The sequence below is a fragment of the Paracoccus ravus genome, assembly GCF_004522175.1.
In the GTDB taxonomy this organism is placed as follows: Bacteria; Pseudomonadota; Alphaproteobacteria; order Rhodobacterales; family Rhodobacteraceae; genus Paracoccus; species Paracoccus ravus.
Genome location: NZ_SDEB01000024.1, coordinates 1 through 57671, shown reverse-complemented (window position 1 = coordinate 57671; position 57671 = coordinate 1). Strand labels below are relative to the sequence as shown.

At 62.8% G+C, this 57671-nt stretch carries 51 protein-coding genes, 4 pseudogenes and 1 riboswitch; of the genes and pseudogenes, 20 read left to right on the top strand and 35 right to left on the bottom strand.

All coding sequences use genetic code 11. The annotated features are described in order from the left end of the window. Positions 1-100: 100 nt before the first annotated feature. From ESZ60_RS16475 to ESZ60_RS16450, 6 genes are all read right to left on the bottom strand, one after another. A complete protein-coding gene (locus tag ESZ60_RS16475; RefSeq protein WP_167620195.1) occupies positions 101-628 on the bottom strand; it encodes a ProQ/FINO family protein in 528 nt (175 codons plus the stop codon). A gap of 485 nt (positions 629-1113) precedes the next feature. After that, positions 1114-1428 (bottom strand): hypothetical protein, encoded by a 315-nt coding sequence (locus ESZ60_RS16470; RefSeq protein ID WP_209021328.1) that lies wholly within the window; start codon positions 1426-1428, stop codon positions 1114-1116. Positions 1429-1920: 492 nt separating this feature from the next. Then, entirely contained in the window at positions 1921-3306 is a 1386-nt protein-coding gene (locus ESZ60_RS16465; protein WP_134681812.1) for an efflux transporter outer membrane subunit, read from the bottom strand. 68 nt (positions 3307-3374) lie between these two features. Beyond that, complete coding sequence (locus ESZ60_RS16460; protein WP_134681811.1) at positions 3375-6491, bottom strand: efflux RND transporter permease subunit; 3117 nt, start codon at positions 6489-6491, stop codon at positions 3375-3377. A gap of 6 nt (positions 6492-6497) precedes the next feature. Continuing rightward, positions 6498-7649, bottom strand: a complete 1152-nt coding sequence (locus ESZ60_RS16455; RefSeq protein WP_245155739.1) for an efflux RND transporter periplasmic adaptor subunit — start codon at positions 7647-7649, stop codon at positions 6498-6500. Between the two features lie 87 nt (positions 7650-7736). Then, positions 7737-8312, bottom strand: coding sequence for a TetR/AcrR family transcriptional regulator (locus ESZ60_RS16450; RefSeq protein WP_245155738.1), 576 nt, complete (start codon positions 8310-8312; stop codon positions 7737-7739). Between the two features lie 305 nt (positions 8313-8617). Here ESZ60_RS16450 and ESZ60_RS16445 point away from each other — a divergent pair, with 305 nt between their 5' ends. Both ESZ60_RS16445 and ESZ60_RS16440 read left to right on the top strand, forming a co-directional pair. Next, the gene (locus ESZ60_RS16445) at positions 8618-8926 is read left to right on the top strand and encodes a TonB-dependent receptor plug domain-containing protein (RefSeq protein ID WP_134681809.1); all 309 of its coding nucleotides are present in this window, start codon (positions 8618-8620) and stop codon (positions 8924-8926) included. 205 nt (positions 8927-9131) lie between these two features. Further along, entirely contained in the window at positions 9132-10028 is an 897-nt protein-coding gene (locus tag ESZ60_RS16440) for an alpha/beta hydrolase-fold protein (RefSeq protein WP_167620194.1), read from the top strand. Between the two features lie 54 nt (positions 10029-10082). Here ESZ60_RS16440 and ESZ60_RS16435 read toward each other — a convergent pair whose 3' ends face one another. Next, entirely contained in the window at positions 10083-10565 is a 483-nt protein-coding gene (locus ESZ60_RS16435; RefSeq protein ID WP_167620193.1) for a CYTH domain-containing protein, read from the bottom strand. 211 nt (positions 10566-10776) lie between these two features. On the opposite strand from ESZ60_RS16435, the gene ESZ60_RS16430 reads away from it, so the two are divergent. From ESZ60_RS16430 to ESZ60_RS16410, 5 genes are read left to right on the top strand one after another with little or no spacing between them, the layout of a single operon-like run. Beyond that, a complete protein-coding gene (locus tag ESZ60_RS16430) occupies positions 10777-10965 on the top strand; it encodes a ribbon-helix-helix protein, CopG family (RefSeq protein WP_134681806.1) in 189 nt (62 codons plus the stop codon). Beyond that, complete coding sequence (locus ESZ60_RS16425) at positions 10962-12479, top strand: CHAD domain-containing protein (protein ID WP_134681805.1); 1518 nt, start codon at positions 10962-10964, stop codon at positions 12477-12479. The genes ESZ60_RS16430 and ESZ60_RS16425 overlap by 4 nt, the downstream gene beginning before the upstream one ends. Position 12480: 1 nt before the next feature. Then, positions 12481-13236: a ParA family protein gene (locus ESZ60_RS16420; protein WP_134681804.1), complete on the top strand. Its 756-nt coding sequence runs from the start codon at positions 12481-12483 to the stop codon at positions 13234-13236. Beyond that, a complete protein-coding gene (locus tag ESZ60_RS16415; protein ID WP_134681803.1) occupies positions 13233-13730 on the top strand; it encodes a CYTH domain-containing protein in 498 nt (165 codons plus the stop codon). The genes ESZ60_RS16420 and ESZ60_RS16415 overlap by 4 nt, the downstream gene beginning before the upstream one ends. Then, positions 13727-14125, top strand: a complete 399-nt coding sequence (locus ESZ60_RS16410; protein WP_134681802.1) for an NUDIX hydrolase — start codon at positions 13727-13729, stop codon at positions 14123-14125. Before ESZ60_RS16415 ends, ESZ60_RS16410 begins: the two co-directional genes overlap by 4 nt. Before the next feature lie 118 nt (positions 14126-14243). Here the strand turns inward: ESZ60_RS16410 and ESZ60_RS20855 are convergent, their stop codons facing one another. The 6 genes and pseudogenes from ESZ60_RS20855 to ESZ60_RS16385 all read right to left on the bottom strand — a co-directional run bounded on the left by ESZ60_RS20855 (position 14244) and on the right by ESZ60_RS16385 (position 20257). Continuing rightward, positions 14244-14492: a hypothetical protein gene (locus ESZ60_RS20855; protein WP_167620192.1), complete on the bottom strand. Its 249-nt coding sequence runs from the start codon at positions 14490-14492 to the stop codon at positions 14244-14246. A 67-nt stretch (positions 14493-14559) separates the two neighbouring features. Further along, positions 14560-15361, bottom strand: a pseudogene (locus tag ESZ60_RS16405) (IS5 family transposase). A 567-nt stretch (positions 15362-15928) separates the two neighbouring features. Then, on the bottom strand, positions 15929-16882 hold the full coding sequence (locus ESZ60_RS16400) for an ABC transporter permease (protein WP_134681801.1): 954 nt from the start codon (positions 16880-16882) through the stop codon (positions 15929-15931). After that, complete coding sequence (locus tag ESZ60_RS16395; protein WP_245155737.1) at positions 16879-17799, bottom strand: ABC transporter permease; 921 nt, start codon at positions 17797-17799, stop codon at positions 16879-16881. Before ESZ60_RS16395 ends, ESZ60_RS16400 begins: the two co-directional genes overlap by 4 nt. Next, on the bottom strand, positions 17796-19247 hold the full coding sequence (locus ESZ60_RS16390; RefSeq protein ID WP_134681800.1) for a sugar ABC transporter ATP-binding protein: 1452 nt from the start codon (positions 19245-19247) through the stop codon (positions 17796-17798). Before ESZ60_RS16390 ends, ESZ60_RS16395 begins: the two co-directional genes overlap by 4 nt. Then, positions 19247-20257 (bottom strand): ABC transporter substrate-binding protein, encoded by a 1011-nt coding sequence (locus tag ESZ60_RS16385; protein ID WP_134681799.1) that lies wholly within the window; start codon positions 20255-20257, stop codon positions 19247-19249. The genes ESZ60_RS16390 and ESZ60_RS16385 overlap by 1 nt, the downstream gene beginning before the upstream one ends. Before the next feature lie 893 nt (positions 20258-21150). Here ESZ60_RS16385 and ESZ60_RS16380 point away from each other — a divergent pair. Continuing rightward, positions 21151-21351, top strand: coding sequence for a hypothetical protein (locus tag ESZ60_RS16380; protein WP_134681798.1), 201 nt, complete (start codon positions 21151-21153; stop codon positions 21349-21351). 251 nt (positions 21352-21602) lie between these two features. Continuing rightward, positions 21603-24596, top strand: coding sequence for an autotransporter domain-containing protein (locus ESZ60_RS16375; protein WP_134681797.1), 2994 nt, complete (start codon positions 21603-21605; stop codon positions 24594-24596). 66 nt (positions 24597-24662) lie between these two features. Here the strand turns inward: ESZ60_RS16375 and ESZ60_RS16370 are convergent, their stop codons facing one another. From ESZ60_RS16370 to ESZ60_RS16345, 6 genes are all read right to left on the bottom strand, one after another. Further along, the gene (locus ESZ60_RS16370; RefSeq protein ID WP_134681796.1) at positions 24663-25127 is read right to left on the bottom strand and encodes an MAPEG family protein; all 465 of its coding nucleotides are present in this window, start codon (positions 25125-25127) and stop codon (positions 24663-24665) included. A 201-nt stretch (positions 25128-25328) separates the two neighbouring features. Next, complete coding sequence (locus ESZ60_RS21095; RefSeq protein ID WP_280634008.1) at positions 25329-25592, bottom strand: cupin domain-containing protein; 264 nt, start codon at positions 25590-25592, stop codon at positions 25329-25331. Positions 25593-26412: 820 nt separating this feature from the next. Next, positions 26413-26733, bottom strand: a complete 321-nt coding sequence (locus ESZ60_RS16360; protein ID WP_134681795.1) for a hypothetical protein — start codon at positions 26731-26733, stop codon at positions 26413-26415. An 81-nt stretch (positions 26734-26814) separates the two neighbouring features. Next, on the bottom strand, positions 26815-27672 hold the full coding sequence (locus tag ESZ60_RS16355) for a DUF2189 domain-containing protein (RefSeq protein WP_134681794.1): 858 nt from the start codon (positions 27670-27672) through the stop codon (positions 26815-26817). A gap of 781 nt (positions 27673-28453) precedes the next feature. Continuing rightward, on the bottom strand, positions 28454-29887 hold the full coding sequence (locus ESZ60_RS16350; protein ID WP_134681793.1) for an MFS transporter: 1434 nt from the start codon (positions 29885-29887) through the stop codon (positions 28454-28456). 54 nt (positions 29888-29941) lie between these two features. Next, entirely contained in the window at positions 29942-31054 is a 1113-nt protein-coding gene (locus tag ESZ60_RS16345) for a DmpA family aminopeptidase (RefSeq protein WP_134681792.1), read from the bottom strand. 267 nt (positions 31055-31321) lie between these two features. Here ESZ60_RS16345 and ESZ60_RS16340 point away from each other — a divergent pair, with 267 nt between their 5' ends. Next, a complete protein-coding gene (locus ESZ60_RS16340; RefSeq protein WP_134681791.1) occupies positions 31322-32188 on the top strand; it encodes a MurR/RpiR family transcriptional regulator in 867 nt (288 codons plus the stop codon). Positions 32189-32335: 147 nt separating this feature from the next. Here the strand turns inward: ESZ60_RS16340 and ESZ60_RS16335 are convergent. The 5 genes and pseudogenes from ESZ60_RS16335 to ESZ60_RS16315 form a co-directional block, all read right to left on the bottom strand. Beyond that, positions 32336-32979: pseudogene (locus ESZ60_RS16335) on the bottom strand (pyridoxal-phosphate dependent enzyme); the annotation flags it as partial. Between the two features lie 112 nt (positions 32980-33091). Next, positions 33092-34348, bottom strand: coding sequence for a D-amino acid dehydrogenase (locus tag ESZ60_RS16330; RefSeq protein ID WP_134681790.1), 1257 nt, complete (start codon positions 34346-34348; stop codon positions 33092-33094). Positions 34349-34476: 128 nt separating this feature from the next. Further along, positions 34477-34563: riboswitch (glycine riboswitch) on the bottom strand. 37 nt (positions 34564-34600) lie between these two features. Continuing rightward, a complete protein-coding gene (locus ESZ60_RS16325; RefSeq protein ID WP_134681789.1) occupies positions 34601-35299 on the bottom strand; it encodes a hypothetical protein in 699 nt (232 codons plus the stop codon). Between the two features lie 17 nt (positions 35300-35316). Further along, a complete protein-coding gene (locus ESZ60_RS16320) occupies positions 35317-36054 on the bottom strand; it encodes a DUF5058 family protein (RefSeq protein ID WP_134681788.1) in 738 nt (245 codons plus the stop codon). 23 nt (positions 36055-36077) lie between these two features. Then, on the bottom strand, positions 36078-37247 hold the full coding sequence (locus ESZ60_RS16315; RefSeq protein ID WP_134681787.1) for an amidohydrolase: 1170 nt from the start codon (positions 37245-37247) through the stop codon (positions 36078-36080). A 140-nt stretch (positions 37248-37387) separates the two neighbouring features. On the opposite strand from ESZ60_RS16315, the gene ESZ60_RS16310 reads away from it, so the two are divergent. Next, positions 37388-37909, top strand: a complete 522-nt coding sequence (locus ESZ60_RS16310) for a MarR family winged helix-turn-helix transcriptional regulator (protein ID WP_134681786.1) — start codon at positions 37388-37390, stop codon at positions 37907-37909. Here ESZ60_RS16310 and ESZ60_RS16305 read toward each other — a convergent pair. Further along, positions 37906-38214, bottom strand: coding sequence for an FCD domain-containing protein (locus tag ESZ60_RS16305; RefSeq protein ID WP_134681785.1), 309 nt, complete (start codon positions 38212-38214; stop codon positions 37906-37908). The genes ESZ60_RS16310 and ESZ60_RS16305 overlap by 4 nt on opposite strands. A gap of 74 nt (positions 38215-38288) precedes the next feature. Between ESZ60_RS16305 and ESZ60_RS21805 the strand changes: the two genes are divergently transcribed. Together ESZ60_RS21805 and ESZ60_RS16300 are read left to right on the top strand one after the other, a co-directional pair. Then, a complete protein-coding gene (locus tag ESZ60_RS21805; RefSeq protein WP_342365245.1) occupies positions 38289-38543 on the top strand; it encodes a hypothetical protein in 255 nt (84 codons plus the stop codon). Positions 38544-38662: 119 nt separating this feature from the next. Further along, the gene (locus ESZ60_RS16300) at positions 38663-39352 is read left to right on the top strand and encodes an amidase family protein (RefSeq protein ID WP_342365246.1); all 690 of its coding nucleotides are present in this window, start codon (positions 38663-38665) and stop codon (positions 39350-39352) included. A 728-nt stretch (positions 39353-40080) separates the two neighbouring features. Here the strand turns inward: ESZ60_RS16300 and ESZ60_RS16295 are convergent. Next, positions 40081-40734 (bottom strand): outer membrane protein, encoded by a 654-nt coding sequence (locus ESZ60_RS16295; RefSeq protein WP_167620191.1) that lies wholly within the window; start codon positions 40732-40734, stop codon positions 40081-40083. A 728-nt stretch (positions 40735-41462) separates the two neighbouring features. Between ESZ60_RS16295 and kdpA the strand changes: the two genes are divergently transcribed. The 7 genes and pseudogenes from kdpA (at position 41463) to ESZ60_RS16260 (ending at position 47182) form a co-directional block, all read left to right on the top strand. Then, positions 41463-42809, top strand: a complete 1347-nt coding sequence (gene kdpA, locus ESZ60_RS16285) for a potassium-transporting ATPase subunit KdpA (protein ID WP_280634007.1) — start codon at positions 41463-41465, stop codon at positions 42807-42809. Further along, positions 42782-43135: a potassium-transporting ATPase subunit KdpA gene (locus ESZ60_RS21695; RefSeq protein ID WP_280634006.1), complete on the top strand. Its 354-nt coding sequence runs from the start codon at positions 42782-42784 to the stop codon at positions 43133-43135. Before kdpA ends, ESZ60_RS21695 begins: the two co-directional genes overlap by 28 nt. A 90-nt stretch (positions 43136-43225) precedes the next feature. Next, positions 43226-43441 (top strand): annotated as a pseudogene (locus ESZ60_RS16280) (potassium-transporting ATPase subunit B); the annotation flags it as partial. Positions 43442-43453: 12 nt separating this feature from the next. Beyond that, positions 43454-44128, top strand: a complete 675-nt coding sequence (locus ESZ60_RS16275) for a DUF4118 domain-containing protein (RefSeq protein WP_134681783.1) — start codon at positions 43454-43456, stop codon at positions 44126-44128. Positions 44129-44140: 12 nt separating this feature from the next. Beyond that, a complete protein-coding gene (locus ESZ60_RS16270; protein WP_134681782.1) occupies positions 44141-45085 on the top strand; it encodes a sensor histidine kinase in 945 nt (314 codons plus the stop codon). Next, a pseudogene (locus tag ESZ60_RS16265) lies at positions 45082-45727 on the top strand (winged helix-turn-helix domain-containing protein). The gene ESZ60_RS16270 and the pseudogene ESZ60_RS16265 overlap by 4 nt, the downstream one beginning before the upstream one ends. 351 nt (positions 45728-46078) lie before the next feature. Then, positions 46079-47182 carry a zinc-binding dehydrogenase gene (locus tag ESZ60_RS16260; protein ID WP_245155736.1) on the top strand — a complete coding sequence of 368 codons (1104 nt, stop codon included), beginning with the start codon at positions 46079-46081 and terminating at the stop codon, positions 47180-47182. Between the two features lie 414 nt (positions 47183-47596). Here ESZ60_RS16260 and ESZ60_RS16255 read toward each other — a convergent pair whose 3' ends face one another. From ESZ60_RS16255 to ESZ60_RS16220, 9 genes are all read right to left on the bottom strand, one after another. After that, a complete protein-coding gene (locus ESZ60_RS16255; RefSeq protein WP_134681780.1) occupies positions 47597-48694 on the bottom strand; it encodes a tRNA-dihydrouridine synthase in 1098 nt (365 codons plus the stop codon). Between the two features lie 442 nt (positions 48695-49136). Further along, positions 49137-49955 carry a photosystem reaction center protein H gene (locus ESZ60_RS16250; RefSeq protein WP_134681779.1) on the bottom strand — a complete coding sequence of 273 codons (819 nt, stop codon included), beginning with the start codon at positions 49953-49955 and terminating at the stop codon, positions 49137-49139. Between the two features lie 89 nt (positions 49956-50044). Beyond that, the gene (locus ESZ60_RS16245) at positions 50045-50518 is read right to left on the bottom strand and encodes a sigma-70 family RNA polymerase sigma factor (protein ID WP_134681778.1); all 474 of its coding nucleotides are present in this window, start codon (positions 50516-50518) and stop codon (positions 50045-50047) included. An 88-nt stretch (positions 50519-50606) separates the two neighbouring features. Next, entirely contained in the window at positions 50607-50759 is a 153-nt protein-coding gene (locus ESZ60_RS20850) for a hypothetical protein (RefSeq protein ID WP_167620190.1), read from the bottom strand. A gap of 187 nt (positions 50760-50946) precedes the next feature. Next, positions 50947-51876 (bottom strand): NAD(P)/FAD-dependent oxidoreductase, encoded by a 930-nt coding sequence (locus ESZ60_RS16240; RefSeq protein ID WP_134681777.1) that lies wholly within the window; start codon positions 51874-51876, stop codon positions 50947-50949. Positions 51877-51879: 3 nt separating this feature from the next. Further along, complete coding sequence (locus tag ESZ60_RS16235; RefSeq protein ID WP_134681776.1) at positions 51880-52455, bottom strand: response regulator receiver protein; 576 nt, start codon at positions 52453-52455, stop codon at positions 51880-51882. A gap of 158 nt (positions 52456-52613) precedes the next feature. Further along, positions 52614-52985, bottom strand: a complete 372-nt coding sequence (locus tag ESZ60_RS16230; protein ID WP_134681775.1) for a response regulator — start codon at positions 52983-52985, stop codon at positions 52614-52616. Continuing rightward, positions 52978-56550: a PAS domain-containing protein gene (locus ESZ60_RS16225; protein ID WP_167620189.1), complete on the bottom strand. Its 3573-nt coding sequence runs from the start codon at positions 56548-56550 to the stop codon at positions 52978-52980. The genes ESZ60_RS16230 and ESZ60_RS16225 overlap by 8 nt, the downstream gene beginning before the upstream one ends. Positions 56551-56729: 179 nt before the next feature. Then, a complete protein-coding gene (locus ESZ60_RS16220) occupies positions 56730-57380 on the bottom strand; it encodes a YciE/YciF ferroxidase family protein (protein ID WP_134681773.1) in 651 nt (216 codons plus the stop codon). Positions 57381-57671: the final 291 nt, after the last annotated feature.

The following is a 57671-nucleotide window of genomic DNA, read 5'->3' as shown; positions in this document are numbered from 1 at the left end:
TGCCGCATTAGTCCTGCGGCAGGCTTTTCTAATTGCGAAGGTGGGGCATCTTTCATCCATCGCATATTCCGAATAGTTGCGTGGGGCGCGTCTAACTAGCTTATGCCCCATCGCTGTGATCACAAAGCGCAGATTTAGTATCAGCCAGATGCTTCTTCTTTATGGCGACCTGAATATCATTCACCTGTTTCTGCACCGACCAGAGTTTCTCGCGGACTGCGCCCTCGGGGCTCATTTGGCGTCCGAGTGTTTTGAGTTGTGCCGTGAGAAGCGCCACCTGGGCGGCCAATTGATGCTCCGGTTTCACCAATTCCACCTGCTTGCCCTCGAAATTGACGCGATAGGCGCCTTCCGCAGCGAGCGTCTTTTGATAAGCCCTTGACTGGATGAGCATTTGGACCACGGGCAGAAGCGCCTGCATCTCAGCCGGTGACAGAATTTGGCGGCATTCCTGCTTGAATCCGATAGCCAGCGGTTTGGCCCATTCAGCGCCTTCCAGCCACGGTTCCAATGCTCCGGGGAAATTGAATCCGAGCAGCTTCTGCAATTGACGCAATTCCGCCTTTACATCCGGCTTTTTGAATACCGGTTTATTTTCGGGCCGTTTACGGACAATCCGTTTTTCCATCTGCGCACCTTCCCTGTTTCTGCCACGCATATTCATGGGCAAGAAGTGCTTGCCCAGCTACATGACCGCGTTATAATGATGACGTGTTTAACAGTCATGTTGGCACCTCAGGATACGTTTAATAGGGCCGGGATTTGCGCATAGGCGTCCCGGCTCTTTAGTTTAGACCCATCCCACATGACCACAAAACATTTTGTTTTGCTGATACGCAGACAGGTGTTATTGTAGCTGCGTAACTTAACCTCCACGATCCAACCAGAAGTTTCATTACCATTCGCTACGCAATCGCGCAGCGGCGTTGGTAGGTGGGAGTTAGTTTCGATAGGAATTTCATATAGGCCGCCACGCAAAGGGCGGCCTATATTATTCTGTGTTTGCACGATGTCAAAAAGCAGCTATGCTAATTGCACGGTCAACCAGTCCGTTTAGTTGCAAAAGCGAGAATATGGCGGGGCTTGAGCATTCGTTCGCCCCGCCATTTTCGTTTAAGCGGCGTCGTCTTCCAAATAGCCACCATTCGCGACGATGATGGGTTCCATCCCCGTGGCGATAGCCATCAGAATGTAGCGGTCCTCCATCTTGAGGATCTCCCCTGCGATGTATTCGCGTATGGCACATGAGAGACCGGTCAAGAAGATGTCGCGGTCCTTGACGCCTTTAGCATCGCGCTGCTTTTCGCGGCACTTGTGGCAGCGGCCGCAGTCGCAGTCGCAGTCGCCCTCGTCGATCACGTCATCGTCCAAGTCGTCGTCCAAGTCGTCGTCCTCGACGGGTTCGGGTGGTCCTACATCCTTTGCCATAGTCGGCCTCCGTTGCTGTTAGACATGCGCAGGCAGACTTCGGCTTATCGCACAGGACAGCTCACCTCGGCTGCATGGGTGCAGCAGGGGGTGAGCACGCCCAGAGCGCGCCAAGATAGCCAGCGATGTCCTTGTTTGTGCCGTCCTGCTAAGTGAATCGCAGCAGGGACGGCTTATGAGTGACGTTACGAAATCTGGATTCGGTCTGTCCAGAGCGCCACCCCCTGTAAAAACAGGGTTTTGGTGAACTAAATCATAAGCATCGGATGTTCCTCGAAACATTTTTCCGCCCTGTGGATAAGTCGAGGTCCGAAAGATGCGCTAGGTGCGCGTTGACGCACCTAGTCAGCAAGTAGGCCACAGCCAACACCTTGTTTTTGCGAGGTAATATGCTGATATTGCAGATGTAATTTCATCTGAGCAACGCACTTACCATTAAGAAAGGGTAAATCCGGCATGGTGCCACGGGGGAACCATGCCGGCAGGCCGACGTCAGGGCTGGGCCAGCCCAACGCCTCCGGCAGAGGCCGCGCTGAGTGCGACGAAATTCAGCGCCCTTTGCCGCACAGCATTGGCCAGGTCCTGCCGCGCGGACAAAAGCGTGCGCTCGGCGTCCAAAACGGGAAAGAAGCCCGCCTCGCCCAGTTCGTAAGAGGTCCGCGCAAGGCTGACGGATTCATCTGCATTCGAGACCAGCCGGCTTTGCGCCCCGACCGCGCGGCCGTCCCGATTATAGGCCGCCAGCGCGTTCTCGACCTCTTCGACCGCCTTCAGGACCGCGCCCTGCCAGGCCAGGCGCGCCTGTTCCGCCCGAGCCTCGGCGGCGGATAGCCGGGCGCGGTTGGCTCCGCCGGTAAAAAGCGGGACCGAGATCTGCGGCCCGAATCCCCAGGTCTTGAGACTGCCGCCGCCCGCCAGATCGATTGGGGTGACCGAGCCGGACAGGGTGAGCTTGGGATAGAAGGCGGCTTCTGCCTCGCCCACGGCAGCCACTGCCGTTGCCAGATTGCGCTCGGCGACGCCGATATCGGGGCGGACGCGGATCACATCGGCCGGGATGCCGACGCTGGCGCTGTAGCTCGCACGCGGTTGACTGCCGCCCTTGCGCAGCCGCGCGGCCAGATCGGCGCTGCGCCCTGCCGTCAGCGTCGCGAGCCGGTTCACCGATTGGTCGAAACCCAGTTCCAGCGCAGGCAAAGCGGCCTCGGCCTGGGTCACGAGTTGCTCGGCCTGCAGCACTTCGACACGGCTCACGCTGCCCAGGAAATCCTGTTCGCGGGTCAAGGCCAACGTGCGCTTGCGGCTGTCGAGACTCTGGCGCGTCAGCGACACGGCCTGCTGGTAATAACGCAGGTCGATATAGGCCGAAGCGATGGCGCTGGCGACGGTCAAACGTGCGACCTCGGCCGACAGATAGGCCGCATCGACCTGCGCCGAGGCCCCGCGCCGCGCCGCGCGGTTCGCACCGAAAATGTCGATGAGCCACGAAACGCCCAGCGTCGCGGAACTGCTTTCGGCAATCGAGACATCGCCGGAATTCAGCCCGCGGCTCGCCGCGCCTTCAAGGCTTGCCTGCGGCAAGTCATTCGCGCCGACCAGCCGTGCATTGGCCTCGGCCTCGCGGATGACGGCGATGGCGGTCTGGACGTCGAGGTTTCGGGCCAGACCCGCGGCGATCAGCGCATCCATGTTCTTATCGCGGAAAGCCGCCCACCAAGCATTCGAGCCCGCCCGACGCGCCGGGGAATCCGAGGCAAAACGTTGGGACGTTTCGGCGATCGGCGCGGTATAGGCGCCGGGGGAACAGGCCGAAAGCGCGAAAGCCGAGGCCAGGCCGCCCAAGAGAAGGCGACGCGAAACAGACGGAAATTCGGTCATTATATTTCTCGGAATCTATGGAAAGGGCGCGGGCAGCAGGAGCAAGCCGCCCGCGCGTCGGCTGGACCTTAGCCCGCCGTTGTCTGGGTTTTCGCCCCGCGTCGCGTCAGGCGGCTGAACAGGTCCAGCACAAAGACGAAGAACACCGGAACGAAGAACACCGCGAGCACCGTCGCCGCGATCATGCCGCCGATGACGCCGGTGCCGATGGCGTTCTGGCTGGCCGCCGAGGGTCCGGTGGCGATCGCCAGCGGCACCACGCCCAGGGTGAAGGCCATCGAGGTCATCAGGATCGGGCGGAAGCGAAGGCGCGCGGCCTCCACCGCGGCCTCGATCAGGGTTTTTCCCTCATCGCGGAGTTCCTTGGCGAATTCGACGATCAGGATGGCGTTCTTGGCTGATAGCCCGATGATCGCGATGAGGCCCACCTTGAAGTAGATGTCATTGGGCATGTCGCGCAGGATCACCGCCACAACGCAACCCAAGACCCCCAGCGGCACCACCAGCATCACGGAAAGCGGGATCGACCAGCTTTCGTAAAGCCCCGAAAGCAGCAGGAAGACAAACAGGATGCTCATCGCAAACAGCATCGTCGATTGCGAGCCGGACTGGATTTCCTCAAGCGATTGGCCGGTCCATTCATAGCCGAAACCCTGCGGCAGGGCGTCGGCCAGACGCTGCATTTCGTCCATCGCCGCACCCGAGCTGTGACCCGGCGCAGCCGAGCCTGCGATGCGGATCGAGGGGTAGCCGTTATAGCCCACCACCTGCGATGCACCCTGTTCCCAACTGACGCTGGCGAAGCTCGAGAAGGGTACCATCCCGCCTTGGGCATTCCTCACGGTCAGTTTCAGGATGTCCTCGGCCTGCATCCGCGAGCCTTCCTCGGCCTGCAGCATGACGCGCTGCATCTTGCCCGAATTCGGGAAGTCGTTGACATAGGCCGAGCCCAGATATTGCGAGACGGTGGCCGAGATATCGGAGAAACTCACGCCAAAGGCATTTGCCTTTTCGCGGTCGATGGTGACGAAGACCTGCGCCGCATCGGGCAGACCCTCGATGCGCAGACCGGTGACGATGTCGCCCTTCTGCGCCTCGGCCATGATTTGCTGGGCTGCGGCTTTCAGCGCGGCCTGACCCTGACCACTGCGGTCCTGAAGGCGGAAGCTGAAGCCGCCCGATGTGCCGAAACCCGGAATGGGCGGCGGCGACAGCGCGAAGGCCTGCGCGTCCTTGTAGGTGAACATCTCCATGTTCGCGGCCCCGGCAATGTCTTGCGCCGACTGCGCGCGCTCGGCCCAGTCCTTGAAGGTGATGAAGATCAGGCCCGCATTCGGCCCCTGACCCGAGAAGCTGAAGCCCCGGATCGAGACGACGTTCTCGACCGCGTCATTGCGGTGATACATGGTCGTGGCCGTGGCCAGCACCTCGTCGGTGCGGTTGGAACTGGCCGTCGGCGGGGTCTGGATATCGGTGATGATGAAGCCCTGATCCTCGTTCGGCAGGAAGCTCGTCGGCAGGCGCACGAAGCCCAGACCGGTCAGCGCGACCAGAACCAGATAGAAAGCCATCATCACCAGACGCCGCCGCGTGACCAAGGTGACGCTGGCCGCGTAGCGGTTGGTCATGCGGTCAAAGCCACGGTTGAACCAGCCGAAGAAGCCCGTTTTCTCGTGATGGCCGCTGATCGGCTTCAGGAAGGTCGCGCAAAGCGCGGGCGTCAGCGTCAGCGCAAGGAAGGCCGAGAACAGGATCGCCACCACCATCGTCAGCGCGAACTGGCGGTAGATGATGCCCGAGGAACCGGGGAAGAAGGCCATCGGAATGAACACCGCCGCCAGCACCAGCGTGATGCCGATGATCGCGCCCGAGATCTGGCCCATTGCCTTCTGCGTGGCCTCCCGCGGGGGCAGCCCCTCGGTCGCCATGATGCGTTCGACGTTTTCGATGACCACGATGGCGTCATCGACCAAGATGCCAATGGCCAGCACCATCGCGAACATGGTCAGCACGTTGATCGAGAAGCCCGCGACCAGCATGACCGCGATCGTCCCCATCAACGCGATCGGCACGACGATGGTCGGGATGATCGTGTAGCGGAAGTTCTGCAGGAACAGGAACATCACGATAAAGACCAGCACCATAGCCTCGACCAGCGTGTGCAGCACCTTTTCGATCGAGGCTTCCACAAAGGGCGTGGTGTCATAGGGGATCGAATGGGTAATGCCCTGCGGGAAAAAGCGTGACAGCTCCTCCATTTTGGCATGGACCGCCTCGGAGGTGTTCAGCGCGTTGCCGGTGGTCGAAAGCTGGATGCCGATGGCAGCGGCCGGCTTTCCGTTGATACGCGAGGAGAAGCTGTAGCTTTCCGAGCCGACCTCGACCCGCGCCACGTCGCGCAGCAGAACCGCAGAGCCGTCGGCATTGGCGCGCAGCACGATCTTGCCGAATTCCTCGGGGCTGTCGAGCTGGCCCTTCATCAGCACGGTCGCGGTCAATTGCTGGGCGATAGGGTTCGGGTCTGCGCCGACCTTGCCCGCCGCGACCTGCGCGTTCTGGGCGCGGATGGCGGCGACGACCTCGGCCGTGGACAGGTTCAGACCTGTCATCTTGTCCGGGTCGATCCAGATCCTGAGTGCGCGTTCCGGGGCAAAGACCTGCGCCCGGCCCACGCCCTCGATCCGGCGGATTTCGCCGGCGACGTTGCGGTTGATGTAATCGCCAAGCGCGATGTCGTCGAATGTGCCGTCTTCCGAGGTCAGCGCGACCATCATCAAGAAGCCCGAGCCGGCTTCTTCGACCAGCACGCCCTGATCGACCACGCTTTGGGGCAACAGGGGTTCAACGCGGGCGACGGCGTTTTGCACATCGACCTGCGCGCGGGCGATGTCGGTCCCCGGCTCAAAGGTCGCTGTGATCGACATGGCCCCGGAACTGTCCGAGACGGATTCGAAATAGGCGAGGCCCTCGACGCCGTTCAGCTCATCTTCAATGGGCTGGGCGACGGATTGGTTGATCTCGCCGGGGGATGCCCCGGTATAGGAGGTCCCGATGGTGATCTGGGGCCAGGCGACCTGCGGATATTGCGCCACCGGAATCGAGGGCAGAGAGATCAGCCCCGCGATCACGATGAAAATCGAGATCACCCAGGCCAGCACCGGCCTGGTGATGAAGAACTGTGCCATGATGGATTATCCCTGCTGTCCGGCCCCTTTGGGGGTCTCGGCCGGAATTTCGGCGGCGGCGGCCTCGGCTTTGGGCTCGACGGGCTCGGCCACGACCTTGGCATCGGGGTAAAGTTTCTGCGCGCCCGCGACGACGACCTTGTCGCCGGTCTTGAGACCATCCTCGACCAGCCAGCGGCTCTCGGTGGTTTGGCCCAGACGGACATTGCGGCGCTCGACCGTGTCGGCATCCTTCATCACATAGACATAGGCTTGGCCGGATTGGTCGCGCTGCACCGCCATTTGCGGGATGGTCAGGGCGTTTTCACGCACCGCCTGCTCGATCCGGGCCCGGACGTAAAGCCCCGGCAGCAGGTCGCCCTTGGGGTTCGGGAATTCCGCGCGCAAAGTGATCTGGCCGGTGGTGCTATCGACGCTGGCTTCCGAGAACAAAAGCTTGCCCTTGGGACCATATTCGCTGCCATCGTCAAAGATCAGGCTGACGCTGGCCTCGTCCGAGGACGCCATCATCAGCGTCCCGGCATCGCGGGCGCGCTTCAGGGCGAACAACTCGGACGACGACTGCGTCACGTCGACATAGACCGGATCCAGCTGCTGGATCGTCGCCATGATATCATTTTGGGCATTGACCAGTGCACCCTCGGTCACGAGCGCACGACCGACGACGCCCGAGATCGGCGCGGTCACCTCGGTATAGCCAAGATTCAGCTGCGCTTCCTGCAAGGCGGCGCGGGCAATCGCGACGTCCGCCTCGGCCTGCGCCATAGTGGTCGCCGCGTTTTCCAGATCGACGCCCGCCGTCACCTTGCGCTCGCGCAGGGCCTCGGCGCGCTTCAACTGGTCCTTGGCATTCTGGCGCGAGGCTTCGGCGCGGGCCAAGGTCGCCTCGGCGCTGGCGACGCGGACGGCAAAGGATGCGGGGTCGATCTTGAACAGGACCTCGCCTTCCTTGATCAGGCTGCCCTGTTCAAAGACCCGGCTGACGACGATGCCGCCGACGCGCGGACGCACCTCGGCGGTACGGGTCGCGGCGACGCGGCCCGGAAGCTCGTTCACGATGGGCAGCGGTTCGGGCTGCATGGTCTGGATGCTGACCATGGCGGGCGGCAATTGGTTTTGGGCGAAAGCCGGTCCTGCGATCAACAGAAGCCCGGCCATGAGGCAGGAGAACCTGCCAGGCATCGACTTGGAAATCATATGTCTGACCTTCAGATCAGGAGGGGTGAGGGGAGGAGGAAAACGGGTTCAAGTTTGGGGGTTCGGCGCGCCCTCGTCGCTTTCGGCGATGGCCATGAGGTCGTCGAGAAGCGTCGTGCGTGAGCTTTCATCGAAACGGTGCAGATCGTAGAATTCAAGAAAGGCCATGCCATGCAGGGTCAATAATGTGCGCAACATGCGTTGGGGATCCGCCGCCTCGGCGCGGATGCGCTCGGCATCCATGCGCATCTCGGTGCGCATGATGTCGCGGCATTCCGAATTTGCCCCCATGCCCACGCTGAGCAGAAGTGCCATCGCGACATCCTCGTCGGTCGGCGCGGTTCGGAACGTCTCGATCAGGGATTTCAGGCAAGCATTGGGCTGACCGGCAAAGCGCAACGCGGTGGCGTCGAATTTGGCACGGTGCTGGGCCAGTTGGTGGCGCGTAAAGGCAGCCAGAAGGCCCGCCTTGGTTTCACAATCATAGACCACGCTCGATTTGCTGACGCCAGCCTCTTTCGCCACGGCGTCGATGCTCAGCCCGCCGATACCGTCGCGTCGAACGACGGCCTCGACGGCACCCATCAACTCTTCGCGGTCGATCGTACGTTTGCGTCCCATCATGCGGCCCATTTATTTCAGTACGATCGTTCGTAAATAAATCCGCGCGATGCGTCAACCCGTCGCAGCGCTGCTGCCAAACCTGCTTCCAGACTTGGGAAACCGGCAAATCACCTTAAAACTCAGGTTTGGCAATTCTACGAAATTCCGCATAGAAAACTCCGGCGGCAGAAACGTTCCAGCCCGTCCGCCTTAGATGGACAGTGCATGAACAGACAAACTTCGGCGCGCCGCTCCGGTGCGCGACGTCTTCTGACAACGGCAATCGCGTTCGCCCTTCCGGTCTGCGCTATCGCACAGGATTCGGCGTGCGTGACATTGGACTCCGTGACACTGAACGCGCGGGCGGCATCGGCTATGTTGTGCGCGCGACGACGGCAGGGACCAAGAAGAGCACCCCGATCGAGGAAACGCCGGCGGCGATTTCGGTCGTGAGCGATGAGCAGATGCGCGATCAGGCCGTCACCTCGGTCGCCGAGGCCCTGCGCTACACGCCCGGCGTCACCTCGGAATGTCGCGGGGCCTCGAACATGTCGGATGAAGCCTGTATTCGCGGCTTCGGCTATGTGCCGCGCTATCTGGCGATCAGCGGAAAGGGCCAGCAGATCGATCCCTAGCTTCTGAGTTCGGTCGTCGTGGTCAAGGGCCCGGCGTCGCCTCTATATGGCCAATCCAGCCCCGGCGGCCTGATCGACATGGAACTGAAAAAAGGCCGATGGCAGCCAGCTCACGCGCCTTGGCTATGAGTTCGGAACCAATTCGCGGGCGGGACTGCGCTTCGACGTCGCGCGAAACGCAGGCCCGGACCTGTCCTGGCGTCTGGTGGGCCTGGCCCCCGATGTTCCGGATGTGTCAGGCGACATCCGGGCGCGGCGGGCCGCCATTCTCGCCACGGCGCAGCGGGATCCGCTGAACCACATCCCTGGCCGGAAGGTGCACCGGATCGTTTCAATATTCCGTTCTGGCGCTTTCCGACGCACCTGTGCAGCCCGGCACCCCGGCTCTGCCGGAATCCGCTCCGGTGCTCGAAAGTTTTCGTTTTGCCAGCGCCCTTTGGGCAATCGCCGCCAAATCACCTTGTCCCGGCCCGCAAATTTCGGCCCGAAGGATCCCGAACTTGTCGTGGCACTGATCTTTGACGGCGTGCGCGCGATCTCCGAGATGGACGCCCCCCGGATGCTCGACAGCCTGACGCGGCAGAAGCGTCTTCCCCCGGTCTTGTCGGTGTTCATCCCGTCGATCGATTCTGAAACCCGTTCCCGAGAACTTCCCGAGAATGCCGATTTCGCCGATAGCCTTGCCGACGAGTTGCTGCCCGAGATCGCCCGCCTCACAGGCATCCGCCCCTCTCCCCAAAGGACGGTTCTGGCAGGCGCGAGCTATGGCGGGCTCGGGGCCGCGACCATTGCCCTGCACCGGCCCGAAGCGTTCGGCAATGTGCCATCGATGTCGGGTCCTTCTGGTGGGCACCGCAAGGCGTCAGCACCGAGGGCACGCCCCATGTCGCGGCGCGCGTGGCTAAGGAGCCGTCCCTGCCCATCCGCTTCCTTCTATCCGCGGGACGTTTCGAGACCTCGCGCGGCGAAAGCGGTAGAGTTTTGCAGACCTCGCGCATTCTGCGGGACACGCTCCGGCTCAGAGGCTACGACGTGGTCTGGCGCGAATATGCGTGCGGGCATGAATATCTGGTCTGGCGCGGCGCGCTGGCGGATGGGTTGATCGCCCTGTTCGGAGAATAACGCAAATCGCCGCTCGCCCCGAACGACGAGGCCGTCAGACCAAGGAAAATTCCTGCCGCGATTTGCGGGCCGCGACCATATTGATCTTGCGATATTCCTGCAGGCCCGTCACCTCGCGCCCGACCCAAACGGGCAGCACCAGATCATGGTCAGCCCGCGGCAACTCGACCTCGGCGATCGAAATCCCCGCGAGAAGGCCGCGATAGACATCCACGGTCCAGGTCAGATCGCCCTCCGGGATATAATAGCGGGTCTTTTCGACGACATCGCTGCCGCAGAGCCGCTCGATCATCTCAAGCGCGTCGGCCAGCGGAATGGGATATTCGAACTCGTCGCGAACGATGCCCTTACGGGGGCCCTTGACGGTCAGAACGGCCGTGCTGTCCTGAATGCGGACCCGGACCTTGCGCCCATCGGTGATCGAGATCAGACCGTCCCGCAACTCCTGACGCCGCGAGACGCGGTGCTTCCAGCCATCGGTCGCGACCAGAAATTTCCGCTCGATTTCCTTCGCCACAAGATCCCCCAGCTTCGTTTCGTTGATCGTGGAATAATGCGGGCATGGCACAGGATAAATCGACAAAACGTCAGCGCATAGCTGCCATGCAACCAATTGTGCCCACCCACGCCAAGGCCGCGACGAGCACCACGGCATTCGCGTGGAACAAGATCTTGAAACGCCCTTGATAAAGTGAAATCATGACGTCACTTTTGCTCTGGGTGGGACGATGCCGAAATCCAAGAAAGCCAGCACCGATACGGCCAAAGAAGGCAAGGCCAATACCTCGCTTCGTCTGGATCGAAAAACGCTCAAGGCGTTGAAGGTCCGCGCGATCGAAGACGACACGAGCGTTCAGAAGATCATCGAGAAGCTGATCGAAACCTATCTCAAGAAAGCGGCGAAACGGGAATCGTGAGCAAAACCGCAGACCACATCATCATTCTGGACGGGATTCCGGAAACCCCGGAGATGATCGGAAAGTTGAAGGCAAGATCCAGCGATGACAGCGAGGGGACACCCTTCGTGCTGCTTGACTGCCATGACGAATCCATCCGCAAGGCGGGACAGGCCCTGATCGAGGCGGGTCCGACCCTGATTCTGCATGGCCCTGGCCAGGTGCTGACGCAGCCGGCAAAACGATCGGGAAACTTCGTCGCGGATCTTGCCGAGGGTCCGGTGAAAGCCGCGCTCGAAGACACTTCGCCCCTGCGCAGCCTGCTGCCCATCGGCACCGGAACGCTGCGCCATTCCCGCATCACGCTGGTTGATGACGAGGGCAAGACCCATGCCCGTGCGGAACTGAGCCTGTTGCGGCCGGCAGGGCAAGGCCAGACGGTGACCCTCGCCGCCCTGCATAGATTGCGTGGCTACGACAAGGCCGCGGTCGCACTTTCGACCCATCTGCGCGGAAACCAGGCGGGGCGGTCACCCGCGGTCTCGGATCTGACCGGGATGCTTTTCCCCGAGCATGAAACCTATGATCCAAAGCCCGATACCGCGATGGCGGCGGATGAAACCGCCTACGATGCCGCAAACGACATCATTCGCACCCATCTTGCGGTCGCGCGTCGGAACGAAGAAGGCATCATCGCCGATCATGACACTGAATTCCTGCATGATTACCGCGTGGCCCTGCGCAAGATCCGCTCGGTGATCAGCCTGTTTCGCGGTACCTATGGCGCGGAAGAGACGGATCTTCTGAAGCGGCGCTTTTCGGAGCTGATGGTGCCGACGGGGCGTTTGCGCGACCTCGATGTCTATCTGCTGCAGCGCAAGACCTATTACGATTTGCTGCCCGAAACCCTGCATGACGGCCTGGGGCTGATGTTCGACATTTTCGCGCGTGAACGCCGCCAAGAGCAGCGCAGGATCGCCAGACATCTGCAAAGCGCGCAATATCGCGCGTCCATGGCCGCACTCGAGGCGCAATTCGCGCCTGAGGCGGGTCCGGCGCGCGGCGGAGAGGCCGAGCATCCCGCGCTGGACTATGCCCACGGCCTGATCTGGCGGCGCTATCGCAAGGTCTGCAAGATCGCATCGCGGATCGGCGCCGACACGCCGGACGAAGAGATCCACGAATTGCGCATCAACTGCAAGAAACTGCGGTATCTGATGGAGCTTTTCGCCCCGCTCTTTCCGCGCGCCCGCCTGAAAGCCCTGCTCGCGCCGCTCAAGGAGCTTCAGGAAAATCTGGGCCTGTTCAACGACTATTCCGTCCAGCAGGCCTCGCTGCAGGAATTCTTGCTGGAACATCCGCTCAAGGCGCAGCGCGACAGCCGTGTGATGGCGACCAGCATCGGTGCGCTCATCGCCATCCTGCACCAGCTTCAGATGCAGGAAAGGTCTCGGGTCGTTTCGAGCTTCGCGCATTTCGACAGCCCGCCCATCCGGTGCGCGTTTGCCAGCCTGTTCCATGGGAAAGGAGCGTGACGTGAAAATCATTGCCTGTTACAGCAACAAGGGTGGCGTCGGCAAAACCGCGACGGCCGTCAATCTGGCCCTTGCCTTTGCAAATGCCGGCGCTCAGGTCCTGCTCTGCGACCTTGATCCGCAGGGGGCTTCGGGCTTCTACTTTCGGATGAAGCCCTCGAAAAAACTTCTGGACGAGGCGTTTTTCAAGGATGTCGATCGCTTTGCCAAGGCGATCCGCGGCAGCGATTTCGACAATCTGGATATCCTGCCCGCGAATATGAGCTTTCGCGATTTCGACGTGTTCCTGTCGCAGATGAAAAACAGCCAGACCCGGCTGCGCAAGGCGCTGAAGGGCGTGGCAAAAGAATATGACATCGTCATCCTGGACTGCCCGCCCAATATCTCGATGCTGGCCGAGAATGTCTTTGAGGCCGCCGATCACATCGTCGTCCCGGTGATTCCGACCACGCTCTCCGAGCGCACGTTCGAGCAGCTTCTGGAATTTCTGGCCGATAAGGCCGACCGGCAAAAAATCGTGGCCTTTTTCTCGATGACGCAGAAGCAAAAGACCCTGCATGCCGAAACCATGACACGGATGCGCGCGAGCTATCCGGGGCGTTTCATTGCCGGCGAGATACCGTTTTCGACGGATGTCGAGCGCATGGGAACGCATCGCGCGCCGGTCGCTACATTCGCGCAGAACCGACCGGCGGCCAAAGCCTATGACGAGGTTTATCGCCAGTTGCGGGCCCATATCGAAGGACCCGTCGCATGAATGTCCGCCCGCAAGAAATCGAGCGCAAGTTCCTGTTGCGGGCCCTGCCCGATCTGGCGGGTATTTCCGCCGTCGCGATCCGACAGGGCTATGTCACCGCGCCGCAGGATTCGACCGAACTGCGCTTGCGCCAGGCGGGCGAGAGGCATTTCCTCTCGGTCAAGGGCGGCGAGGGCCTTGTCCGCACGGAGAGGGAAGTGCCGCTGACGGCGGAGCAATTCGAGGCGCTCTGGCCGGAAACACGCGATCGGCGGGTGGAAAAGACGCGCTACAAGGGCGCAGTTGGCGGCGGTCTTGTCTATGAGCTGGACATCTACGAGGGCGCATTGAAAGGGCTGATGACGGTGGAGGTCGAGTTCACGTCAGAGGCCGAGGCGGTCGCCTTCCTCCCGCCGGACTGGTTCGGAAAGGATGTGACCTTGGACAAACGCTATCGGAACAAGGCCCTTGCGGTCGCCGATGCAGCCACGCTCGAGGCACTCGTACGCATATGAGAAAGCGATATGGAGCCATCTGCTACGTCCGCGGCAAGAAGAATGACGACGTGATTCTGGTGACCAGCCGGCGCAGCAAGAACTGGATCTTTCCCAAGGGGCGCAAGATCCCCGGCATGTCGGGCCCGGCATCAGCCAAGCGCGAAGCTTATGAAGAGGCGGGCGTTCTGGGGTCGATCGACAAGCGCAGGAAGTTCCGCATCCTCTCCGAGCAGGACGGTGCCAAGGTCGAACTGATGCTTTATGCCCTGCGCGTCGAAAAGATCCTCAAGCGTTGGCCCGAGGCGCGATGCCGCAACCGGCTCATCATCTCGCGCAGCAAAGCCGAAAAGCTCTTGGAATGCCCCGATACGGTGCGCGCGCTCAGGAAGGTTCTGGAACTACGCAAGCGTTGACGCTGCCCAGATGCGCTCCGTCGACGGAAATCCCGGCCTTGATGCTGACTGACCTTTCCCGTTTGAACGTGCTGTGCGATGGCTGCCCGGATCGGGCGCGGGGCTGCCGTAATCTGGTTCATCGCCGCCTCCCTGAGAACGGCTGTAACCCCGCGTCGCTTTGGCCGATTCCGTCGAGCATCGCGGACAGGTCTGCGATGCGATGGACAATCGGATGTCGTAGTTTCCCCTCGGGCTGGATGCATCCCCGCGCGGCGCCCATGCCTGCCGTCAGCATGATACGCCCATGCCTCAAGCGCTTGGGGCAGATCACCAGATTGGCGATGCCGGTTTCGTCCAAATCGCGATGGACGGCACCGGTGGCCAAGCCGGGCTACTGGCGGACAAGGATCAGGCCCGCGGTCTTGACCCCCTGAATGGACTAAGAGGGCATTTCAAAACCATGTGGTCAGCGCGCGAAAGCAGATGATGGCGCAGGCCAAGATGGTGAAGGCGAGATGAATGTCGGCCCTTCGCTCGTATCTGACAGCGAGGCGGCGGAATTTGGAGAGCCAGGCGAATGTTCGCTCGACGACCCAGCGATGCTTTCCGAGATGGGCGCTGCTTTCGACACCCTTTCGGGCGATGCGATGCTTGATGCCGCGTTTGGTGCAAGCCTTGCGACAACGGGGTTAGTGATAACCTTTGTCGGCATGCAGCTTTCCGGGCCGATGCCGTGGTCGGCCACGCTTGCCACGAATGCGGGGCATGGCGTCGAGCAACGGGTCGAGCATCCTGCTATCATGGACGTTCGCGCCGCTGAGGCGCACTGTCAGGGGTATGCCGCGTCTGTCGGTGACGATGCGGCGCTTGGTGTCGAGGCGCCCACGATCGGTGGGGTTAGGGCCGGTGACCTCGCCCCCCTTTTCGCCGCGATGGACGCGCTGTCCATGCAGGCCCGGCTCCAGTCGAGATGACCGGCGCGATGCAGTTGGTGCAGCAAGACCCGATGCAACAGATCCCAGACACCGGCCAACTGCCAATCCCTGAGCCTTCGCCAACAGGTCACGCCCGAGCCGCAGCCCAACTCCGCAGGCAACATCGGCAGGGAATGCCGCTCTGAAGGACAAACATGATCCCGGCCAGAGCGGCCCGGTCCGAGATCCGAGGCCGCCCGCCTTTCGCGGACCGAGACGTGGATGGCAACAAGGGTTCGATCACAGCCCAAAGGCCGTCAGAGACAAGCGTGGCAGACATAAGCCGCTAATCTAACAGGACGAATCCGCCTGCAAGTGGTTTTGAAACGCCCTCTAAGGGTGATGGGACCCCGAGTGGAAAGAAGACCAGTTGGCGTCGCAGCGAAAGCCTGCCCCGTGCAAAGCAGGATGACGCTGGGCGCGGCGACAAGAAATGGCAAATCCGTTTCGGGCGCAAGACCGGGCTCAAACTGTCGGCCTCGGCGATTCGGGTCGTAGTGGATGCCGCACACCTTCAATTCGACGGTTGGGCCGGAGGAAACAGCTTGGTCTCGCGGGACGGGGCTAATGAAGCGGCCCGACAGCGCTTCATCTGTCGCTGCTGCCGAAAGCATCCTCTCCCTCGCAACGAGAAGGTCAGCGATCGAGCGGATTCCGAGATCGCGGAACGTCCGGATTCTCGCGGATGATGGTGCAGCCTGTCTCGGCCGTCCAGCGCATCAAGTGATGCGCCGGAAGCTTGCGACAGCGGGAACGAGAACGGCCCCTCGGACCATTGGACGCCGGTGGCAAGCGCGCATCGGGATGGATCCGCGCCCGCAAGCATGGGCCGCGAAATCGTAAACCGTCATGCTTGGGCCTTTCTGCCGCTCGCGACGGCAACGATCGCAATGATGATCACCCCCGTCGACAGCAGGCGCACGCCTGCCCCCAGCCCATAGGAATTCAGCATCGAGACAATGAGATACATGAACAGCGCACCGGCCCAGATCCCCGGCACGTTGGAATCGCCCCCCGCGATGGAGGAGCCGCCGATCACCGTGACGGCAATCGACATCAGCAGGAACTCGGCCCCCATGTTCAACGCGGCCCCGCCCGAGAAGCAGGCCAGCAGAAAGCCGGTCAGCGCCGCCATCTTGGCGCAGGTGACATAGGTCGTGCCCATGATGCGGGCCACCGGCACGCCGGCCAGCCGCGCGGCGCGCGGGTTCTGCCCGATGGCCGAGAGCCTGCGTCCGAAGCCCGAGCGGTTCAGCGCCACCCAGAAGCCGATGCTGATCACCAGCGCGACAAGGGCAAGGTTCGGGATGCCCAGAATGGCGCGCCCGGTGGCGAACTCGGCCAGCGCCGCGGGTGGCTTGATCCGCAGCCCCCGGTTCGACCAGATCGCCAGCGACTGGTAAAGAAAACTTGCTGAAAGCGTCGCAATGATCGGCGGAATCCGCAAAAGCCGGATCAGCGCGAAATTCACCACGCCTGCACAGGCCCCGACAGCCAGGGCCGAGACGAGCCCCGCAAGCATGATGGCCCAGACCGGCCCCGTCATCTCGCCCATCAGCTTCAAGGACAGTGTCCCGGCCAGCGTCATCGTGGCCGGGATCGACAGATCGACATTGCCCGGCCCCATCGTGATCACCAGCATCTGCCCCAGCCCCGTCAGGACCGAGAAGCTGGCGAAGGTCAGGGCGGCGACGGCAAGCGCAGCACCTCCTCCGCCGCCCGCGCTGATCGACCAGGTCGCAAGAAAAGCCGCGAAGGCCGCGACCCAGGCCCAGAACCATGGCGCGCGATGGATTCTCATGCCCTTTTCTCCGCTCGTCGCACCAACAGCCTTGCGGCCAGGACAAGGATGAGGATCGCGCCCTGCGCCCCGATCTGCCAATCCGGCGAGAGCCGCAGGAAGGACAGGAAGCTGCCCGCCAGCGTCAGGGTCAGCGCGCCGATGACGGCGCCGATGGGCGAGACGCGCCCGCCGGTGAACTCGCCCCCACCAAGGATGACCCCGGCGATCGACAGCAGCGTGTAGCGCAGCGCGATATTCGCGTCGCCCGAGGTGGTCAGCCCGACCAGCGCCATCCCCGCCAGTACGGCAAAGACGCCGGCGACCGCATAGGCCATGGCGCGCAGCCGCACCGTCGAGCGTCCGGCCCGCGACACCGCCCGCAGATTGCCGCCCAAGGCCCGCAGCCTGACCCCGAAGCCCGAGCGCATGATCAGAAGATGCGCCACCGCTGCGATGCTTACGCTCGCGATGATGGCCATGGGCACCAGCGGCGGCTTTGCCTTCATGATCGCGGTCAGCCATGCCGGAGAACTCCCCCCCGGCGAGGGCAGGATCAAGACCGCCGCGCCCCCCCAGATGAAGGACATGCCCAAGGTGACGACGATGGCGGGCAATTGCCGCGCCTCGATCAGCGCGCCAAGTGCGGCATAGGTCAGCACGCAGCCCGCCAGCATCGCCCAGCCCAAGGCCGGATTTTCCGGCAAGATCGCCGCGGTGATACAGGCGATCAGGCTGACAAAGGCCCCCATCGACAGGTCGATATCGCCCACCATGATGATCACCATCTGCGCCACCGTCGCCAGCGCGATCGGCACGGCCAGATTGAACAGCAGGTTCACGCCGACATAGCTCATGGCGCGGGGTTGCAACCAGAAGACGGCGGCAACCAGCACGGCAAGGGACAGGACGGGCAAGAGAAGGCGCGGATTGATCACGCGGCATCCCCGAACTCGAAACTGGCGGCGAGGATATTCGCCTCGGTGATCCTCTCGCCCTCCAGTTCCGCCGAGATCGCGCCGTCGCGAAAGACGAAGACGCGGTCGCAATTCAGGATCTCGTCCATCTCGGTCGAGTACCACAGGAAGGTGCGACCCTCTGCGGCCTCATGGCGGATCATGTCATAGACCTCGGTCTTGGTGCCGATATCGACGCCGCGCATCGGATCGTCCATCACGACGACGGCGGCGGTGGTCGCAAGGGCGCGGGCGAACAGTACCTTTTGCTGGTTGCCGCCCGAAAGCGACAGGATGGGGTTGGCCATGTCGGGTGTGCGGATGCCGATGCGGGCCTGCCAATCGGCGGAGAGCGCGTTTTCCGCCGCCCGGTCCACCATGCCGAGGCGGCACAGATGCCCCAGCGCCGCCAGCGCCAGATTGCGCCGGATCGACCAGATGGGCATCACCCCGTCGCGCTTGCGGTCGCCCGCGACAAAGACCACCGCGGGTTCTGCCAGGCTGCGCCAATCCGAGCTTTGCGCCAGATAGAAGCGCGCCAGCGCCTCGGCCTGACCGTGTCCGGCAAGCCCGGCGAGACCGACGATCTCGCCCTTGCGGGCCTCGACCCCCTCGGGGGTGCGCAGGATCGCGTCAGACCTGTTCCCCAGCGCCCGGATCCGCAAGGCCGACGGCTCGTGGCTTTCATCGGCGACATGTCCCATCGCATCGACCAGCCCCTGCCGGGTGAAACCCTTGGCAGCGCGGTCGGCGATAATGTGGCCGTCGCGCATCACGACGATGCGATCCGCCACTTCGAAAACCTCGCCCAGCATATGCGAGATGAAGACGACCGCGCCGCCCTCGGCGCAGAAACGGCGCAGATGCGCCAGAAGCTGCGCCGAGATCGAGGCATCCAGCGACGAGGTCGGCTCGTCCAGAACGACCAGTCTTGCCGGATGTGCTCCTTGGGCAAAGCCGATGGCGATCTCGACCATCTGCTGTTCGGCCAGCGTCATGTCAAAGACCGGCATCTCAGGACGGATGCGGTGGCCGGGAAAGATCGCGTCAAGCGCCGCCCCTATCCGGCGCGCGGCCAGCCTGCGCCAGCTCCAGCCGGTCAGGTCGCGCTGCACCACCTGCAGGTTCTCAAGTACCGTCAGGTTGGGGCAGAGCATCCCCTCTTGCGAGATGGCGCGGATGCCCGCCTGCCGGTGATCCTTGGCGCCGGGATAGATGACCCGCCCTTCGGACGCGGCGAATTGGCCGGTCACGAGGTTCACCAGCGTCGATTTTCCCGCGCCGTTATGGCCGACAAGCCCCAGGCATTCGCCCGGATCGATCCGCAGGTCGACATGATCCAAAGCCCGGAGCGCGCCGAAGCTTTTCGACGCGCCATCAAGGATCACGACCGGTTCCGGCCCGGTCGTGTTCGGTCTCGCCGATGCCATCACTTGGACTCGGCGATCACTTTCTTCGCGTCATCCTGCGAATAATCGACATTGGTGACCCCGCCCTCGGGCGTGTCCTTGAGCGCCTGGTCCAGTGTCTCTTGCGTCACCGACAGGAAGGGCACGGTCAGATCCTTGGGGACCTCCTGCCCGTCAAGGATCTGCTGCGCGACCCAGAAGGCCAGGGTCGAGACGCCCGGCGCGATCGAGGTCGAGACGGTCTCATAGCCATTGGCGTCGCGCTGCTCGGCCCACCATTTCAGCTCGTCCTGGCGATTGCCCATGATGATGACCGGCGTCGGGCGTCCGGCGGCGGCAAAGGCCTGCGCGGCACCGTAGCCGTCGCCGCCCTGCGTCACCACGCCCGCGATCTCGGGCAGCGAGGGCAGGATGCCCGCCACGGCCTTTTGCGCCACGTCCTGCGCCCAGTCGCCATTGACCGAACCGACGATCTTGAAATTCGGATGCGCCTTCACGCCTTCCTCTATGCCCTGATGGATCTCGTCATCGACCGAGACCCCGGCCAGCCCGCGGATCTCGAGCAGGTTGCCGCCCTCGGGCAGGCGGGTGGCGAGATATTCGACCTCGTCCCGGCCCATCTTGACGAAATCGACCTTGACCCGCCAGGCGCAGGGCTCGGTCACGATGCCGTCGAAAGAGACGACGGTGATTCCGGCATCGCAGGCCTCCTTGACCGCGCCATTCAGCGCCGTTGGCGAGGCCGCGTTCAGCACGATCGCGTCATAGCCCTGCAGGATCATGTTCTGGATCTGCGCGGCCTGCTCGGTGGCCTGGTTTTCTGCGGTGGTGAAGGCGTCTGCGCTGGCCACGACCCCGTCGGCCACGGCCTTTTCGGTCACGCGTGCCCAGCTTTCCAGCATGGCCTGACGCCAGCTGTTACCGGCGTAATTGTTGGACAACGCGATTTTTTTCTCGGCTGTATCGGCCAGCGCAGGCATTCCAAGCGCAAGACCCAAGGCGGCAGTCAGCAGCAATCCCTTGCGGGTCATCTCGTCACTCCTCCCCTCGGCCCGCCCCTCCACGGACCGTTCCCAGGCGAAGGATAAGCCGAATCGCCCATTTGGCTAGCCCCCACGTCAGGTTGAGGTCCGCAAACAGTCAGCGGGAGCCCATGATGATCGCGGGCAGGTTCCAGTTGGAGGCGTTGCTGCATGCCCTGCGGCGCTCTTCAACTCTTGGGCGCGACGTGGCAAGAAAAGGAAATCGAATGGATTTTCGAATGCCTGTCGCGCAGATCGTCGAGGTGGATTCCCTGAATTCACGCTTGCGGTTCGATCGGGGTCATGCCCCAGCCATCTCTGCCCGCGACGGGGCGACGAGCTGGTCAGACCACAACGCAGCGCTGCCTCGCAGTCGCTCGGGTTCGACGCGGAACTGGTCTGGTTTGCAGAGAAGTCAGGACGGCGCAGAAGATCCGAAACTTTCCGATGCCGCAATCCAAACCTGCCTGACTTCCTGTTCCGTCTTCGGTCGGGGCCAGAGGATGGGGCTGGTCGAAAGCCTGATCCGGCTGGCGGGGCTCGTCTGCGCCCTGCCCTTTCACGGGCGATCCTACCACTGGAAGGCTCGCCGACCCTCCCCAATTTCCCACGCGGTCTTGACGCCGGATCCAAATCGGCACCCTGCGCACCCTCTCTCGGATCGCTGGCGCTCGCCCGAGACGTCATGAACCGGATCGAAGCCGTCACCTTCACACACCGCTCGGACGGCTTGCGCAACGTCGCCCCTGTCAGGGGGCAACTCGGCCCAACTCGGGAAACGCGCCGCGTTTACCGTTTCGTCATAGGAGCAGGTTATGACGGCCCTTCCTTGCGACTTTGGCGCAAGGTGACTCCGCCGCCCGCGCGTCGGACTAACCTGAACGAGACCCGAGATAAAAGACATGCCCCATTTTTATGGCACCCGCCGGGTCCCGCAGATGATGCAGAAGATCCGGCTGCATCGCGCGCTTGTCCGTGCCAGCGGCAATATGGCGCTCGAGGCATCTTGGGACGAGATCGAGCAATTCATTGACTTCCTCTATGCCGAAGTAGGCAAGCGGGACGCTACGCAATTCGTCGAGCTACCTTCAGAGGCGGCTTGAAACCAAGCGTGCTTGCTGTGAACGGTCGAAAGCAGGCTCTGAACCACCGGCTCTCGCTGCGGATATCACCGTCCAAATCAAAGCCTCATCTCGGCCCGCGCAAGGCGTGCCGCCACGATCCGCATCAGCCGGGCTCATCACCGTTTTTCTCGAACAGCTTCCAATTTTTACAAATCCGTCAGTCATTTATCACGAGAATGTTACAATCGTGACCTAGCTGCACCGGTCGATATTAACACCGGGGAATTTCCTTGAAACTTAAGACACTAGCCTATGCGACCACCGCGCTTTGCGCAGTTCTCGTCGCGTCGGGAACACATGCCCAATCCGTCGCGGATATCAAAGCGAATCATCTGCTCGACGGCTTTTCCTTGCTGATGAACACGCCCGAGGGGCGGCACGTGCTGGATCAGAACCTTGCAACCGTCATCGCCACGAACAGCAATGCGACCGAGGCCGAGCGCAATCAGGCCGTACGCGACAACACACTGGCGGCGCTGCTTGGTTCGACCAATAACGGGTTGCTGGTGGCCGATGCGCTCGGCTCGAAGCTGAACTTGGCATTCCAGGCCACGAACTCGATTGCCAAGAACTATAGCTCGACGACGTTCTCGCCCGCCTTCCAGTCGATGATGTCGCAGGCGACCGGTTTTGCGATGTCGGCAGCCAATACCAGCAAGGATTTCTTTGCCAATGGAACCTCGCATGGCGCCCCGGCTACGGGCGTGACCCTGCCGGCGGGCGGCCAGTACGGCATCTATGATCTGGCCTACACGCCGGACCCGGCCCATGCCAATGTCAACGGCAATTCGCGCCCCCTCCAGGTCGCGCCGGATGAGATCCAATCCTTCACCGGAACCGACTATTTCGGTGACGAGGTGGATGTCGCGAGCAGCATCCACTCGACCGTGACCTCCAGCCCCGCCTTCCCCAGCGGGCACAGCGCCTTCGGCTTTTCCTCGACGCTGCTTCTGGCCACGATGCTGCCCGAGAAGTATCAGGAACTGATGGCGCGCGGCGCGGAATATGGCAACAGCCGGGTCGTTCTGGGCGTGCATTACCCTCTGGACGTGATCGGCGCGCGCATCCAGTCGACCTACACGCTGGCGCAGATGCTGAACAACAACCCGGATTACACCGGGCAAAATATCGCGAACCTCTTTGGCCAGCCGATTTCAACGGCGGATGACTTCCAGACGCTCTGGGCCGAGGCGCGGGACGATCTGCGCAGCATGCTGGAAGAGCAATGCGGCGCGTCGATCGCCAGCTGCATCGCCGAAAGCGACGCCGACCGTTTCAGCGACAGCGAGGCCAATGACGCGGCCTACCAGTATCGGCTTACCTATGGCATGAACACGGTCGGCGACACGACCCTGGCCGCCGTCGTGCCCGAAGGGGCCGAGGTGCTGATCGCCTCGCGCTTCCCCTATATGACCACCGAGCAGCTTCGCGACGTGCTGGCCTCGACCGAGTTGCAGTCGGGACATGTGCTGGATGACGGCTCGGGTTGGGCGCGGCTGGATCTCTATACCGCGGCGGGCGGCTATGGAGCCCTCGACAGCGATGTCGAGATCACCATGAGCCAGGCTGCGGGTGGGTTCAGCGCCTCGGACGCGTTCAGCAACGACATCACCGGAACGGGCGGCCTGACCCTGCGCGGCAATGGCACGCTGGAGCTTTCCGGCGCGAACACCTATTCCGGCGCGACCACCGTCGCGGGCGGGACGCTGAATGTCTCGGGCAGCGTGACCAGCGCGACCGAGGTGCAGGATGGCGGGCGCATCGGCGGCAATGGAACGACGGGCGACCTGACGATTGCCTCGGGAGGCAGGCTGGCACCGGGCGAAAGCATCGGCACGCTGCATGTCGATGGCGACCTGACCCTGGCCGAAGGCGCGATCTATGAGCTCGAGGCGGATGCCGAGGGCAATAGCGATCGTGTCGCGGTCTTGGGCACGGCCAGTCTGAATGGCTCGGTCTTCGCGCTGGCGCAGGATGGCGATTACGGCATCTCGACCGATTACACGATCCTGACTGCCGCAGGCGGCGTCAGCGGGGCCTTTGCCGGGTCGAACGTGGATTCCGCCTTTCTGGACACCAGCCTGACCTATGGCAGCAATGACGTGACGCTGCGCCTCGATCGCAATGACACGAGCTTCCGCTCGGTCGCGACGACCGGCAATGGCGCGGCCGCCGCCGAGGCTGTCGAGGCCTTGGGCGAGGGCAATGCCGTCTTTGACGAACTGGTCTTTGCTGATGCCGGTACCGCAGCCGCATCCTTCACCAGCCTCTCGGGCGAGTTGCACGCGACCGTCGCAGGCGCGCTGACCCAGATCGCCAATAACATCGACGGCGCGGTGCGCGACCGTATCGCCGAGGCGACGGGCGACCAGGCCAGTGCCGCGACCAATGTGGCGGAAATGGGCGACGGTCAGCTTTGGTGGCAGGCCTATGGCAATTGGGCCGAGAGCGATGCCGACGAGGTTTCGGGCTATGAGCGCGATGCCGCAGGCACGCTGATCGGTTTTGACGCCGAGGCCGAGAACGGCTGGCGCGGCGGTTTCTATGCGGGTTTCGGCAGCGGCGCGGTCTCACTTGACGACAGCGACGCCCAGGCCGATCTCGACAGCTATCACCTTGGCATCTATGGCGGTACCCGCCGCGAGGCGCTTGGCATCCGTCTGGGGGCGAGCCACACGCTGAACAAGGTCGATACCCAGCGCCACGTCAGCTATGGCAGCACTTCGGAGATGCTGACGGCGGATTACGACGCCTCGACCACACGGTTCTTTGGCGAGGCAAGCTGGCGCTTCCAGACCGGTCAGGCCGCGCTTGAACCCTTCGCCGCGCTTGAGCATGTCATCCTGTCCTCGGATTCCTTTGCCGAAAAGGGCGGCAATGCCGCGCTGGAAAGCGACGGGCTGGACAGCGACACCACCTTCGCCACGCTTGGCCTGCGCGGCGAGCGCGAGGTCAGGTCCGGCCAATCCTCGGCCGTGCTGCGGGGAGAGCTGGGCTGGCAGCATGCCTTTGGCGATGTCGATCCCACCGCCGCCCTGGCCTTTGCCGGCGGTTCCGCCTTCGAGGTGACCGGCGCGGCGATCACCGAGGATGCCGCCATTCTGCGTGGCACGGTGGATATGGACCTGACGCCGGGTGCCAAAGTGTCGGTCGGCTATGCCGGTCAGTTCGGCAAGGATGCCCGCGACCACGCCCTGACCGCCGATCTGCGCGTGCGCTTCTGATCAGGATGGGGCGGGGCATCGCTGCGCCGCCCCTTTCCCGGCACGTCTTTTCCGGGACCCTGAGGACTACCCGACAGCGCGCAGGATTGTGCTTACCGCCATGAAAACGATGATGAGCGAGCCGGGCGTCCAAAGCGCCGCGCGAATGTCGTGAATCTGCGCGGTGTAATAGGCGGCGAAATGCATAAAACGCGTCGCGACATAGCCGTAGAACAGGATTTGCGCGAGCAGAAGCGACGGCTCTGTCGTCACATAGAGAAGCCCTGCAATCAGGAAATAAGGCAGGTTCTCGAGATCGTTGAGTTGAATGCGGCGAATCCGCTCAACGCGTTCGTTGGGAGCCAGTTGATTGGCATGTGGCCGCGGATTCGCCATCGTCTGCTTCAGGTCTTCAGGATTTCGGAACCCGCCATTTTCCGAGACCATTCGGAACACCGTCAGCCAGGACATGGCGACCCCCTTCAGGATCATCAGCGCTGCGGCGATGGCATAAGCAGTGAATACAGGATTGCTCAGGCTCAATTGGTCCATGTGAAAATCCCCGGCACCGGATTGGCGCGTCAAGTGATGGATCATAGTATTTTCTGACCGATCCTCGAAGAGGCACTTCGATGCCGCAGAACGCCCCGTTTTCGCGGCGATCCAGCCCGCGGCACGACGCGATCTTTCCTGTTGATGGCGGGGATGACGTCCCGCGGCGGGCGACACTCCGGCGAATGGCTCACGTGCCGTTCAGGCCGGGATAAGACCGTGGCGCTCCATGATCTCTGAGAGTCTGGCGGGATCCGGCTTGCACGGAACGCTGACCGCGTCGAAGTAGTTGCGACCGATCGTTCCGGGCGTGATCACGGCGAGAATCTTGGCGGTTCCGGCATGCGGCTTTTCGTGATGGTGCACCGCGCCGCGCGGGTTGAACACCGCTTCGCCGGCACGAAGTTTCGCCCCGCGGCTATTGACGGTCACCCTCAGGACGCCCTCTAGGCCGTAGTAACTCATCCGCATCGCGATGTTATTGGACCGCAGGAGCCCATGCCTGAGACGGCACGGTAAACTCAAAGGCCGTCGCGCAGACGTCGCATGCGACAAAGCGCAGTTCCAATTGCCCGATGCGCGGGATCGCGTCGTCTTTCGCTTCTTGTTTCAGCGCATTGCTCCTGCTGGTCTGGCGACCTGTCCGCGAGCGCATGCCGCACTCCATGCACGAAGCGGATTCGCCGTGTTCTCCATCCACTGCCGATCGCCCAGCGACCATCCGATTTGGCGCGCCACAAGCGCATGTCGCGACAGCCCGTCAATTCTCGGGAGGCGCGCACCGGAGAAAAACGTCCGGCGTCTCATCCACCTGAGCCCGCAAGGTCAGGACCTGGCCGAGACGATGTTCGCCTGCCTAAGCGCAAGCCGGACACAGCGAGGGTGGCAATCGCAGAGAAGATCCGGCCGGGATCCCGCCCGACGACACGCCGAAATGCCATTGGAGCCGTGTCAGGCCCCACGGCGGCTTCGGCTTGCGCAAGCCTTCGGGCTTCGAGCCATTGCGGGACGGCCCGTGCTACTTTCCAGCGAAACAAACAATGTCCCAGCGGCCTAGAGACCGATCATTCGCCGTCCCGGCCTATTCGGCAAGCCAGCGGATCGTGATCCTGACGCCGGGCTGATAAAACTGATGCAGGAACTGATCCATTTTCCAAGTTTCCCTGCTTTGAACAGGGCGCACAGGATCAGTGTCTTCGGCCTGACGGGCCACGCAATCCAGCCTTTTCACATGCGAGCGCCCAGCAAGTTCCGAATGGCGCTAGAAAGCTACAAAATCCAGATTTCAGAAGCCTATTCCTATAGTTACACGACCTTTCGCGGTGCCACCATCTACCCCCAGCCATCTGCTTGAGGTGAAGGGATGAGAGACATCTTGTCCGGCCTTGGCCTTTCTCTGAAGGATGAAGCGGATTCGTTGTCGGCGGTCACGCCAGGTTGGTTCGGCTTCGATCTGGGCAATCTCCATGCGACTGAAGACATGGGGGTTCAGACCCATAATCGCGGCCTCTTGGATATGCCCGGGCGTCAACGGTTTGCTCTCTGCAAGTGCCGTTCCCGCTACAGCGTAGAAAGCCAGCGCGGCGAGAGAAATTTTCATCTTCATCGGACCTCTCCAAATCTGACATGGGGCGCGATTTCGCCGGCGTTGCGCTGGCCCTCGCCGACGGCCCGGCTGCAAATGCGTCTAAGCCACGGCCAAACGGTAAAGATGCCATGTCGCGTGGCCCAGTATGGGCAGCACGACGATCAGCCCCACGAAGAGCGGGATCATCCCCAGAGCCAGCGAGACCGCGACGATCAACCCCCAAATCGCCGTCGCTCCCGGATTGCGACGCGCGACGGCGAGCGAGGTCGCTAGCGCGACCGGCACGCCGACAGGACGGTCGATCAGCATCGGGAATGACACCAGACTCACGCAGAGCACGATGACGGCGAAGAGAAAGCCTATACCGCAGCCGATCACGATCATCATCCAGCCCGCGCCGGTGGTGAAGGTTGCGCGCAGAAAGCCCAGAAGGCTGTCATAGGGCTCGGGTCCGAGGGTGGCGGCCCAGATCGCATGGGCGGCGAAGAGCCAAAGGGCAAAGATTACCGCGAGAAGGCAGCCCAGAGTTAACACCGGCCCCAGCACCCGGCCTGTCAGCGTGGCCAGCGCGGGGGTCCAACTGGCATCCTCGCCCTGCTCGCGCCGGCGGCTCATCTCATAGATACCGATCGCCGCGACAGGCCCGACCAGGGGGAAGCCCGCCGCCAGCGGAAACAGCAGATGCACCTGTCCCGCATTCAGCGCCCAAGCGGCAAGGACAAATCCGATCACCGGATAAAGCGCGACCGCCGTGATGACGTCGGTGCGCAGCGCGGCTAGGTCCTCAATGCCCTTGCGGAGCGCCGCCCGGATATCGCCGAGGCCGATCTCGTTGACCTCGGGCAGGGTCATGTCGTGGCTGCCGATCCCACCCACCGCCGCGCTGGCGCTGCGACCGGCATCGGCCAGCCTTTGTGCGCTCCAACTCAGCGGATTTCCAATTGTCTCTCGGTGCATGGCTGCGTCCTCGCTTTCTGGAGGGCCCGGTATCGGGCGAGGCGTCAGCCGGAGACCCGGCTCCGCCCGCGAAGCTGCCGGGTCGAACCGTAATTGAGCTACATCATAGCAGATTCAGCGTGGGGTTGCACTCTTGCAATGCAGCAGGCGGCTGCGTCCGTAAAATATTGGTCAGGCCCAGAGAACGACACGCACCAGAGATCGGCTTGTCCGCTCTTCTTCTTTAGCGGCAATTAGCTCACGCCTCGACGCCCGAGCGCCCGCTTCGCCGCATGCCGCGTGGCAGGAGAATGGACAGGCTTCACAACCCGCGATCGCTGTGATGGAGCAGCCCTATTCTGTTGGCCGGACGACGATCCTGGACGGCCTGTTCCAATGCATCGAAGACGAAACCCGAATGCGGGGAGGTGTGGACGCGTCAACCTATGATCTTGCTGAAGCCACCATTGGTCCGAGCCACGACAATCGACCGGCCGCGTAAACCAAGGTACCATTGGCGCGCATCGGGACCAAGGCGGGCGGCAATCGCGCACTGAATGGAAGCGATCAACCAAGTATTGCCACCCGCTTCCTCTCAGCCCGCAGCGTCAGATGCACCAGCGCAGGTGATGGGCGGTCCCAGCAGGAGGGCTGCCAGCAGCCGTATTTAGGGGCATGGCAAAGGCCATGTCCGACCCGGTATCAGGGCAATTGACGCGATCATGTCTCTGCTGCCCAAAACCGTCGCCGGACAAGGCGTCATCAACTTCGCCCTTTGCCGTTCAAGGCGGGGCTCGGGTCCTCAGCTTGCCCGGCTTTCCTCGAGCAACCTGATATCGGCCTCGATGCTGACTTGCCGCGCTCGGGTGATCGGATAGCGCCAGAGTGCCAGCGATGCCGCCAGGAATAGCAGCGCCGGGATGAGCGTCAGGCCGATGTGAAGCCCCGACAGGGCCTCGGGCGTTTGCTCAAGCACGCTTTCGTCGAAGCCAGTCGTCTTGAGCAGGATGCCGCTGAAGAACATGCCCAGACCGATCCCCAGCTTCATGACGAAGGAGAAAAGCGCGAAAACGATCCCCTGACGGCTGTCGTGGTCCCGCCGCGCGAGGCGGTCCACCTCGGCGATGTCATAGGTCGCGGCGACGCCGAGGATGTAGAAGGACCCGAAATACAGCGCGATGCCCAGATCGAAGAAGTAGATCGTGGTGAAGGTGAAGCCCAGCTTCCAGAAGGCGAAGAACAGCGCCACGTTGATCAGATTGCAGGCCAGCAGCACCGCCTTCTTGCCGAAGCGGTTCGCCAGCGCGCCGATGATCGGAGAGGCCGCGACAACCATCACGCCATAGACGAGGAAGATCGTCGAAATCTGGCCTTCGGTCGCGCCCATGTAATAGATGAAGTAATGCACGGCCAGCGCGGTCAGCATGTAGCCGCCGACTTGGCTGATCAGGCAGAAGGCGATCAGCGGATGGAACTCGCGGATCTTCATCACCGAAAGGTAGCTCGCGAGGAACGAGCCCTGCTCGGACTTGCGCTCGGTGTGGCGTACCGGTTCGCGACCCTTCGTCGCCCAGAAGGCGATGGCGAAGCTGACGAAGGTCAGGGCGCCGATCAGCATGGCAAAGGTTTTCCAAGCCGAGGGATCGCGGAAGGCGGCCTCGCCCGGGAAGACCACGGGATCGGCGAAATAGGTGACCAGCGGAACCGTCCCCGCGGCCACGAGGATGAAGCCGACAAAGTTCCACATCGTCGCCATCGTCCGGATCTGTGTGCGTTCCTTGCCCGAATCCGACAGTTCTCCGCCAAGCGCGATATAGGGCACGTCGACCAGCGTGAACATGGTCCAGAACAGGATGTTCATCACCAGAAAATAAGCCACCTGCGCCATGCCCGAGAGCGCGGGGATGGTGGTGAACAGCAGCACCAGCGTGGCCGCCAGCGGGGCGCAGAAGCGGATGATGAAGGGACGCCGGCGACCCGCGCGGCTTTTGGAATTATCCGAAAGGTAGCCGACCAGCGGATCGGTGACCCCGTCCCACAGGATCGCGACCAGCGAGATCGCGCCGGCCACCGCCGGGTCGAGGCCCACCACGACCGTCAGGAAGATCAGGAAGAATACGTAGAAAAGATTGTAGGCGATGGATTCGCCGAACGTCCCGAAGGAATATCCGAGCTTGACCAGAAACGGGACCTCACCCGTCTCGTGGTTTTCGGCGCACTCTGTCACGAGCGTCATTTTGCCTCTCCTGTTGGTTTATCTTTTTGCCCGGCTTCCGGGGCTTGCCGCGGATCACATCTGCCGACGGCACGGCATGGGGGTGGTCTCGGCCGTGTCGGCAAAGACTTCGCGCAGTTTCTCGATGTCGATGGCCTTCACCACCAGCCCGGCGGGTTTGAAGGTCGGCACGTCCTCGCCCGCCACCAGCGCATTGATCACCGCCTCGTTCACGCTTTCCACGGTGGCGTGGTAGAAAGGATCAAGGCGCTCGTTGTTGATATGCGTCATCGTCAGGACCGGCGCGTCGAGCTGGGGCATACATTCGGCCCGGTTGGCGGTCGAGAAGGCGAGGAAGATGTCGCCCGAATTGTTGCCGCCGGGGGTGCCCGCGCGACCGATCCCGATCGCGGCGCGCTTGGCGAATTGCCGCAGCTGCAGGGGCGTCACGGGGGCGTCGGTCGCGATGATCACGATGATCGAGCCTTGCTCTTTCGACAGCAGCAGGTGGTCGTCGAATTCCGGCCAGAGTTCCTTGCCGGCGATGGTCAGCCAGGGCCGGATGCCGTGATTGGCCTGCACGAGCGCGGCGACGGTATAGCTGGTCCCGGCCAGCTCGACGACGCGCGAGGCCGTCCCCGTGCCACCCTTGTATTCATACGAGATCATGCCATTGCCGCCGCCGACCGAGCCTTCCTCGACCGGGCCGTCCTTGGCCGCGTTCAGGGCCTCGATCGCGTGCCGGGGCTCGACGAACATGGCGTTGATGTCATTGAGCACGCCCGAATAAGTCTCGGCCACCACCGGCATGGCCCAGGCATGTTCCTTGTCGAAGAAATCGGCATAGTGCTCGATCATCCATTTCGTGGCCCCGCTATGGCAAGCCCCAACGCCGTGGGTGTCGGTGATGCAGATCGGACCGATGAAATAGCCGGCATCGTTGATCCAATGCGTTCCGGTCATCTCGCCATTGCCGTTCAGGTCGAACTGGCCAGCCCAGACCGGCGTCGGCATGCCGGCCTCGTCGCCGCGCGGAATGATCGCGGTCACGCCGGTGCGCATGTTCCTCGACGGATCGGTCAGCGTGGTAAAGCCAACCTTGACGCCCTCGACATCGGTGATGGCATTGAGCGGGCCGGTCCTGCCCTTGAACGGGATGCCCAGATCCCTTGCGCGCGGTTTGCTCACATTGTCCTTCCTTCTTCCTCTTGCAATTCCCGAGGGGGCAAGCCCACCCCAAGTCGGATCGCTACCTGCGCGCAGCCGTCGATTTCTGCTTGTCCCGGCTGGTGGCCACAGGTCGGCCCCACGACTGCGCGTGTTCGGGGCCTGCCTGCCATTGATCTTCCTCCTTGCGGCGTCCGGTTTGTTTCGGTGAACTCGCCGACGAATCGCTTCCTCACGCCCAGTAATGACAGTTGTCTGTCATAAATCAATAATGTTACCATTTATATCATGACCAAGCCGACAGAACCCCTGCCCGCCTCGCGCTTCTCGGCACGCCTGCATGAGATTCTGCCAATGCTGAGCAAATCCGAGGCACGGATCGCGCAGTTCCTGTTGCTCAACCAGAGCGACCTTGGCGACGAGACAGGTGCCTCGGTCGCCAGCAAAAGCGGCGTAAGCCAGATCACGGTGAGCCGCTTTCTCAGGCGCATCGGGTACAAGGGCATCTCGGCCCTCAGGGACGAACTCCGGGCGGACCGGGTCGAGGCGCAGGTCAGTGGCAAGGATCGGCAGCTCAGTCTATTGCCCGGAGACCTCTCGGGGATCATCGCGCGCGAGGCCGAGGCCGTTATCGGTCTTGCCGCGCAACTGTCGCGGCCGGAATGGGCAATCGCGATCCAGGCGCTGTGCCAGCGCGACATCGTCTATGTCGCGGGTTTCCAGACGATCCGCGGCCTTTCCGAGGATTTTGCCCGCCGGCTCGGCATCACCCGTGGCATGGTGCAGATGCTTTCGCCGCATGACACCGGCCTGTCGGAATGGATCTCGCATCCCGGTGAGGTCCGGCGCAGCGCGGTCCTCGTGCTGGTCGATATCGTGCCTTATGCCCGCGATGCCGCGGCCCTTGCCCGGATCTGCAAACGCAAGGGGATTGATCTGATCGTGGTCAGCGACGAGTTCAACAACTGGGCCTATGCTGAAACCCCTCTGGTCTTCCATGCCGCGACAAAGGCCGGGGCATTCCTCGAAAGCACCGGTCCGCTGGCCTCGCTGCTGAACCTCATGCTGCATTGCGTCGCGAGCGGCAATCCCGAGCAGACCCGCCACCGGCTGGAGGCATGGCCCGGGCTTTTCAAAGAGTTCGACCTTTACTGAGAATGGGGCAACGCGCCGTTGTGAACCGTCGTAGCCCCTGCTGAGTGTTTCGACGCCGCGGGGGCGGCATTTCACATCCGAGCGCGAGAGCGATGTGGCCGCCGCGTCTCGGTCTCACAAAAAGCAGCGCGCCGCCTGATCAGTGCCTCATGGGGTGGTGCGCACGGTTTCGCTCAACCGAACTCGAAGCCGGAAAAATCGGTCTTGGCCTTCATGGCAGGTCCTCAGTTCCAGGAAGGTGATGATGATGCCGACGCACTGGCTTGCGGAGATGTCGCGGTTCTTGATGATTGTGATCTAGGTCACGGCGCCGCTGTGCCTCATCACGAGTTTCAGGCGCTTCCAGATCAGCTTCAGCGCCTCGACGATCTCGTCTTCGGTCGCGGTCAGGATGTCGGTGACGCTATTGCGGACAAAGTGCCAGGTCAGTTCCTTTAGCGACACTTTCAACCCGTCGGCCACGGTCTCGGGCGCGTTCTCGGCGATGACGGAAGCTGCGGGCGGCGTCATCGGCATTCAGGGGCTCTGCGGCTCTGCGGCTCTGCGGCTCTCTGCGGCTCTGCGGCTCTGCGGCTCTGCGGCTCTGCGGCTCTGCGGCTCTGCGGCAAAGATCCAAGTCTTCGGCGCGACATTCAACAGCGTCAGGCAGGCTCCGAGACCATCCCGCCGCCCCCGATCGGGGCCACGACAGCGTCCAGCCACCGTACCTGCTCGACCAGTTCCGCCGAGCAGGTGGCCTGACCGGCGATCACTCGCCAGTCATTATAGGGATGGACGAACTCGGCCCCGGTCAGTTCATTGATAAATCGCGAGGTCAGCGCCATCACACGCACATGCGGCGCGATGCGTTTCCGCGCCACCAGCATGTCCGAGAGCGAAGGGATTTACATCTCGTCCCGCATCTTACGCCGCCTTCCGAAGCGCCGTCCGAGGTGCGGCCTCGAAACGCGCCGCAACGGACCCCGCGACCAGTTCTGCGGTCGCCGCCGACAGTGTCCAGCCAAGATGGCCGTGGCCGGTATTGTAGAAAACCCCCGCGCGACGCCCCGGTCCCACCTTTGGCAGCATCGAGGGCATCATCGGCCGCAGCCCAGCCCAGGGCACGCATTGCCGGGTCGAGATCTCGGGGAAGTGACGGTTCACCCAATCCACAAGGGGGCGGATGCGGCAGGCGCGGATGTCGCGGTTTTCGCCCGCGAATTCCGCCGTGCCCGCGACGCGGAAGCGATCCGGGCCAAGGCGGCTGGTGACGATCTTGGCGGCATCGTCGAGCAGGCTCAGCTCCGGCGCGGCGTCGCGCGAGGCCGCGTCGCACAGGTTCACGGTGATGGAGTAACCCTTGACCGGATAGATATTGATCCGGTCGCCGAGCATCTGTGCGAGGCGGCGGCTGCCGGTCCCGGCGCAGATCACCACCGCCAGATGGCTGGCCTCGAGGCGCTGGCCTGCCTTGTCGCGCAGGGCGATCCGCACCCCAGTGCTGTCATGGCGGCAGAACAAGATCTCGCTTTCCATCTCGAAACGCACGCCATGTCGCTGGCTGGCCTGCGCGAGTCCGGAAGTGAACAGATGGATATCCCCGGTCGCGTCAGAAGGGGTGTGGAAGCCGCCCGCGAAATCGCCCTGAAGGCGCGGTTCGAGGCGGCGGATGGCCTGAGCGTCAAGCTCGATGCGCTCGACCCCGCCTTGCGCAAGCAGATCGGTCACGCGGCGGGCATGCGCCATCTGGGCCTCGGTCGCGTAGAAATGCAGGATGCCGCGATCAGAGCGGTCGAAGCTGATCCCCTCATCCGCCGCGATTTGGACCATGCGCGCCCGCGCCGCGACCGCCAGCCGCGCGGTCTGGGTGGTATGGCTGGCGTAATGCCGGATATGCCCCAGAAACTCGGCCAGCCAACTGTATTTGTGCCAGCTTGGCGCGAGGCTCAGCGACAGCGGCGCGTCGGATTTCAGAAGCCAGCCCAGCCCCTTGAGGATGGTCGAGGGGTGGTTCCAGACTTCGGCATTCGAGGCCGAAAGTTGGCCGCCATTGGCAAAGCTCGTCTCCATGGCAGGGTAGCGGTTGCGGTCATAGACGGTGACCTCGAACCCGCGCAAAGCCAGTTCATAGGCGGTGGTGACGCCGGTAATCCCGGCACCGATCACGGCGATGGATGTCATTTTCTCACTCCGGTGAATGGTCAGAACACGCCGCTTCCGGCGCATCCCCCCTCTGTCCTTTTGCCTGAGAGCATCGCCGCAATGCGGCTTTCTCCTTCGGCGGATGCGGGCGCATCTCTCTCCAGAGTGTCGGTCCGGCAGTCTTTTTGCCTGAGAGATTCCGGGGCGTTGCTCCGTCGGCGTGGGGATAGCCCCAACTCTCCTGTCCGAACCGTCGTGATCGCGCGCCCGTTCTCACGGGCGCGGGTCTTGTCAGGCGGCCTGTTTCGGGCCATTGGCGGCGCAGATGCCGCGATTCGTGGCCACGCTGAGCACGATGGCGAGGATCCCCGCCGCCGCCGAGCCGAAAAGCTCGGGGATGGGCGAAAGGAAGATTGCAAGCCCCGCAAGGATGCCGGTCATGGCATTGCGCCGCGTTGCGCTATTGGCAAAGAGGACCAGCACCGCGCCATAAAGGGCGGGCAAGGTGTAACTCTTGATCGCCTCGGCGGCGGGGCCGGGCAGGACATTGATGAGGCTGCCCCCGATCAGAACCAGCGCGATCAGGAAGGCCAAGTTGACCAGCACCGAGATGGCGATGCCGATCACCGCCGCAACCTCGGCCTTGCGGCTGCCAGCCTCGGCATTCACCGCGCTCTGGCACGAGATCACCACGGGCATCCGCATATTGCCGATATTGCCCGACAGGAAGCTCATGTAGGTGCCGGCGACGCCGAGAACCGGAAAATAGGAGATCGGCTCGACCACCCACATCACTCCGACAAAGGCCAGGATGGCGAGAAAGCCCGTCACGATCGGCCCGATGCCCGGAAAGGCCCCCAACACGAAGGACAGGTATAGGGCCGGGAAGGTGCAGACCACCATCGCGATCAGCAGGGTCATCCGGCCGATCAGATGGGCGCGCGGGCTGAACTGGGTCTTGTAGAAGTCGTCTTGGGTCTGGTTGTGCATGTTGAACTCCTCCCTGTTCAGGCCAGCGCTTGCCCGGCGGCGTAGCCGGTCGCGAGACCGGCGACGAGGCTCAGACCCACGGCCCATTCCCTCAGCCAGGCCCGATGCTTGCCCGCCGCATGCAGAAGCACCATGCACAGCGCGCTGGTGACGATGGCAGCCAGATCATCCCAGGCGACCGAGATGTTGCTGAGCCAGCTTTTGTCGACCGCCGCATTCGCCCCGAGAATGAAGAAAATCGCGACCGGGGTAGCCGTGCCCGCAGCGCGGATCAGCTGCGGATTGCTGATCGACAGCTTGTCCTGCGCCCGGTCAAGGCTGCGCGTCATGAAGAAGGTCGTGACGAGCCAGCCCATCCCGCCCAAGGTCATGACCCAGACCGAAGCGGCAAAGGCCTGCAGCGTATAGCTGTCCTTGCCCAGTTCAGCCCCGACGGCCTTCGCGCCCTGATCGGCTGCGATGAATTCGAAGATCGCCGAGCCGATCACGCCGACGCGCATCAGCGTCACCGGCCCTCCGACCATGGCGATCAGCGAGACCGCGACAAAGAAGATCGCCACTGCGGGGCCGATCGAGTTGATGGCGGCGGTCTTGTAGACGACCTTCTTTTCCTCGGCCGAAAGGATGTCGTAACGGTTCGAGAAGGCCAGCGTCATGCGCAAGTAAAGCAGCGACTGGATCACGACCACGGCGATGATCAGCGAGGCCAGAAGCCAGAACACCGTGCCATTGGCCGTTTGAAGAACCTGTTCCATATTTCCCCTCCCTATGGCGCGGTTCAAACAAGTTCGGTCTGGATCAGGCGGCAGAAATAGCTGGCCGCGATGCTCGTGATCTCGTCATTGTAATCGAAGGCGGGATGATGCGGCGCGGCACCGGGGCCTGCGCCGATCATCACATAGTTTCCAGGCACGAGTTCGCACATATAGGCAAAATCCTCGCTGCCGGTGAAAGGCGCGATATTGGCGTTGACGCGCTCGGCGCCGACGGTCTCGGCCGCGACTTTCAGCGCGATCTCGGTGGCCGCAGGATCGTTGATCTGGGGGACGAAATTGTCGTTGAACGCGATCTCGGCGCTGCCGCCATAGGTCAGGGCCACGCCTTTCGCGACCTCTTCGAGACGTGCCTTCAGCAGATTGCCGACGGGCTTCTCGAAATAGCGCAGGCAACCCTTGAGCACGGCCTTGTCGGGGATGACGTTATGGCTGTTCGTCCCGGCATAGACATCGGTGAACGAAACGATGCCCGCATCATTGGGGTTAAGGTTCCGCGCCACGATGCTTTGCGCCGTCACCACGATATTCGAACTGATCTGAGCGGCGTCCACGGTGGTCTGCGGCAGGCCGGCATGGCCGCCCCGCCCCTGCACCCGGATGGTGAAGAACGAACAGCCCGCCATCATCCGCCCCGGCCGGGTCAGGACATGGCCGAAATCGAAGCCGGGGGCGTTGTGATAGGCATAGAGCCGGTCGCAGGGGAAGCGGTCGAAAAGCCCGTCCTCGATCATGGCGAGCGCGCCGCCCAGCCCCTCTTCGGCGGGCTGGAAGATGAAATAGACCGTGCCCGCGAAATCGCGCGCCTGCGCCATTCGCCAGGCCACCGCGAGCAGCGTCGCGGTATGGCCGTCATGGCCGCAGGCATGCATGATGCCCGGCACTTTCGAGGCATAGGGCTTGCCGGTTTCCTCATGGATCGGCAGCGCGTCCATGTCGGCGCGCAAGCCGATGGCGCGGTTCGAGGGGCGGTTGCCGCGCAGCACGCCGACGATGCCGGTGCCGCCGATGCCGGTATGCACCTCGTCGAGGCCGAATTCCTTCAGCTTCTGTTCGACCATTTCGGCGGCGAAGGTTTCCTGAAAGCCCAGCCCCGGATTTTCGTGCAGCGCGCGGCGCCATGCGAAAATCTCTTCCTCTTGGCCGATAATCTCATCCAGCAGTCCAGGCAGCATGTCACGAATCTCCCACTTCGTTGCTAATCAAGATAGTTGCATGGTAAGACAATTGCTCAAAGCGATAGTTTCACTTCATATGGCAAAACGCTTCTCGAAATTGCGCGACGTGTCCTCCGGCGGATACGGGAAAGGTCAGGATGCTCAGAAACTGGTCACAGGGCTTCACCGCAGGAAACGCAGCCTATCAATTGAACATGCTGGCAAATGCCTCGATCAAATCAGTCGATGAGGATTTTGTGAGCCTTGTCGGCTTGGACATCCGCTCAATTCGTGTGCTGCGTCTGATCGGCGACCGTCCGGGCATCACATTTGCCGATATTGTCGTTCTGGCGGCGCTGGAACGCAGCCTTGCTTCGCGCCTGATCCAGAATCTGGTGCGACTAGGGCTTGCCGAACGGCAGAATGACGAGAACGACGCCCGCCGCTTTGGCCTGTTCATCACCACGACCGGAAAGACCGTCCGCGAAAAGGCCGATTTCCTGTCCGAGGAACTGACCGATCTGCTGTTCGCGAGTTTCAGCCCTGACGAAGTCTCGGCCTTTATGGCCATGATGGCAAAGCTCGCCTTCTGGATCGACAGCGACGAATACGAGAACAAATCAGCAGAGATCCTGAAGGCCGCTGCAGTCAAGCTGGAGAAGGGACGAGAGGCCGTCTAGGCCCCGCTTGCCAGGATGGCTGCAAGGTCCCGAAAGCGTGTGCCCTGTACGAGGACATGCGCTGGCATTTCCTTTCCTGCCGAGGCCTCGTCGCCCGAGCCTATCGCCTCGGCGATGCGTCGATGCGCGTCAAGCGAGCGGCGCAGCCGACCCCGCGCCCACAATTGCCGCCGCCGATAGGGTTGCAGCATGGCCCTCAGGCGCAGCGTCTCGGCTTTGAGGAAAGGGTCGCGCGCGGGGTGGTAGATGGCCTCATTGGCTAGGTTCAGAAGGCCGCGCTGCGCAAGACCTATGCCGAGATCCATGGCTGAAACCTGACCAAGAGGCCCGCCATGATCCCCGGAACCGAGAAACAGGCCCAACAGGGCAAGAGGCCAGAATGACTAGTGAAGCCGCAAACCGCGCCCGCGACGCCCACCGGCAAGACCCTTCCGTCGCTGCCTCGGGCGATCCGACCGAACTGGGCGTCGTCGATCTCGTTCGCGCGATCCGCAGCAAGGAATATTCCTGCCGTGAGGTCATACAGGCCTGTCTGGCGCGGATCGAGGCCAAAAACCCGACCTATAATGCCATCGTCTCGCTGCAAGACCCCGAAAAGCTGCTCACCGCAGCGGAGAAGGCTGATCGCGCTTAAACCTCGGGCCAGAGCTTCGGGGCGCTGCCTGGCGTGCCGCAAGCCCCGAAGGACCTGAGCGCCACCGCCGGCATCCCGACGACGCAGGGCTCGCCGATCTTTCGCGACAATGTCACGAAATTCTACGCGCGATTGTCGAGTGCGCGCGGCGCGAAGGCGCGATCCTGATCGGCGAGACCAATACCCCGGAATTCGGAATTGGCTCGCATAGCTATAACGCCGTCTTCCGCACCACGGTGAATGCGCTCGATCCACGGCTGTCGGCGGGCGGGTCCAGCGGCGGCGCGGCGGTCGCGCTGGCGCGCCACATGCTGCCGGTCGCGGATGGCAGCGACATGATGGGCTCGCTGCGCAATCCGGCGGGCTGGAAAAATGTCGTGGGCTTCCCCCCGACCCAAGGGCTTGTGCCCTATAGCGCCTGCGGGCGAGGTCTTCGTCCAGTCGCGGATACGGCTTATCTGCTCTCGGTTCAGGCCGGATACGACGCCCGTGCGCCCTTGTCGCTGGATGTCGATCCTATACAATTTCGTCAGGGACTGAGCCGCGATTACAAAGGCGCGCGGATCGGCTGGCCGAAAGAGTTCATGGGCAAGGCCATGGATACCTATCATCGCTGGATGGAGGTGGTCATCGGCCCGACGCTTGCCGGTGTGCCGGTCGCCGCGGTCCCGGCGGGCTTTGGGCCGAAGGGTTGGGGCCAGCCGATGGGGCTGCAGATCATCGGCCCGCGTCGCGCCGAGTTCGCGGTGCTGCAGATCGCCCATTCCTATGAACAGGCGAGCGGCTTCCGAAAATCTCGGCCGCGCTGAAGCAGCAAATCGCGTGAACGCCCGCTTATTCCTACGCGTTTCAAGTCCTTGGGCTATGCGAGAACGTTGTTGACGGCCCCAGTCAGGCGGCAGTTTGACTGCTACTTGATCCCGTCCCGGAACTCATTTTCCTGAATGATCTCCGCCATGCGGTTGTCGCCAGCGAATTTGCGCCATCTGGCCTGCGCAGATGAGCAGCCGAATTGTCATGGTGACCGGTCTTTCTGCTGTCGGCGCGCCGAGGCGAAGGTGCTCTCGATCGGATTGGTTAAATTTATGCAGCTCTGGTGCGGATGTTCGGCCTCGATGGTCGGATCACGGCGTATCCTGCGAACATCCAAGGCAGAGGCCCCGGGGCCATGAAAGTTCGGGACGGCCGATCCTTACGAGGGGGTAGCTCTATCCCATAGGCGCTGACGCCGGATGGGGGCTATTTCCAGCCCCGCAAGGCCGAAGACGAGCAACCGACCTTGGTGCTGATCAAGGCGGATGCATGGGGCAGCAAAGAGGCGCTGGGGCTGGCCGACGGCGACCGTGACGGCAATCGACGCTGGATCGAACTGCTGCCTTGCTTCACTTGGGCTTGCCATCGGCGATGGCGCGGCGCTGATCGAAGCGACAAAGTCTTGCCCGCACCATGTACCGAAGCTGCCGCCCGAATGCTGTGCAGGGCGCGCGGGTGACCTATCGTCGGGCATCGGCCCGCTGGTCCACATCTGCCAGTTGCGTCAGAAAGCGAAGCGCATACCGACAAGCAGGTCGAAGGTTTCGAATTCGCCGTCGAAGCTCTCTTGGTCGGGGCCCTCGAACTCGCCCGACTCGGTCTGGAACCAGCGTGCCTCTGCGTAGAGGCTCCTGCCCGGGTCCAGTGTGTAGCTGACGCCACCGATCAATTGGTAGGCAAACAACGTCTCGGAGTCGAAATCCTGTCCGCCCGCGCTCATTTCCGCCTTGGCCCCTCCGATGCCGCCGCCGAGATAGGGCTGGACCGCCCCGGACGCACCCATGCCGTCGAACATGTACAGCGCATTGAACATGATGGCATTTGCAGAGGTATCGCCGTCGGTCTGGTCGCCTTCGTCACGGTCTCTGACGGTGAAATCTGCCTTGCGATAGGCGTATTCGATCTCCATCGAGATGCGCGGCGTGACGGCCGCTCCGACCGCAACGCCGAGAGTATATCCTGTGTCATGGTCGAAGCTGGGAAGCGCGATTTGCGTCCCATCCTCTTCGAGTGTCGTGTCGAAGTTTGACGGCCAGGTCGCGCCGCCGAAACCCTTGATGTAGAACTCTTCCAGAGACAGGGCCTGAGCGGAGGCCATGCCGGAGCCCCCTGCCAGCGCCGTGATCGCCGCCGCTGCGGCCAAAAGTCCATGCTTCATGGTCCGCTCCATTTCTCTGTTTTCTCCCAACTCGATCTTACACGACCGCAATCGAGGCGTCACTGATTTACGCGTAACGAACGCACCGAAGGCCGGGCTGAAATCGAGCCCCGCTTTGGTTTGGGGGCCCTTTCATGCCCGCCGGACCGAGCGATATGGCTCTAAAGGCTGCGCGCCTCGTACAGGTCATGCAGATCCCGGAAGCGGTCGATACCCCTGAAAAGGTGGCCGGGCGAGAAGTGCGTTCGGGATCGAACTCGTCAAACAGTCTGGCGGAAACTTCCTGCCTTCCAGGCATCCCGATCCTTCCCTATCACCTGAGTCAGAAGCCCCTGTCCGCTCAAGCACGGAGTTTTTGAAAGGGATCAGCGCGAAGCCGACGCTCAGACCTGCCGCAGCCAAGGCATGTATGAACGGACGCATGGCCGCGCCACAGCGCGCATTTACGTGTATTTTACGCCCCCGGTCGCAGATCCACATGGCGCTTTTACGGGGTGGCACCCGGCCTCTGCTGCATTCCGTCTGAAGGAGAATGTAGATGTCAGACATCCTTTATCTCGCCCTCGGCATCGGAGGCTTCGCCCACTTTGCCGCTGCGCTGCGCCTCATCGAAAGGCTGGGAACCGGCCATGTTCGACCTGATCCTCGGCCTCGCCACCTCGGCGGGGATTGTCGTATTCCTGTTGGTCGCGCTTGCGCGGCCGGGCCGTTTCTGAACGAGGCCCACGATGCAGGATATCCTTGCCTATGTGCTTTACTGCGCCGTTCTGACCGGCGCGGCATGGCTTCTGCCTGCCCACCTCGCCCGAGTCTTCGCGGGCGAGCGCAACTTTCTTTCCACCCCGCTCGGCCCGATCGAGCGCGGCCTCTACCGCCTGGCCGGGATCCGCCCGGAGACCGGGCAGGATTGGCGTGGCTATGCGCTGGCCGTGCTGGCTTTCAACCTTTCGGGCTTCGTGCTGCTCTATCTCGTGCTGAGAGTGCAGCATGTCCTGCCGCTGAACCCCTATGGCATCGGCGCGATTTCTGCCGATCTGGCTTTCAATACCGCGATTAGCTTTGTCACCAACACCAACTGGCAGGCCTATTCCGGCGAGGCGCAGCTTTCCTACCTGTCTCAGATGGCGGGACTGACGGTGCAGAACTTCGTCTCGGCCGCGACGGGCATGGCGTTGGGCGTCGCGGTGATCCGCGGCTTCACCGCGCCCAAAGGCAGGATGCTGGGGAATTTCTGGGCCGACATCACGCGGGCGGTGCTTTATGTGCTGCTGCCATTGTCGATCATTCTGGCGCTGGTCCTGATCCTGCAGGGCGTGCCGCAGACGCTGCTGGGCGGGGCGCATGTCACCACGCTGGAAGGCGCCCAGCAGGTCATCCCGCGCGGTCCCGCCGCAAGCCAGATCGCGATCAAGCAGCTTGGCACCAATGGCGGAGGCTTCTTCGGGGTAAACTCGGCCCATCCGCTGGAAAACCCGACGATCCTGTCGAACATCCCGCAGTCGCTGTCGATCCTGCTGATCCCGGTCGCTTTCTGCTTCCTGTTCGGGCGCATGGCGCGGGACGTCCGGCAGGGCTGGGCGATCTATGCCGCCATGGGCGCGATGTTCGTTCTTGGCCTTTGCGTGATCTGGGCGGGCGAGACTTCGGGAAACGCAGCCATCGCGGCGGGCAGCAACATGGAAGGCAAGGAGGTCCGTTTCGGCGCGGCGCTGTCCTCGCTCTGGGCGGCGGCGACGACGGCGGCCTCGAACGGCTCGGTCAACGCGATGCATGACAGCTTCATGCCGCTTTCCGGCATGGTTGCGCGGGTCAACATGGCCATCGGCGAGGTGATCTTTGGCGGCGTCGGCGCGGGGCTTTACGGCATGCTGCTTTACGTCGTTCTGGCAGTCTTCCTTGCCGGGCTCATGGTCGGACGCAGCCCGGAATATCTGGGCCGCAGGATCGAGGGGCGCGAGGTGACGCTGGCCATGCTTGCCTTCTGTCGATGCCGCTGGGCATCCTTGTCGGGGCGGCGATCTCGGTCACCGTGCCGTAGGCCGCCGCGATGCAGGAGGCGGGGCCGCATGGCCTGACCGAGACCCTCTATGCTTATTCCTCGGCGGTCGGGAACACCGGTTCGGCCTATGCGGGCTGGGGTGCTGCGGGGCAATGGCAGACGACCGCCATCGGCCTGCCGATGATCCTTGGCCGCTATGCGATCATCGTGCCGATGCTGGCCATCGCGGGCGCGTTGGTCGCCAAGCAGCCAAGCCCGGCCACGGCGGGCACCTTCCCGACCCATCGGCCGCTGTTCGTGACACTGCTGATCCTCACCGTGGTGATCCTTGGCGCGCTGACCTTCGTCCCGGTCCTCGCCCTTGGCCCCATCGCCGAGCAAACGGCGGTTCTTGCCAACTGATCCCGCGGCCCCGCGCAGCGGGACCGCCCCCCTCATTCATCAAGGGACAAGAGACATGTCCATTGACACTTCCACGCGTCCGGCGCCCTCTCACGACAAAGTGCGATCCTGTCTGCGGTGATCTTCAACGCGCTGATCATCGTCGCCCTGATCCCGCTGGCGCTGCGCGGCGAGCGCTACGCCCCTGCCAGCGCGGCCGCGCTTCTGCGTCGCAACCTCACCCTCTACGGCCTTGGCGGCCTGATCGCACCCTTCATCGGCATCAAGCTGATCGATCTGAGCGTGACCGCGCTTGCTCTGGCATAAGGAGTGCCAATCATGATCTCGCAAATCCGCCCCGCCCTGACGATGCTGATCGCGATGACCGCGCTGACGGGCATCCTTTACCCCGTCGCCATGACCCGGTTCGCCGCCGCCATGGCCCCCGGGCTGTCGGCCCGCACTAGCCCGAGGCCCTTTGACATCCCCGCCCTGGGCATCGTGCTGGCCGCGACGGCGGGCACGACATTGCTTTGCCTTGCGGCGGATCGCTTCATCCCGGTGCGCAGCCTGTCGCTGATCTACATGACCATGGTCGTCGCCATCGCGGCCCGCTTCGGGCTCTGGCCCTCGGTCTGGGCCGGGTCGCTCGGCTTCCTGTGCTACAATTTTTTCTTCACAACGCCGCGCTTCACCTTCCAGATCTGGAATCAGGGACAGTTCCTGACGCTGATCCTGTTCCTGATCGCCTCGATCATCACCGGCAATCTCACTGCCCGGCTGCGCAGCCGGATGATGGCGCAGAAGGCCATCGCCGACCGCACGCGCAAGCTTTACGACTTTTCGCGCAAGGCAGCATCGGCGGCCTCGTTCGATGATGCGGTCTGGGCTGCGGTCAGCCATGTCGCGACGGTGCTGGAATGCGAGAGCATCCTCTTGACCCCCCATGCGGTGGGAGAACTTCAAATCGTCGGGCCTTCCCGCCCGAGGACCGGCTGGAACCGCGCGAGGTGACGGCGGCGCGCTATGCCTTCGACAAGGGGCGAACCGGCGGGCCGGGGCTCCGGCACGCTGCCCTCGTCGCGCTGGCTCTTCCTGCCTTTGGGCGTGCCGAACCGCCTGCTCGGCGTGATGGGGATTGCCTATGCGGATGGGCGCGAGCCCAGTCCGGCCGACCACCGTCTGCTGGGCACGCTGGTCGATCAGGCGGCCCTCGCGCTTGAGCGGATCCGCCTCTCCGAGGATCTGGCGCAGGTCCGGGTGCAAACTGAGACCGAGCGCCTGCGCGGCGCGCTGCTTTCCTCGGTCAGCCATGACCTGCGCACCCCGCTCGTCTCGATCCTTGGTGCGGCCGAGGGGCTTGAACAGGTGGGGACGCACAGCGAGGGACCGCAGATCCTCGTCGAGACCATCCGCGAAGAGGGCGAGCGGCTGGACCGCTATATCCAGAACCTGCTCGACATGACGCGGCTTGGTCCCGGTGCCTTGCGGCCGAAATCCGTGCCGACCGATCTGCGCGAATTGGCCGGCGCGGCGCGCCACCGCCTGCGCGGTCCCCTGCGCGGGCACAGGATCGAGGTAAGCATTCCCGCCGAAATGGCCGCCGTGCTGGTTGATCCCATCCTGATCGGGCAGGTTCTCGTCAATATCCTCGACAATGCCCACACATATGCCGGGCCCCCGACGCCGATCAGGATCGGCGCCACCACATGCGGCACCCGTGCGAAGCTCTGGATCGAGGATGAGGGGCCGGGTCTGCCGGTATCCGGAATCGACCCTGTCTTCGACATGTTCTGGCGCGCCGAGCAGTGCGATGGCGGTCAGGCCGGGACCGGTCTGGGGCTTGCGATCTGCAAGGGAATCGTCGAAGCCCATGGCGGCACGATCCATGCCGAGGCGGTCCATTCCGACGGTCGGGGCACGCGGATCGTGATCGACCTGCCCTTGGCCAGTCCGGCGCCGACCCAATGAGTGTGCGTATTCTTCTTGTCGAGGACGAGATCCCGATCCGGCGTTTCCTGCGGGTCGCCCTGGAAACCGCGGGATATGTGGTCTCCGAGGCCGCGACCGCGCGCGGCGATCATACTGGATCTCGGACTGCCCGATGCCGACGGGAAGACGGTGCTGGACCGGGTGCGGGAATGGTCCGCCATGCCGGTCCTCGTCTTGTCGGTGCGCAGTGACGAGGCGGGCAAGATCGCAGCGCTTGACGCGGGCGCGCAGGACTATGTCACGAAGCCCTTCTCGACAGGAGAATTGCTGGCCCGGCTGCGCGGCTTGCTGCGCGACCGGGCAAGCGAGGGCGGCGATGCGAGCCGGACGCTGGGGCCCTTGAGCATCGATGCCGTCGAGCATGCGGCCCGACTCGATGGTCGGGACCTAAAGCTGATCCGGAAAGACTTCGACCTTCTTTGGCTTTTGGCCAGCCATGCCGGCCGGCTGGTGACGCAGGACATGATCCTGAGAACGATCTGGGGACCCGCCCATGTCGGAGACAGCCAATATCTGCGCGTCTACATCCGCCAATTGCGCGCCAAGCTGGGCGACGATGCTGCCGATCCGAGCTGGATCTTCATTGAACCCGGCATCGGCTATCGTCTGGCCACGAAATGACATGGTCGCGCGGTACGACCGGCGGATTGGTTCCTATGGCCCCTTTTTCACCGGCCTGACCTTGCCCCGTGATCCGGACGGGGGTCGATTTGCTGTTGCAGGCCCGGCAAAGCCGGCTGCCGCCGCGACGAGGACGACTATTACTGGATCACCGGCCGGGGCAAGAAAAAGCGGCACCCGCCCAGTGGGAAGCTGAGCCCCGAAAGAAGCGGCCGATCCGCCTGCCAGCGCTTGCCAATGGGGAGCGCGTCGCGGATGAGTGAATCATCGACCGGCTTGGCGTTTCATTCTGCCGAGACAACAGTAGTATTCGTCGCACAACCAAAACTTGGAGATTGCGCAATGACGATCATGGGCAAGCAACTGTTCACGACACTGGACCCGGATGGAACGCTCACGGTGGCGGTTGAGCAAGTGTCCGTCCCCGATCCGACCGGCAACCAGGTTCTGGTGAAAATGGAAGCCGCACCGATAAACCCGTCTGACCTCGCCATTCTGGTCGGTGGCGCCGATCTGGAGACGGCAAGCTACTCGCCCGGCAAATTCGTCGCGACTGTCCCCGAGCCTTTCAACGCGGGCTCGAAAGCGCGCCATGGTCTCAAGCTGCCTGCAGGAAACGAAGGTGCCGGTACGGTTGTCGCAGTTGGCGACAGTGACACGGCCAGATCGCTGCTGGGCCAGCGCGTCTCTTGTGTTCCGGGCAATGCCTATAGCGAATATTGCATTGCCGACGCCGCGATGTGCCTGCCCTTGGGCGATCATTCGGCCGAGGATGGCGCGAGCGCCTTCATCAATCCGATGACCGCTCTGGGGTTCGTCGAGAATGCCAAGCTGGACAGGCAAGACGCGTTCCTGCACACGGTCGGGGCCTCCAACCTGGGCCAGATGCTGACACGCATCTGCAAGGAAGATGGCATCGGTCTGGTCAATATCGTCCGAAAGGACGGCCAAGTTGATCTGCTGAAAAGCCTTGGCTCCACCCATGTCGTCAACTCTTCGAATGACGACTTCATGGGCCAATTGAGTGCCGCGATCGACGACACCGGTGCATTTTATGGCTTCGACCCGGTCAGCGGCGGCCAAGGCGTCGACAATGCCTTCAGGGCCATGGAGCAGGTCGCGGTCAGCAGAATGACGGAATATTCGCGCTATGGCTCGAACCAGCCGAAGCGCATGTTCATCTACGGGCGATTGAACATGGCCCCGACCATTTTGACCCCAAGCTACGGCTTTGGCTGGACGCTTTCGGGTTGGCTGCTGTTTCCCTTTCTGCAAACCGCCGGAGCGGAAATCGTCAGCCGCATGCGCAAGCGCGTGCGCGAGAGCCTTACCACCACCTTCGCCAGCCATTACAAAAAGCGCGTCAATCTTGACGAGATGCTGACCAAGGAGGCCGTGATCGATTACAAGGCCATGAGGACAGGCGAGAAATACCTCGTTACTCCGTGGTCGTGATGTTGGTGTACGGATCTGATCGGTTCGTGTCAGGGCTGGGAAAAGGCGTGATTGTCGCTGCGGTTTAGCCTCAGTCCGTAGGCTGATGCCCGGTCAGGTGGATTGCGGTGCAAAGCACATCGTGAATGCTGCCTTTTTGGGGACGCAAGCACCATGCTTACGCTTCGGACGAAGACACGCGCCGGCGCGAAAGGTTGCGTGATGTTCGAATGACTGCTGCGGGGGATGGCGCCCCGCAGCAAGGTTTAAGACCGAGTGGCAGGAATGGGGGCAATCCCCCCAGAGCCCGCCTCGGATAAGTGAGTTGCGCGCGGTGCGCAGCATATCATCCCTGTCCAGCTTTCATCGTTTCTGCTGATGAACCAGGTTCGTGACGTGAATACTGTCCCTAGGTGGGAAACGAGGCCCGCCACTCTACGCGGTTTGCGCGTAGCCACCGTTATAGGCTTCGCTCTTCCTGCGCACTTGGGAATGTTGGACCACCCTTTCGCGGGCGACCCCTCGAAACTCTTCGATCGAAGAATAGCCCTTGCGCTGCAGGTAGTCGCCAAGATCGCTCGTCAGCTCCTTGATGAGGTTGACGCCGATCCCCCCGCTGCCCTTTTCCTCCATCGCGGCCGTGCAGACTTGCAGGTTCCCGGCACCATGAGCGATGAAATTGAAGGCCTCGCGGAATCCCCTGATGCCTCCGATACCGGAAATCGATTTGTCGGGGAACGCGCGGGAGACCTCCGAGACGCGCTGTATGGCCTGATGCAGGATCGCCAGACCACCCAGGCCGCCCGAGGCGACCAGCCCGTCCACCTCGACCTCGAATTTCAAGGTCTCCGGATCCATGAGCGGCAGAGAGGGGAAGGTGTTGCAGAGCGAGATCGAGGCCGCCCCCGCAGCATAGGCCGCCCTGGCCCCCTCGACGAGCGAGGCAGATGAGGGCGTGAGCTTGACCCAGATAGGAACATCGACCGCCCCGGTCACGGCCTTGAGGATCGACCGGATGATGTCTTCGTCATTCGCGATATGCGCCCCCATGTCCTTGCGGTCCATATGGGGGCAGGACATGTTCAACTCTATCGCATCGCAGCCGGCGCCCACACAAGCCCGTGCGAGCTTGCGCCAATGTTCCATTTCTTCCGCGTTGCCGGCACCCGCCATGATCGAGGCAATCAGCATGCGGTCCGGGTAGGTGGTCTTGATCTCCTCCAGATCGGGAAGCCACTGATCAAGCGGCTGGTCCGAGATCAGCTCCCAGTTCCAAGAGGAATGCGACACCGTGTCGGGCCGCTTGTTGCGCGAGACATAGGGCTTCGCTTCGCTGGCACGCTGAAAGATGGTCTTGGGACCGGCGACATTCTCTACCGGATGCATGCCGATGGTCTTGGTGACGACCCCGCCCCAACCCGCCTCGAAGGCCCTCAGGATCTTTTGCTTGCTTTCCGTCGGTGGCGCGGAGGCCAGGACGAAAGGGTTCACAAATTCAAGACCAGTGAAGTTCGTAGCAAGGTCATATGGCATCGCGGCCTCCCGTTTCTAAGAAACAGGACCCAATATTTTTACCAACCAGTCAATAATTTTCTCGACGCCCGCGCCACGCGCCTGCGTTCCGGGCCACGATTGCGTCAAGACTGTGCTCTCGAACCGTGCTGGTGAAAAAATGCTACGCAGAGCATCAAAGTCGGCTTCGGGAACGGCTCTGCCGCGCGACCGACCGGTCTGGACCGGCTCCCGCTGGCCTTTAATTGGCACAAAAGCTGAAGTCAGCTTCTCGGGACAGGTCGCCATTCATCCAGCAGCAAGACGATCCCTTTCCTTGCCTGCGAAAAGAGTTCAAGGCTTTTCCGGCCTTTCGAGACGCGGTCTGCAATTCGCCGTCGCCAGCCGCTTTCGTCCTATGGCCGAAATCCTCCGCAACGCCCGCGGGAAAGATCACGATGACCTCTCCCGCGGGACGCCTGTGTCAGGCGGGGCCGTCCATGTCGAATTTCGGCAGCGCCATCAACTGCTCGCGCGTCCAGGGCAAATAGATGCGCAATTCCGTGTCCTTGCGATAGGCGACCAGTTCCTCGACCGGGACGGCGACGCGATGCTCACCCATCCCGAGAAACCCCCCGACGTCGATCACCGCCTGCGCGATGTCATCTGTTCCCGCAGCACTTGGGGGGGACTGCATCTCGGGTGTCGCTTGGGCCGTCGGGCTTGCCTGCGGCACCGCGCTGCCAGTTTCCTGCGTGGGTGGCGAGGTGGCATCGGTTGGGCTTACCGTGTCATGGCCGACATTCTTGATCGCATCACCATCGGCGGTTGCGGTGCCGCTCGCCGTATTGGTCGAATCGGTTTCAAGCTGGGCCGCCTCGCCCTGCCCGGCCGCGCCCGCGTTCGGTTCGGGCACCGCCGCGCCGGTCACCCCGCCAACCTCGGTCGTGCCGCGGGTGGACATCGGCGGCGCCTCGGGACCGGGCTGGGCCATGCCGGGTGCTGCGGTCTGATCCATCCGGTCGGTCGAAGTCGAGCCATCGGCAAACACCAGCCCATGTACCTCGCCAATCCTTTCGCCGGTCGCATCATAGACTGTCGCGCCGTCGAGATTCTCGGGGCTGAGGGCCACATTCTCGGCCATGAAGCCATCGGGCGGGGTGATTTCGGCGGGCATCGCATCGGTCGATGTGGCCGCGGGCATGGCAGGCTCGGCGGGTGTCGCCGGATCGGCGGTCTGGGCCTGCAGGCCGGACGTTCCCAAGACCAGAACCAGAGCGGTCGTCGTGAAAAGCCTATGCATTCTTTTCCTCCTTCGCGCTTGTCTGCGTGGACCACGCAAACCTGCGAAGGGGCGGTTTGTTCCCTACATCGCGCGTTGGCCGGCCGGTTTCACAGATCCGGTTCAAGCACCTTGCGCAGCATCTGCCGGGCGCGGTGAACCCGGCTCTTGATCGTGCCGATATCGCAGTCAAGCACGCGGGCGGCCTCGAGATAGCTTTCCCCCAAAGCCCCGACCAGAATGATCGCCTCGCGGTAATGTGGCGGCATGTCCCGCAGCGCTTCATGCAGTTCGATCGCCTGCATATGCCATTCCTGTCCGGCCTGAACGCGCGGCTGATCGGCCACGCAATCCATGCCGCCGGTCTGTTCGCGCGCAGACTTACGGCAATTGGTATAGAAGCGGTTGCGCAGGATGGTGAAAAGCCAGGCCCGCAGATGGGTGCCGGGCCGGAAACTGTCGGCATATTCGATGGCGCGCAGCAGGGTTTCCTGCACGAGATCTTCGGCATCGGGCAGCGAACGGCAAAGCACCCGTGCATAGGCTCTGAGCGCCGGGATCTGCTCGAGGATCTCCTGTTTCATGCTACCCCCTCCCTTGCGTCAAGACGAACGCGCGAAACCGCCGCGAGGGTCCGGATGATCGCCCGCAAGGGCGATTTTCCGCCAAGGTTCAGCCGCGCGGCTTCTCGAGCGCCTGCGCAAGACGCCCGGCCAATTCGCGCAGCCGTGGCGAAATCGGTTCGCTCCGCACCTGCTCCAGAAGCTCGGAAACCGCCTTTTCCAGTTCCGGGCCCAGGGGCGGGCCTTCATCATTTTCCTGCATAGATGCCCTCTTTTCTGCTGATCGACCTCTGTTCCGCGTCTCAACCGGAAAATGCCTGAAATGTTGCGGCCAAGGCCTGCATATCGCGTCACGATCAAGCGAAGTCTAGCGCGAAACCCGGTCATTTCCAACGCGCGTTGGACGCGCGGCGAAGATGCTGGCGCAAGGGCCACAGGCGGGTGGACGGTTAATCCAATTCCGGATCCACCACGCAGCGCCCCTCGCGCGCGCGCAGCAAGTTATGGATCCGGGTCGCGGCCACCTCGCCCTGAGCCATTGCCACGCCGATCTGGTTCAGTCCCGTCACCACATCGCCGATTGCAAAAAGATTGTTGACCGAACTTTCCTGATGGGGATCGGTTGGAATACATCCCCGTCCCGCCAGCCTGACACCGGCGCGCGCCGCGAGGCTGCTCTGGGGATCGCTTCCCAATCCGGAATAGAGCGCCCGGAAACGATGCGAGGTCCCGGAGCCAAGCTTGATCGTGACGCTATCGGGATCGAACTGCCAGTCAGCGACAGAGGATCGAATGATTTCGACACCCGCGGAAGAGAGCTTTGCCGAAACCTCGCCTGAAAACGCGGGGGTCCTACCCAGAGTGAGCAGGCTGACGCGTCGGGTATATTGCCGCAAGAACAGTGCTTCTCCCGCCGCATCGTCCCCGGAGCCGATCACTGCGACGGACTCGTCGCGCAATTCATAAGCGTCGCAAACCGGACATTGTCGGATCAGGCCGGCGCGAATCTGGCGCAAAGGTGAGGCGATATCGGGCAAGCGATCCCGTGTCCCGGTTGCAAGGATGACATGATCCGCCAGCAGAATGCGATCGGCTGCGACCTGAAAAACAGCGTCGGGCAGCACGGTCAGATCCTTGACCTCGGCGGCGACCGGGGCAATTCCCAGCTTTTCCAACTGCCGGCGCATCCGCGTCAGAAGTTCCGGCCCGCCGATGCCGTCAGGAAAGCCAGGATGGTTGTGGGATCGGGGGATCAGCGAGGCCCTGCTTTCGCCCTTGTCGAAAATCGCCACCTTTCGCAGGAACCGGGCCAGATAGATCGCGGCGGTCAGGCCGGCGGGTCCGCCTCCGATGACGACGCAGTCCAGACGCTCGGTCACGGCTCACTGCAGGCTGCGCAGGCCGCGCTGGCGGAACTCGTCCTCGAGCAGGCCCAGCAGCCATTCGGCGAGCTGCTCGGAGGTCGCGCCCGATTCCGTCTCGGCGATGGCGCGCAGCAGCGTGGCCTCGACAAGCCGTTCCGCCGCACCCGCATCACAGAGCAATGCTCTGGCACGGGCGATGAGCCGGATCACGACCGCTTCCATGCCATCATGGCGCTGCGATGCCTCGGCATGCTGGATATGAAGATCGCGCAGCAGCGGTCTTGCATGGCTTGGCTTGAGATAGATGTGCTGCGTCCGAAAGCGCGGCGGAAACAATTCCCGATCATATCCCGTCAGAAATACGAAAGGGACATCGCAAGAGATCAGCAGATCGGCCACCGGAAAGGACTGGTGATCCCTGATCCGCACGTCGAGAATAGCGATATGCGCCTCCCTGGCATTGCCGAGGGCCTGATGAATATCGGCAAAGGGGCCGACGACCTCATCGCCGAAACCTCGGATTTCATCGGCAAGTCTTTCGGCCATGAAATAGTCGTCCTCGACGACCAAGACCCTTAGGGATTCCTGATTCATGCTCGCTCCGGATCCCGCCCCCCTCGTCGGGGCTTGTGGATGGCGCATCCGCGCTGCTTTTCCGGCCCCAAGCCGTCACGCGATGCCTGTGCCCCACCGTTGCAGGTCATTGCGACGAATACAATCCTTTTGGCCGCCCGGCATGTCTCAGTCATGGATCAGTCATGGATCAGTCGTCCCATGATCGAGGTGATGAGATCCAGATCCGCGGGTTTGCCGCAACAGACCACATGCGCGAAACGCGGCGGGATGATGGAGGGATCATATCCCGTCGTGAACAGCATGGGCACGTCTCTCTGGGTCAGCAGATCGGCAGCGGGAAAGACCATTTCCCCCCGAAGATTGATGTCGAGCACCGCGCCGTCGATCCGTTCCTCGGCGTGAATCAGGTCGATCGCTCCGGCCAGCGAGCCGACCGGCCCCAGAATGACGGCACTGGCTTCGGCGAGTTCGTGGCACAATTCGGCGGCAAGGAGATATTCGTCCTCGACCACAAGGATGCGGCATTGGTTCAAGGTGCGATCAGTCATGGATATCGACCGGATGGTTGGTGGAAGAAACCGGCAGCGACATCGCGCAATGCACGCCGTCGCGCCCCAGAGTATAGCTGGTCTTGGCGCTCAACTGATAGGGCAAGGCGCGTTCGATCAGCTCGCGCCCCTGGCCGGAGCGGCGGGCGAGGGTATCCATGGATGGCATCTCGACCCCGCTTTCCCGCCAGTCGATATGCAGCCATGGCTTACCCTCCGCCCCCGCGGGTTCGAAGCGCCAGACAATGGACAGACGCCCCCGAGGCTGGCCGAGCGCGCCATATTTGACCGCATTGGTTGCAAGCTCATGCAGCGCCATCGCCAGGGTCTGCACGGTCGATGACCGCAGGCGGATTCCCTTGGGCCCGTCTAGCGTCACCGTTTGCGGGCTGACATCCATCGCGGCGAGTTCCGTCGCGATCAGTTCGTCGAAGGTCACGCGGTCGAGGTCGTCGAGCCGCGACAACAGGCTTTGCACCCGCGCCAGCGCGTCTAGCCGGTCGTGAAATCCGGCGCGGAAATCGGCCAGGCTTGCGCTGGCCCGAGAGGTCTTGTCCGCCAGCGAGCGCACGACTCCCATGATATTGCGGGTCCGGTGCTGCAATTCGGCGACAAGGATTCGCTGGCGGTCCTGCAACATCCGGTTGTCGTCGATATCCGTGGATGTTCCCAGCCATTCGATGATCGTGCCGCCTTGGTCGCGCAAGGCCGTCGCCCGGGTCTGGAACCAGCGATAGGACTGGCTGGGCTGATGGCGGATGCGTCCCTCGAACTCCAGAATGCCGGTCCGGCCCGCCTGGTCCCATGATTGCAAGGCCGCCTCACGGTCCTCGGGATGCAGCGCCTGCAACCAGCCCCGCCCGGCACTTTCACGCGCGGATAGGCCGGTATAGACCGCCCATTGCGGACTGGACCAGGTCCATCGTCCCTGCCCGACCGCGCGCCAGACAAGCTGCGGAATGCCCTCGAGCAGCGTGGTCAGGCGCTTTTCCATCTCGTGGCTTTCCGTCAGGTCATGGCCGATCCCGCCGATCATCGTGATCCTGCCAGAGCCATCCGTGATCGGAAAATCGGTGCTGCGAAGCCAGCGGATCGTGCCATCCGCGGGACGGCGGACGCGGTATTCAAAGGTCACATGATCGCCCCGGCGAACCCGGGCGATCATCTGCTCGGCACGGGGCCGGTCCTCGGGCAGGATCAGGTCGAGCCAGCTTCGGTAATTGTTGCCCTGAAGCGCTTCTTCGCGGGTCAGACCGTAGATCGTCTCGAAGGCGGGTGTCAGATATTGCCATTGCAGCCGTTCAGCATCCCTGATCCAGATCACATCCTGCGAGGCCTCGCCGAATTGGCGCAGACGTTCCTCGACCCGCCCGCGCTCCGACGCCTCCTGATAATGCGAGATGATGATGGACCCCGCCTGCGCAATCGCAGATGCAAGCTGCCGCTCCCGGGCCTGCATGCGATGCGGCTCGTCAAAGCAGAGCGCAAAGGAGCCGACCGATTTGCCCGCCGCTGTCTCGACCGGGAAGAACCAGCCGCGCCGATGCGCCGGGCCGGAGGTCGCGGGTTCTGTCACGAACTCTGCGCCGATCTCGTCGCGGGCTGCGCCGCGAGGCCCGGCCTGCCGGGGGAGGTCCGGCCCCGGCGAGTTTCCGATGACATGGCGAAACTCTGCGTGTTCCGGGTCAGCGATATGGAAAGCGCCGCGGCAACCCCAGCCTTTCTGCTCGCTCACAAAACGGGTCAGCTTGCCCAGGGATTCCTCGGGGGCAGCGCCGTTCATTGCGGTGCGAAAGGCCTCTTTCTGGGCCGCGAGCCAACTCTCTCTTTCCCAAAGTAGCTCTTCGTGAAGTTTTCGGCGCGTGATGTCATTGACGAGAATGCAGAGCCGGTGCTCCCGCGGGTCTCCGCTCGGAAAGGCATAGACATCGAACCAGCGACCCAAGGCCACGGCCTGCTGCTCGAACCGGGCCGTCCGACCCGTCCGGGCGATCCGGGCACGAATCTGGCGCCAATATTCCGCATGTTCGGGCGCGAGCGCGCTCAGTCTGGTCCCGGTCGCATCCTCCAGTCCGGTCTGGCGGGCAAAGGCCATGTTGCTTTCGACGAAGCGGAAATCCGCGGGCTCGCCTGCCGGGTCGAAAAGCAGTTCGACGATGCAAAAGCCCTCGTCGATCGAATTGAAAAACTCGCGATAGCGCGCCTCGCTCTTGCGCCGCGCCGCCTCGGCCCGTGCGCGCCCAAGGGCGGACCAGAGCCGCTCGGCCGCCGTCTCGGCCAGAGACTCCTCGCCGGGTTGCCAGACATGGGCTGCGGCGTGATGGACATTGAGAATGGCGACCAATCCTCCGTCCTGGAACAGCGGCACGCACAGCCCTGAGCGCATGCCGGGCGCGGCCAGCGCTAGCAGATCAGAACGGCCACGGGGCGGCTCGCCGATATCGTCGAACCGGACCGTCCTTCCCGTCCGCAGTTCCGCGAGCAGCGGGCCGCCAAATTCCGAGAGCCGCAGAATCGCGGGATGCGTCGGACCCCGCACGCCACCCCAACCCGGCCGGAAATGAGCCAGACCTGCCTCTTCGTCGATCTCGGCAAATCTGGCCCAAGTCGCGCCGAGCTTCTCGCCCAGCATCCGGCTGGCCTCGGCAATCATCGCCTCGGGCGTCTCGGCCGCATGCAGCCGGTCGCTCAGAGATTGCAGAAATGCTTCGTTTTCGCGGGATGCGCGCAGCCCTTCCTCGATCAAACGGCTCTCGGTGATGTCCGAGGCCGTGCCCAGCCATTCCAAGATTGCGCCGTCGGGTCCAAGGACGGGGACGGCGCGGGAATGAACCCATCTGACCGATCCATCCGCCCTCCGCATCCGGTGCTCAGCATCAAAGGGCTGCTGCGTGCGCATCGCCCGCCCGATCGCCTGCTGCATCTGCGCCCGGTCCTCGGGCAACAGATATTCGTCCCTCCAGTTGCGGTTTTGACCGGCGGTATCAGAAAACGCTCGGCGTCCATCGATCTGCCGCATTTGGGTCCAATCCGCATTCATCCGATAGACGATATCGGCGCCTGAATTGACGAAGCTCCGGAACCGCGCCTCGCTTTCGCTGACCCTTTTTGCTGCATCGTCGCGGGCCCGTGCCGCATGATGCGCCCGGCTCGTGTCGCAGGCGGTGACAAGGATCCCGACGACGCGGCCCGCTTCGCGGATCGGACCATAGGTCAGGGTGAACCAGCCTTCTTCGGTTCCGGCATGGCGCGTGACGGGCAGCTTCTGATCCTCGAACGTGAGGCTCTCGCCCTTCCAGACCCGGTCATAGATCTGCTGGTTGGCGGATTTGCGCTCGGGCCAGCAATCGTGCGTCTGCTTGCCCAGCCCGTCAGGGTGCCGTTCGCCCATCAGGTCACGGAATCCATCATTATAGATCTGGACGAGGTCGCGCCCCCAAAGCAGGAGAGATGGAAAGCCATGATCCAGCACCATCTGCACCGTCGCGCTCAGCACCGCAGACCATCCGGCGCGGCGTCCAAGCGCCGTTGCGGACCAGTCATGCTGCTCGACAAGCCGAGCCATGGCTGATGCGCCTGATCCCGTCATCCTGCTGGGTTCCATCCTTCACGCGTGATCGACAGGTGATCGGTTGACCGAAATCCCGCCGGCGATTTTCTGATAGCCTGCTTCTCGGACCGAAAATTCCGCCGCAGTTTGCTTGCGGCTCCGGAGGGATGCCCCTCCGGAGCCTTTTCACGGGGTCAGGCCGCCGCCTCGTCCGCGGCGTCATATTCCGCGGCGGCATCATTGATCGAGCCCTCGGCCAGACCGTTCAGCTTGCCATCCGCGGCTTTCTCCTGCTCGAGGATCGAGTCGATATGGTCGCGGATCTCATCAAGGCCAAGCTCTTCGGCAAAGGCACGGATCGAGCCGTAGCGGGTGATTTCGTAATGCTCGACCGCCTGACAACTGAAGATGATCGCCGCATCCGACGCCACGCTGTCACCGAAATCCTCGAGCAGGCTCTCGCCCTCCTCGATGATCCCGTCGATCGCCTCGCATTTCTCGCCGCGGGCACGCTTGCCCAGGATCTCGAACACGGTCTCGAGGGTCTGGATCTGGCCCTCGGTTTCGGCGCGGTGGTCTTCGAGCGCCTGCTTCAATTCGGGATGATCGGCCTTGCGGATCATCTTGGGCAGGGCGCGATAGATCTTCTTTTCCGCATAGTACATGTCTTTCAGAGCGTGCTCGAGCAGATCCGAAAGCGATTTTTGTGGCCGCGCGCGCTGCGCATCGGCTGCGGATTTCTTCGCCACGGCCTGCGACCGTTTGCTGCGCTGCTCGCGGCTGGCCTTCGGTGCCGATCGGCCCTCGCTGCGGGCGCTTTTGCGGGTGGTTGATTGGGTTGCCATCGTCATCCTCCTGAACTGAGAACCCGTCTTTCCTGGCTTGAAATGCCATGCGCCGCCGGGTTGTTCCGGAGAGGAAAAATACAATTTGTTGAAGCGATCGGTCGGGAACAGGCAAGGATGATCCGCGTTAACGCGTCTTTTGTCCCGAGCGAATGGCAGGAGACCGTGGGTAATCCTCCCCGTTTTAACGGGGCGCAGAAGTAGACCTCAGGCAGCCATTTTCAGTTTCTGGGCGGGTGTGATGCCGCCGATGCCCATGTTGGGGCGCTCGTTGTTGTAAGTCCATAGCCA

Coding starts and splice junctions, on each gene's coding strand:
- ESZ60_RS16295 (WP_167620191.1), bottom strand. CDS start 40,734: ATGAAGCATGGACTTTTGGCCGCAGCGGCGGCGATCACGGCGCTGGCA.
- ESZ60_RS20850 (WP_167620190.1), bottom strand. CDS start 50,759: ATGCAGGAAAATGATGAAGGCCCGCCCCTGGGCCCGGAACTGGAAAAG.
- ESZ60_RS21805 (WP_342365245.1), top strand. CDS start 38,289: ATGACTAGTGAAGCCGCAAACCGCGCCCGCGACGCCCACCGGCAAGAC.
- ESZ60_RS16380 (WP_134681798.1), top strand. CDS start 21,151: ATGCCCCATTTTTATGGCACCCGCCGGGTCCCGCAGATGATGCAGAAG.
- ESZ60_RS16470 (WP_209021328.1), bottom strand. CDS start 1,428: ATGGCAAAGGATGTAGGACCACCCGAACCCGTCGAGGACGACGACTTG.
- ESZ60_RS16330 (WP_134681790.1), bottom strand. CDS start 34,348: ATGACATCCATCGCCGTGATCGGTGCCGGGATTACCGGCGTCACCACC.
- ESZ60_RS16315 (WP_134681787.1), bottom strand. CDS start 37,247: ATGCTGCCTGGACTGCTGGATGAGATTATCGGCCAAGAGGAAGAGATT.
- ESZ60_RS16225 (WP_167620189.1), bottom strand. CDS start 56,550: ATGGCTCGGCTTGTCGAGCAGCATGACTGGTCCGCAACGGCGCTTGGA.
- ESZ60_RS16340 (WP_134681791.1), top strand. CDS start 31,322: ATGACCAAGCCGACAGAACCCCTGCCCGCCTCGCGCTTCTCGGCACGC.
- ESZ60_RS16235 (WP_134681776.1), bottom strand. CDS start 52,455: ATGAATCAGGAATCCCTAAGGGTCTTGGTCGTCGAGGACGACTATTTC.
- ESZ60_RS16220 (WP_134681773.1), bottom strand. CDS start 57,380: ATGGCAACCCAATCAACCACCCGCAAAAGCGCCCGCAGCGAGGGCCGA.
- ESZ60_RS21695 (WP_280634006.1), top strand. CDS start 42,782: ATGCAGGAGGCGGGGCCGCATGGCCTGACCGAGACCCTCTATGCTTAT.
- ESZ60_RS16305 (WP_134681785.1), bottom strand. CDS start 38,214: ATGGATCTCGGCATAGGTCTTGCGCAGCGCGGCCTTCTGAACCTAGCC.
- ESZ60_RS16250 (WP_134681779.1), bottom strand. CDS start 49,955: ATGCATAGGCTTTTCACGACGACCGCTCTGGTTCTGGTCTTGGGAACG.
- ESZ60_RS16310 (WP_134681786.1), top strand. CDS start 37,388: ATGCTCAGAAACTGGTCACAGGGCTTCACCGCAGGAAACGCAGCCTAT.
- ESZ60_RS16455 (WP_245155739.1), bottom strand. CDS start 7,649: ATGGCCGGGCTTCTGTTGATCGCAGGACCGGCTTTCGCCCAAAACCAA.
- ESZ60_RS16430 (WP_134681806.1), top strand. CDS start 10,777: ATGCCGAAATCCAAGAAAGCCAGCACCGATACGGCCAAAGAAGGCAAG.
- ESZ60_RS16275 (WP_134681783.1), top strand. CDS start 43,454: ATGATCTCGCAAATCCGCCCCGCCCTGACGATGCTGATCGCGATGACC.
- ESZ60_RS16410 (WP_134681802.1), top strand. CDS start 13,727: ATGAGAAAGCGATATGGAGCCATCTGCTACGTCCGCGGCAAGAAGAAT.
- ESZ60_RS16400 (WP_134681801.1), bottom strand. CDS start 16,882: ATGAGAATCCATCGCGCGCCATGGTTCTGGGCCTGGGTCGCGGCCTTC.
- ESZ60_RS16255 (WP_134681780.1), bottom strand. CDS start 48,694: ATGCCATATGACCTTGCTACGAACTTCACTGGTCTTGAATTTGTGAAC.
- ESZ60_RS16320 (WP_134681788.1), bottom strand. CDS start 36,054: ATGGAACAGGTTCTTCAAACGGCCAATGGCACGGTGTTCTGGCTTCTG.
- ESZ60_RS16475 (WP_167620195.1), bottom strand. CDS start 628: ATGGAAAAACGGATTGTCCGTAAACGGCCCGAAAATAAACCGGTATTC.
- ESZ60_RS16450 (WP_245155738.1), bottom strand. CDS start 8,312: ATGATGGGACGCAAACGTACGATCGACCGCGAAGAGTTGATGGGTGCC.
- ESZ60_RS16270 (WP_134681782.1), top strand. CDS start 44,141: ATGCCTTCGACAAGGGGCGAACCGGCGGGCCGGGGCTCCGGCACGCTG.
- ESZ60_RS16260 (WP_245155736.1), top strand. CDS start 46,079: ATGGGCAAGCAACTGTTCACGACACTGGACCCGGATGGAACGCTCACG.
- ESZ60_RS16325 (WP_134681789.1), bottom strand. CDS start 35,299: ATGCACAACCAGACCCAAGACGACTTCTACAAGACCCAGTTCAGCCCG.
- ESZ60_RS16360 (WP_134681795.1), bottom strand. CDS start 26,733: ATGAAGATGAAAATTTCTCTCGCCGCGCTGGCTTTCTACGCTGTAGCG.
- ESZ60_RS16355 (WP_134681794.1), bottom strand. CDS start 27,672: ATGCACCGAGAGACAATTGGAAATCCGCTGAGTTGGAGCGCACAAAGG.
- ESZ60_RS16230 (WP_134681775.1), bottom strand. CDS start 52,985: ATGACTGATCGCACCTTGAACCAATGCCGCATCCTTGTGGTCGAGGAC.
- ESZ60_RS16370 (WP_134681796.1), bottom strand. CDS start 25,127: ATGGACCAATTGAGCCTGAGCAATCCTGTATTCACTGCTTATGCCATC.
- ESZ60_RS16415 (WP_134681803.1), top strand. CDS start 13,233: ATGAATGTCCGCCCGCAAGAAATCGAGCGCAAGTTCCTGTTGCGGGCC.
- ESZ60_RS16460 (WP_134681811.1), bottom strand. CDS start 6,491: ATGGCACAGTTCTTCATCACCAGGCCGGTGCTGGCCTGGGTGATCTCG.
- ESZ60_RS16465 (WP_134681812.1), bottom strand. CDS start 3,306: ATGACCGAATTTCCGTCTGTTTCGCGTCGCCTTCTCTTGGGCGGCCTG.
- ESZ60_RS16385 (WP_134681799.1), bottom strand. CDS start 20,257: ATGACCCGCAAGGGATTGCTGCTGACTGCCGCCTTGGGTCTTGCGCTT.
- kdpA (WP_280634007.1), top strand. CDS start 41,463: ATGCAGGATATCCTTGCCTATGTGCTTTACTGCGCCGTTCTGACCGGC.
- ESZ60_RS16245 (WP_134681778.1), bottom strand. CDS start 50,518: ATGAAACAGGAGATCCTCGAGCAGATCCCGGCGCTCAGAGCCTATGCA.
- ESZ60_RS21095 (WP_280634008.1), bottom strand. CDS start 25,592: ATGAGTTACTACGGCCTAGAGGGCGTCCTGAGGGTGACCGTCAATAGC.
- ESZ60_RS16390 (WP_134681800.1), bottom strand. CDS start 19,247: ATGGCATCGGCGAGACCGAACACGACCGGGCCGGAACCGGTCGTGATC.
- ESZ60_RS16350 (WP_134681793.1), bottom strand. CDS start 29,887: ATGACGCTCGTGACAGAGTGCGCCGAAAACCACGAGACGGGTGAGGTC.